Raw genomic sequence first — 57172 nt, 5'->3', positions numbered from 1 at the left:
CCCCACCGGGCCGGGCGCCCCGGCCAGCGCCGCGGCCAGGTCGCCGGGGCCCACGCCCAGCCGCGCCCCGGTGTGCCCGACCTCGTCCAGCAGCCAGGCGCCGATCAGGTGCGGCAGCGGCACCCGGAGCCCACCCGGGGCGGCCGGCCCGGCGAAGGGCAGGTCCAGGTCCACCCCGTGGCCGCGCAGGTCGCCGCTGTCACCGGGCCCGCACCGGACGCCGTCCAGGCCGTCGCCGACGACCAGCACCACCGCCGGGGAGGCGGCCAGGAGGGTCGTGACGGCGGCGCAGGCCGCGGCCCGGAGCCCGGTCAGGGCGGCGCCCGGCACGCCGGAGACGGCGGGCAGCAGGAGCGGCGGCTGCGGACAGAAGGCGACCGTGACCGGAGGAGGACTCACGCCAGGGAGTGTCGCGGATGAGTCGTGGGAGACTCCTCACCGTGTCGAGCACGGAGAACACCGGAGACCGGACGCAGCAGCCCGCCACCGCACCCGAGGAGCAGCCCGAGACAGCCATGCTCGAGGTCGCCCCGGTCGACGAGGGGCCGCTGGGTGCCACCCCCGACGCCGCCCTCCCGGAGGCCGACGACCCCGGGCCGGTCGCCGAGCAGCCGGCGTCCACGGAGGTGACCCGCGAGACCGCCGCACCGGACACCGACACCGCTCCGCCGGTGGACACCGACGCCCCGGCGCCGGCCGTCGAGGACGTCGCCGTCACCGAGCTCGCTCCCGTCGACGAGGGCCCGCTGGGCGCCACCCCCGACGCCGCCGAGCCCCAGGACGCCCCCGCCGCCCGCGCCCGCAGCGGCCGCGCCCCCAGCGACGTCCCGAGCGTCGTCCCGGCCGCGCCGGCCTCCGACCCCGCCGCCTGGGGCCGGGTCGACGAGGACGGCACCGTGTACGTGAAGACCGCCGGCGGCGAGCGCTCGGTCGGTTCCTGGCAGGCCGGCGCGCCCGCCGAGGGACTGGCCCACTACGGCCGCCGGTTCGACGACCTGGCCACCGAGGTCACCCTGCTGGAGGCGCGGCTGGCCGCGCACACCGGCAACCCCGGTGAGATCCGCACGAAGGCCCAGGAGCTGGCCGACACGATCCCGCTGGCGCAGGCCGTCGGTGACCTGGACAGCCTCTCCGCCCGCGCCCGGGCGATGGTCAGCATGGCCGACACCGCGGTCGCGGCGAACCGGGCCGAGAAGGCCGCGCAGCGCGCGGTCCAGGTCCAGCGCAAGGAGGCCCTGGCCGCCGAGGCCGAGGACATCGCGGAGAACTCCTCGCAGTGGAAGGCCGCCGGCGACCGCCTCAAGGCGATCGTCGAGGAGTGGAAGACGATCAAGGGCATCGACCGCAAGACCGACGAGGCGCTCTGGCAGCGCTTCGCCGCCGCGCGGGACGCCTTCGGCCGTCGTCGCGGGGCGCACTTCGCCCAGCTGGACACCCAGCGCGCCGAGGCGCGGGCGGCCAAGAGCGAGCTCATCGCCGAGGCCGAGCGGCTCTCGACCTCCACCGAGTGGGGCCCCACCAGCGCCGCGATGCGCGCGCTGATGGACCGCTGGAAGGCCGTGCCCCGGGTCGGCCGGGACACCGACGACGACCTGTGGAAGAAGTTCCGCGGGGCGCAGGACGTCTTCTTCGCCGCCCGCACCGCCAACGACCAGGCGCGCAGCACCGACGAGGTGGCCAACCAGAAGGCCAAGGAGGAGCTGCTCGCCGAGGCCGAGAAGATCGAGCCCGGCAAGAACGCGCGCGGCGCCCAGGAGGCACTGCGGAAGATCCAGGAGCGCTACGACGCCATCGGGCACGTGCCCCGCGGTGTCATGCGCCAGCTGGAGGACCGCATGCGCGCGGTCGAGGAGAAGGTCCGCGGCGCTGCCGAGGCCGGCCGCCCGCGGGTGGAGCCGGAGAACCCGCTGCTGACCTCGATGCGGGCCGCGGTCACCAAGGCCGAGGAGCAGCTGGCCAAGGCCCAGGCCTCCGGCAACGCCAAGCGGATCGCCGAGGCCCAGGACGCGCTGTCCACCCGGCGCGAGTGGCTGGCCGAGGCGCAGAAGGCCTCCTCCCGCCGCTGACGCAGGACCTCCCGTGGGGAGGTCGATCAGGGCCCGTCCGGTCGTCCGGACGGGCCCTGCTGCGTTTGCGGGGCGTCGCGGTCGGTCGACGCCGGGTGGTGTGACGTGCGGAACCGCGCATCCGGTGGCCTACATCGGTGTGGGGCACAACCAGTTGGGTAGGCGTCTGAGGACCGGGACCGTCGAGCGTGCGACCGGGTGCTGAGCAGCGGCACCGACCAGGCACCCTCCGCCCCGATGCGCCCCGGTCCCCATCCGACGCGCACCGAAGGAGCACCACCATGAAGGCAGTCGTCTACCGAGGCCCGCGCACCGTCGCCGTCGAGGAGGTCGCGGACCCGACGATCCAGGCGCCCACCGACGTCGTCGTCCGCATCACCACCACGAACATCTGCGGGTCGGACCTGCACATGTACGAGGGCCGCACCAACGTCGAGGAGGGCAAGGTCCTCGGCCACGAGAACATGGGCATCGTCGAGGAGGTCGGCCCCGGCGTCGACCGGATCAAGGTCGGCGACCGCGTCTCGGTGCCGTTCAACATCGGCTGTGGTTCCTGCCGCAACTGCCTCGAGGGCTGGTCGTCCTTCTGCACCCGCGCCAACCCCACCGAGGGCATGGACGGTGCGGCCTACGGCTACGCCAACATGGGCCCCTACGACGGCGGTCAGGCCCAGTTCCTGCGGGTGCCGTGGGCGGACTTCAACCTGCTGACGCTCCCCGCGGGCACCGAGCACGAGAACGACTTCACGATGCTGTCGGACATCTTCCCCACCGGCTGGCACGGCGTGGAGCTGTCGGGCCAGGTCCCCGGCGACCGCGTCGCCGTCTTCGGCGCCGGCCCCGTCGGCCTGATGGCCGCCCACAGCGCGATGCTGCGCGGCGCCTCGCAGGTCTTCGTCGTCGACAAGGCCCCTGACCGGCTCGCGCTGGCCGCCCAGGTCGGCGCGACCCCGATCGACTTCAGCGCCGGTGACCCGGTCGAGCAGATCATGGACGCCACGGACGGCGTCGGCGTCGACCGCGGCGTCGAGGCCGTCGGCTACCAGGCGCACGACTCCGCCGGCGAGGAGCACCCCGAGCTGGTGCTGGACAACCTGGTGCAGGTGGTCAAGGCCCGCGGCGGCATCGGCGTCGTCGGCGTCTACATGCCCAGCGACCCGGGTGCCTCCAGCGACCTGGCCAAGGAGGGGCGCATCCCCTTCCAGTACGGCCAGTTCTTCACCAAGGGCCAGTCGATGGGCACCGGCCAGGCGCCGGTCAAGCGGTACAACCGCGAGCTGCGCGACCTGATCATCACCGGCCGGGCGACCCCGGGTTTCATCGTGTCCCACGAGCTGGGCCTGGACGAGGCCGTCGAGGGCTACGAGAAGTTCGACGCGCGCGAGGACGGCTGGACCAAGGTCCTGCTGCACCCCGGCAAGTAACCACTGGACCGAGGGCCCGTCACCCCACCGGGGTGACGGGCCCTCGGCGCGTCAGGCGCAGGCGGGCGCAGCCACCGGCAGGGGCGCGGGGACGCCGAACTGCGGCATCCCGAGCGAGACGCCGGGCGTGGTCGGGCGGGTGCCGGCCTCGCTGGCGTCACCGGCCCGGGTGCGCCGGTGGGACAGCAGCACACCGTCGGCGACCAGGAAGTGCGGCTTGGCCGCGGTCACGACCGTCTCCACCACGTCGCCGGGCCGGACGCCGTCCGCGGCGGTGAAGTGCACCAGCCGGCCGTCACGGGCCCGACCGGACAGCCGCCCGCGGGCGGCGTCCTTGCTGCCCTCCCCCGCGGCGACCAGCAGCTCGACCCGGCGCCCGATCTGCGCGGTGTTCTCCGCCCAGCTGATCTCGTCCTGCAGCGCGGTCAGCCGCAGGTACCGCTCCTGCACGACCTCCTTGGGCAGCTGCCCCTCCATCTCCGCGGCCGGCGTACCCGGGCGCTTGGAGTACTGGAAGGTGAAGGCGCTGGAGAACCGGGCCCGCCGGACGACGTCGAGGGTGTCCTCGAAGTCGGCGTCGGTCTCGCCGGGGAAGCCCACGATGATGTCGGTGGTGATCGCCGCGTCGGGCATCGCGGCCCGGACCCGGTCGATGATCCCCAGGTAGCGGTCCCGCCGGTAGCCGCGGCGCATGCGGCGCAGCACGTCGTCCGAGCCCGACTGCAGCGGCATGTGCAGCTGGTGGCAGACCGCCGGCGTCTCGGCCATGGCGTCGATGACGTCGTCGGTGAACTCGCGCGGGTGCGGGCTGGTGAAGCGGATCCGCTCCAGGCCCTCGATCCGGCCGGCGGCGCGCAGCAGGTCGGCGAAGGCGCCCCGCTCGCGGAACTCGACGCCGTAGGCGTTCACGTTCTGCCCCAGCAGGGTCACCTCGAGCACGCCCTGGTCGACCAGCGCCTGCACCTCGGCCAGGACGTCGCCGGGCCGGCGGTCCTTCTCCTTGCCGCGCAGCGCCGGGACGATGCAGAACGTGCAGGTGTTGTTGCACCCGACGCTGATCGACACCCAGCCCGAGTGCGCGGAGTCCCGCTTGGCCGGCAGCGTCGAGGGGAAGACCTCCAGGGCCTCCTTGATCTCGACCTGGGCCTCCTCGTTGTGCCGGGCGCGCTCCAGCAGCGCCGGCAGCGAGCCGACGTTGTGGGTGCCGAACACGACGTCGACCCAGGGCGCGCGGCGGACGATCTCCCCGCGGTCCTTCTGTGCCAGGCAGCCGCCGACGGCGATCTGCATGCCGGGGTGGGCGTCCTTGACCGGGCGCAGGTGGCCGAGGTTGCCGTAGAGCCGGTTGTCGGCGTTCTCCCGGACGGCGCAGGTGTTGAGCACGACGACGTCGGCGTCGGTGCCCTCGGGGGCCGCCGTGTAACCGGCCGACTCGAGCAGGCCGGAGAGCCGCTCGGAGTCGTGCACGTTCATCTGGCAGCCGTAGGTGCGCACGAGGTAGGTCTTGCCGTCCACCACCGCATCGTAGAGAGGTGCGCCGGGGACGCCGTCCGCCCGGCCCCGACCGGACGCCGGAACGTGACGAGGACCTCTGCCGGCCGGGAACTCCCCGGCGGACGACGTGTTCGTTACAGCTTCGTGATGACCAGGCGACGTCCGGGCCACCACGAGCCGCTTAGGGTCACCCGCTGTGACCGAACGTCCGACCGGAGAGCCTCTCGTCCGCCTGTCCGGCGTCAACAAGTGGTACGGCGAACTCCACGTCCTGCAGGACATCGACCTGTCGATCGACCGCGGTGAGGTGGTCGTCGTCATCGGCCCCTCGGGGTCGGGCAAGTCGACCCTGTGCCGCACGATCAACCGCCTGGAGGGCATCGAGAGCGGTGAGATCACCATCGACGGCCAGCGCCTGCCCGAGGAGGGCAAGGAGCTGGCCCGGCTGCGCGCCGACGTCGGCATGGTGTTCCAGAGCTTCAACCTCTTCGCGCACAAGACCATCCTGGAGAACGTGACGCTGGGGCCGATCAAGGTCCGCAAGCAGTCGAAGGCCGACGCCGAGAAGCGCGCCCGCGAGCTGCTGGACCGGGTCGGCGTCGGGCACCAGGCCGACAAGGTGCCCGCCCAGCTCTCCGGTGGCCAGCAGCAGCGCGTGGCGATCGCCCGGGCGCTGGCGATGGACCCGAAGGTGATGCTCTTCGACGAGCCCACCTCGGCCCTGGACCCGGAGATGATCAACGAGGTCCTCGACGTGATGACGTCGCTGGCCCGCGACGGCATGACCATGGTCGTGGTGACCCACGAGATGGGCTTCGCCCGCCGGGCGGCCAACCGGGTCGTCTTCATGGACGCCGGCCGGATCGTCGAGTCCGCCGTCCCGGAGACCTTCTTCACCGCCCCGTCCTCGGACCGGGCGAAGGACTTCCTCTCCAAGATCCTGAACCACTGACCACCCGCACCCCCACGAGAGGACCCTCCATGCGCATCACCCGATTCGCGGCCGCCTTCGCCGCCGCAGGCGTCGTGCTGACCGGCTGCTCCAGCGAGGCCGGCAACCAGGCCGAGCAGGCCGCCAGCGCCGCCCCCTCCGTCGCGACCGGCGCCGAGTTCGCGGCCGGCACGACCATGGCCGAGCTGTCCGAGGCCGGCACGATCCGGGTCGGCACCAAGTTCGACCAGCCCGGCTTCGGCCTGCTGAACCCCCAGGGCGTCCCCGAGGGCTTCGACGCCTCGGTCGCCGCGATCATCGCCAGCAAGCTCGGCATCGAGGCCTCGGGCATCGAGTGGGTGGAGACGGTCTCGGCCAACCGCGAATCGGCCATCACCGAGGACCGGGTCGACATGGTCATCGCGACCTACACGATCAACGACAAGCGCAAGCAGCTGATCGACTTCGCCGGCCCGTACTACGTGGCCGGTCAGGACATCATGGTCGCCAAGGGCAACCCGCTGGCCATCACCGGCCCCGACGCCCTGGCCGGGAAGAACGTCTGCTCGGTGGAGGGCTCGACGCCCGCGGAGAACATCCGCACCAAGTACCCCGAGGCCCAGCTGACGCTGTTCGACGTCTACTCCAAGTGCGCCGACGCCCTCACCAACGGCCAGGTCGACGCGGTCACCACCGACAACGTCATCCTCACCGGCCTGGTCGCGGGCAACCCCGACGGCTTCGAGCTGGTGGGCGAGCCGTTCACCGAGGAGCCCTACGGCATCGGCATCACCAAGGGCGACGACGAGTTCCGCGACTTCATCAACGACACCCTCGAGGAGTCCTTCGAGGACGGCTCCTGGGCCGCCGCCTGGGACGCCACCGCCGGCGCCATCAGCGGCACCGAGGCGCCCGAGCCGCCGACCGTCGACCGCTACTGACCTCCCCCGCGGCACCGCCGGGTGGGTGACCCACCCGGCGGTGCCGCGCCACGGCCTCGAGAGGAGGCGCAGTGCAGTTCTTCACCGACAACTTCCCGCTGCTGCGGGACGCCTTCCTCACGACGCTGGGCCTGTCCCTGCTGGCGGGCCTGCTGGCGCTCGTCCTGGGCACCGTCCTGGCGGCGATGCGGGTCAGCCCCATCCCGCCGTTGCGCGGGCTGGCGACCTTCTACGTGGAGACGTTCCGCAACACCCCGCTGACGGTCGTCTTCTTCTTCATCGTCTTCGGGCTGCCGCAGATCGACTTCGTGGTCAGCTTCTTCGTCGGGGCGGTGCTCTCCGTCGGCCTCTACACCGCGGCCTTCGTCGCCGAGGCGCTCCGCTCGGGCATCAACTCGGTCGGCCCGGGCCAGGCCGAGGCCGCCCGCGCGATCGGGCTCACGTTCGGCCAGTCGCTGCGCGAGGTCGTGCTCCCCCAGGCGTTCCGGACCGTGGTGCCCCCGCTCGGCAACGTCTGGATCGCCATGGTCAAGAACACCTCGATCGCCGCCGGCTTCGCCACCACGGAGCTCGCCGCGACCCTCCCCCGGCTGGCCAACGCCAACGCCGGGGACATCCTGCTGATCCTGCTGGCGGTCGTGGTCGGCTACATGCTGATCACCGTGCCCTCGGCCTACGGGATCCACCGCATCGAGCGCCGGGTGGCGATCCTCCGATGACCACGCCCGTCCTCTTCGACGTCCCCGGCCCGAAGGCGCGCGCCCGCACCCGGATCGGCACGGTCGTCGGCGCCCTCGTCGTCCTGGCGATCGTCGCCTTCGTGCTCGTCCGGCTGGGCGGCAACGGCCAGCTCGAGGGCCAGCGCTGGGCGATCCTGTTCGACCCGAGCACCAACGTCCCGCAGCGGTTGTTCGAGGCGCTGCTGCGCACGCTGCAGGCCGCTGCGCTGGCGATGGTGCTGGCCACCGTGCTCGGCATGCTGCTGGCCGTCGCCCGGCTGTCGGACCACCGGTGGGTGCGGCTGCCGGTCGCCGCGGTCATCGAGTTCTTCCGGGCGATCCCGCTGCTGGTGGTCATCTTCGCGCTGTACTTCGTGCTGCCGGGCTTCGGCATCCGGCTCAGCACCTACGTGGCGCTGACCGCCGGGCTGGTGCTCTACAACATGGCCGTCATCGCCGAGATCGTCCGGGCCGGCATCCTGTCGGTCGACCGCGGCCAGCGCGACGCGGCCCTGGCGGTCGGGATGCGCAAGTCGCAGGTGATGACCCTGGTCCTGCTCCCGCAGGCGGTGCGCCGGATGCTGCCGATCCTCATCGCGCAGCTGGTGGTGCTGCTCAAGGACAGCTCGCTGGGCTTCATCATCGGCTACTTCGAGCTGCTCCGGCAGGCGCGCAGCCTGGTCGAGTACTTCACGCCCCGCTTCGGCAACGACTACACGTTCCAGCTCTACGTCGCCGCCGCGCTGATCTACATCGTGATCAACGTGCTGCTGTCGCAGCTGGCCAAGTACGTCGAGCGGCGCACCCGGCAGAACGCGAAGACCGCCGCCGCCGCGGCGCCCACCCTGCCCGCGGGCGTCGTCCCCGGCCAGGAGTCCTGACCCCACGCGCGAACGGCACCTGGTCCGGGCACGTCCCCGGTGGCCCCGGCCACCGGGGACGTGCCCGGACCCGTTCCGCTCCCCCGCCGGCGCTCGTACTGTCGGCCGGCGGCCCCGTGCGCGCGACCGGGCCCGGTCCGCGCACGGTGGGCGGGTGGGCCGGCCCGGCGCCACCGTCGGGCCGCGGACTCGACGAGGAGTCGCATGGCGCCAGGCACGCAGGACCAGACGCACGCCGCCCTCCCCCCGGTCGCCGGGCTGCTCCGCCGGCTGATCACCAGCAGCGGCAGCCTGGTCCAGGCCGCGGCCGGCAGCGTGTCCCTGGTCGAGGGCTCCCGGGACCGCTACGCCAAGCTCGCCGAGCGCGGGACGTCGTGCCGGCTGGGCAGCAGCTTCCCGCTCGACGAGGGCGTCACCGGGCAGGTGGTCGCGCGCCGGCGTCCGGTGGTGCTGCCGACCTACGGCCAGGTGCACGCCGGCCACCTCGCCGCCGGTGGCGCCGCGCACGCCGGTGCCGTCCTGGCCGTGCCGCTGTGGTGGCGCGGTGACGTGGTGGGCGCCAACGTCGTCTTCGCCTGCCGGGCCCGCCGGTTCACCGCGGCCGAGGTCGACGAGCTCGAGCTGCTCACCCAGTCCGTGGTCCCGGCGATCGTCCGTGCGGGGACCACCGACCCCGCCCTGGCCCACCTGCTCGCCCGCCGGGGCGGGGACGACCGGGTGCCCGACCGCACCACGCCGTCCCCGTTGACCCGGCGGGAGCAGGAGACGCTCGTCCTGCTCGCCCGCGGGTTCAGCAACCGGCAGGTGGCCGGGGCGCTGGTGCTCTCCCCCAAGACGGTCGAGAAGCACGTGGCGGCGGTGCTGCAGAAGACCGGCGCGCACAGCCGCACGGCCGCGGTGATGACCGCCCTGCAGCGAGGCTGGCTGCCGGGCCGGTAACTGGGTGATCCACCCCATGGACCTGTGACGCGGGCCACGCTTGACTCGGGCACGGCAGTCGTCGACCGAGCTGACAGGAGCCCCGGTGCCCGTCGTCCCGATGAAGGACCTGCTCGACCGGGCACTGGCCGAGCGGTACGGCGTGCCGGCGTTCAACGTGGTCAACGACCTGACCGTCGAGGCGGTCCTCGCGGCCGCCGTCGCCGAGCGGTCCCCGGTCGTCCTGCAGACCTCGGTGAAGACGGTGCGGTCCTACGGCCGCCGTCAGCTGTTCGACGTCGTCACCACGATGGCCCGCGACGTCGACGTGCCGGTGACGCTGCACCTGGACCACTGCCCCGACCGCGCGGTCATCAGCGACTGCCTGGCCGGCGGCTGGAACTCGGTCCTGTTCGACGCCCACGAGCTCGACGTCGCCGAGAACCTGCGGCAGACCACCGAGGTCGTCGCCGAGGCCCACGCCCGCGGCGCGCACGTCGAGGGCGAGATCGAGGGCATCCAGGGCGTCGAGGACGGGATCGGCTCCGACGACGCCCCCGTCGTCCAGACGCTGGAGGTCGCCGTCGACTTCATCCAGCGCACCGGCGTCGACTGCTTCGCCCCCGCGATCGGCAACGCCCACGGCCAGTACACCGCCGCACCCGTGCTCGACCACCAGCGGGTCAGCGACCTGGTGGCGGCGACCGGCGTGCCGATGGCGCTGCACGGCGGCACCGGGCTGTCCGCCGAGCAGTTCCAGGACCTCATCGCCCGCGGCTGCGCCAAGGTCAACATCTCCACCGCGCTCAAGCAGGTCTTCCTGCAGTCGAGCCTGGCGTTCCTGCGCGAGGCCGAGACGCGGGGGAAGTGGGACCCGCCGTCCTTCTTCGCCCACCAGCGGACCGCGGTCGTGGACATGGCGGCCGAGCACATGCGCACCTTCGGCAGCTCCGGGCGCGCCTGGTGAGCGCACTGGTCCTCGACTGCGACGGGGTGCTCGCCGACACCGAGCGGTACGGCCACCTGCCCGCCTTCAACGCCACCTTCGCCGAGCACGGACTGCCGGTGCGGTGGAGCGAGGACGACTACGGGGAGAAGCTGGCCATCGGCGGCGGCAAGGAGCGGATGGCCAGCCTTTTCGCCGACCCGGACTTCGTGCGCGCCGCCGGCGTCCCGGACGACGAGGACGCCCGCCGGCAGCTGCTGGCCGACTGGCACCGCACCAAGACGGCGCGGTTCCGCGCGCTGGTCGCCGCCGGGGAGATCCCGGCCCGGCCCGGCGTCGCGCGGCTGGTCACCGAGGCCCTGGACGACGGGTGGACCGTCGCGGTGGCCTCCACCTCGGCCGAGGAGTCCGTCCGCGCCGTCCTGGAGCACGCGGTGGGGGCCGAGGTCGCCGCGCGGGTCCCGGTCTTCGCCGGGGACGTCGTCCCGGCCAAGAAGCCGGACCCGGCCATCTACGACCTGGTGGTGACGACGCTGGGGCTGGACCGCGACGACACGCTCGTGGTGGAGGACTCCCGCAACGGGCTGCTCGCCGCGACCGGCGCGGGCCTGCCCTGCCTGGTCACGGTGAACGGCTACACGCGGCACGAGCCGGCCGACGAGGCGGTGCTGGTGGTGTCCGAGCTCGGCGACCCCGACCGGCCACCGATCGAGGTCCTGGTCAACCGCGGCCGGGCGCACCCCGGCCACCACGTCGTGCTGGCCGACGCCCGGGCGTGCCTGGGTGCGCCGTCCGGCCGACGTCCCGAGGGAGGAACGGCGTGAGCAGCACGACGCAGCAGCAGGTCGACCTCGTCGTCCGCACGATCGCCCAGGCTGCGGTGGACAACGAGAAGTACTTCGGCGACCTCGACGCCGTGGTCGGCGACGGCGACTTCGGCTACTCCCTGGCCCGCGGCTTCGAGAACGTGCTCGCCGGCTGGGACGACGTCGACCGCACCGACATCGGCACCTTCCTCAAGAAGATCGGCATGGTGGTCACCGCGCGGATCGGGGGCACGTCGGGCCCGATCTGGGGGACGGCGTTCATGCGCGCGGGGATGACCGCCGGCGCCACCGACACCCTCACCGGCGAGCAGGTCGTGGCGATGCTGCGCGCCGCCGTCGAGGGCATCAAGGCGCGCGGTCAGGCCGACGTCGGGGACAAGACCCTGCTCGACGTCCTGGTGCCCGTCACCGACCGGCTGGAGGCCGAGCTGGCCGCCGGCGCGGACGCGGCGCAGGCGCTGACCGCGATGGCCGCGACCGCCCGGGAGGCCGCGGAGGCCACCGTCGACATGGTCGCCCGGCGGGGCCGGGCGTCCTACACCGGTGAGCGGAGCAGGGGCTCGGTCGACGCGGGCGCCATGGGCGTGGCCGTGATCCTCGGCCGGGTCGACGAGGCGTGGCAGAGAGAAGGAGCGTCATGAAGAAGTTCGTCAACGACCCCCAGCAGTTCGTGCCGGAGATGCTGGAGGGACTGGCGCTGGCCAACCCGCACAGCCTCCGCTACGTCCCCGAGCACAACCTGGTCATGCGCGCGGACTCCCCCAGGGACGACCGGGTCTCGATCGTGCAGGGCTCGGGCTCCGGGCACGAGCCCGCCCACGTGATGATCGTGGGCAGGGGCATGCTGGACGCCGCCTGCCCCGGTGACGTGTTCGCCGCCCCGCCGATGAACTACGTCTACGAGACGGCGAAGCTGCTGGCCTCGCCCAAGGGCGTGCTGCTGCTGGTGAACAACTACACCGGCGACCGGATGGCCTTCGACATGGGCAAGGAGATGGCCGAGTCCGAGGGCATCAAGGTCGAGATCCTGACCATCAACGACGACGTCGCGGTCAAGGACTCCACCTACACCGTCGGCCGGCGGGGCGTGGCCGGGAACTTCTTCGTCATCAAGGCGGTGGGCGCAGCCGCTGCCCGGGGTGACGACCTGGAGGAGGTGATCCGGGTCGGGAAGAAGGTCAACGACGTCACCCGCACCATGGGCGTCGCGCTCACCGCGTGCACCCCGCCGGCCAAGGGGTCCCCGCTGTTCGAGCTGGGCGAGGACGAGATCGAGATGGGCGTGGGCATCCACGGCGAACCGGGCCGGGAGCGCAAGAAGATGACGACGGCCGACGCCATCGTCGACGAGCTGCTCGACGCCGTGGTCACCGACCTGCCCTACGCCTCCGGCGACCGGGTGGCGCTGATGGTCAACGGACTGGGCGGCACCCCGATCAGCGAGCTCTACATCCTGTTCCGCCGCGCCCACCAGCAGCTCGCCGAGCGGGGCATCACGGTGAGCCGCAGCTACGTCAACGAGTACTGCACCTCGCTGGACATGGCCGGTGCGTCCCTGACGCTGGTCAGGCTGGACGAGGAGATCGACGCCCTGCTCGACGCCCCCGCCGAGGTCCCGATCCGGGTGTTCTGACCGTCCCGCACGATCCACCGACCGCACCGGAACCGGAGCACCCCATGGGCAGACAGCTCACCCTCGCGCAGGCCGAAAGCGTCCTGGGTGCGTGCCAGGCGGAGGCGACGGCGGTCGGGCAGCCGATGAACATCGCCGTGGTGGACGACGGCGGCAACCTCGTCGCGTTCGTGTCGATGGACGGCACCAAGCTGATCGGTGTCGACATCGCGCAGAAGAAGGCGCTGACCGCCGTCTACTTCCAGACCGACACCCGGGACCTCGCCGCGCTCGTGCAGCCGGGGCAGCCGCTGTTCGGCATCGAGTCCACCACCGGCGGCCGGCTGGTCGTCTTCGGCGGTGGGGTGCTGCTGACCGACGCCGGTGGTGCGGTCACCGGTGGCGTGGGGGTGAGCGCGGGGACGGTCGAGGAGGACCACCAGGTGGCCGAGGCCGGACGCCGCGCCTACGCCGGCTGACCGTCCCCGGGTGACGGGCCGGCGGACGCCACCGGGTGCGCGCCCGCCGGCCGCCCGGTGGTGTTGCCGGACCCGTCTGCCCGGCTTGGCACATCGTGCCGATCGCCCCGGCCGGGCGATCTGCCGAGAGGGGAGGTGTGACCTCCACCGCCACCGCTCCGCGCCACATGCACCGCGACATCGAGGACGACGAGGACCTGGCGACGACGACGCAGATCTTCGTCAGCAAGCTGCGCGCCAGCGCGGCTCGCTTCGCCGAGGCCGCCGGCGCGGACCAGGCGATCGTGCGGGAGGCCGTGCCCCCGGCCCGGCACCGCCGGTCGCGCTGCCGCGTGGTGCTGCTGTACGGCAACGGTCAGGAGTGCGACGTGACCTTCCTCGGCCCGGTCAGCAGCTCGACCAGCGCCAAGGAGATCACCATGTCGCAGTTCGACACCGCCATCCGGCTGTGGCTGGGTGCCGGCCAGGAGCGCAGCCGTCGCTGGCTGGTGCCGGACGAGGAGGCCGCCGGGGGCGTGGCCGTCGACGTCACCGCGTGGTTGGACCGCTGAGCTCCCGCACCGGCCACTGAGCGGGCGTCACACCCGCGCGGACGGGCCGGGCCGCCGGTGGCGGCGACCCGGCACCACCCCTGTCCCCGACCGGCACCCTCGCCGGTCGGCCGGTGCGACGGACGCCGCCACTGGCGTTCCCGGCCGGCCGGTGCGACCTCGTCGCACCGGCTGGTGCTGTCTGCGGCCGTCGTCTCGTACCCGCACGCCGGCCGCCACGGCGGCGCAGGACGTGACACCACTGCACGGCCCAGGTCGCACCCCGGCCGACGCCGCCCCGCACTGGTGGCGCTGCCGGCATCCGACACCGCGGCGCGTCAGTCGACGGTGACCGAGCCGGTGTCCGTGGGGACCAGTTCCACCCAGGTGTTCCCGGGCGCCAGCCGCACCGGGTTGCCGTCGGGACCGCGCAGCACCAGCCGCTGGTCGACGGCGTTCTTGACCCAGGTGACGGTCAGCGTGTGACCGCCGGTGGCGACCACGGCCTCCCCGGAGCCGACCAGGACCGTCTCGGGGACCGGGTTGCCGGCCGGGTCGGTGGTGCCGGTGTCGACGGACCCGGTGCGCAGGACGACCACGTTGGTCGTGCGCAGCGGCGTGCCGTCGGCCTCGACGGCGGGGGTCTCACCCTCGGCGCGGGCCCAGCGGCCGTCGGGCGCGCTCCAGGTCCAGGTCGGGTGGCTGACCCCGGACAGCGTCAGCGCGAGCGAGCCGGCCGGTGCCCCCGCCGCCACCGCGGTGGGCTCGTTGCCGACTCCGGCGAACTCGAACTGGGCGGGCGGGGCGGCCGAGTGCCGCGGATCGGCTTGGACCAGCAGGGTCGCCGGCTCGGCGTGGAGGTCGTGCGGCGCCGGGCGGGAGTCGATCCGGTGGAAGCCGGTGGCACCGGAGTCGCTGCTGAGCACCTGGGTGCCGGCTTCGGTGACCGCGTCGACGAACGACGGCTGACCACCGGAGAAGGCGAACACCCCGTGCAGCGGCGCGACGATCGCGGCGTCCATCGGCCGGACCGAGCGGACCGGCCCGACCTCGACCGGCAGCGTGGAGTGGTAGACGGCCACGAAGCGGGTGATGCCGCCCTCGACGACCTCCTCCCACACGAGGTCGGCGGCGCCGAGGCCGGTCTGCGGGCGCGCTGCGACCGAGTTCTCGATCTTCAGGGCCAGGGCCGGACGGGGCAGGGCGGTGCCGCTGTCCAGACCGGTCAGCGGCCACAGCGCGTGCTGGGGGGCCGCTGGCGCGCGATCCGCGGTCACCACCGGAGCCGGGTCGGCGGGCCCGCAGCTCGTCGCGGCGCCGAGCAGGACAGCGGCCAGGAGCACCGAGCTCGATCCCCGGACGCGGTGACCGGTGTCCTGGCCCACCGCTCGGGGGCGCCGGCGGGCACGCCCACCCACGAGGACAGCGGTGCGGCTCACGGACGTGCTCCTGGGTCGTCGGCTGGACGGCCGGCCGGCGGCCGGACCGGCGACACCGTAGGTCGCCCGCGCAGACCCGCCGGGGGAGGTCGCGGTCCGCGGTCGCGGTGTCGGCCTCGACCGCCCCATGGGTCACCCCCGGCCTCACGACCCGGGCCCTCGGGGACGTGATCTCCGCCTGGCCCCCGCGCCGGTCCCAGCGAGGGTGGTGGGACGGGGCCGGCACCCACCGAGGCAGTGGGCGCCGAGCTGGTGACAGACCGCCTCGATGCCGGGGCCCAGGCTGGTGGCAACCAGGCGGCTGGAGGCCGGAGCTCCCGACTCGACAGCCAGGGTGGGCGCTGGATCGCCGGGGCACCGGCCCGGTGACAGCCAGGCTGGACGCCGACGTCAGAACGGGTCGGCGAGCTCCCCGGCTGGGGCGGCCGGACCGGTCCGCGGTCGCCCGATGTGCCGGGCTTGCCCTTCCCCGACCTCGCCGGCCGCAGGACCGGCGAAGCTGGCTGCCGGTGCGGTCGAACGGAGGGCGGACCGGGCAGCCGACCGTGCCGCGGTCCACACCGGCGCCTCGGCCGGTGACCAGCTGGGCTCGTCGTCATCGAAGGGCTCGGCCTCGGCTGCCGCGTCCTCGGCCTTGCCGGCGTCGTCGAGCGCCTCACGGACCACGTAACCGGCGAGACCGCCGCCGTAGCCCTTACGAGCCAGCATGCCCATCAGCCGCCGTTCGGCGGTGACGCGGTCGAGCCGCTGCATCGAGGGCATCTTCCGGGCGACCAGCGCGCGGGCGGAGTCCCACTCGGCCTGGGGGTCGACCTCGGCGACGGCCGCGGCCGCCACCTCCCCGTCGACGCCCTTGGCGCGCAGCTCGGAGGCGAGCGCGCGCCGGGCCAGGCCCCGCCCGGACTGCCGACTGGACACCCAGGCGGCAGCGAAGGCGGCGTCGTCGATCAGGCCGACGTCGGTGAACCGGTCGAGCACGGCGTCGGCCACCTCGGCCGGCACCTCCTTCTTGGCCAGCAGGTCGGCCAGCTGCTTGCGCGTCTTGGCCGCTCCGGTCAGCGCCCGCAGGCAGATCCCCTTGGCGACCGCCTCGGGGTCCTCCATCTCGGTGGGCGCGCCGTCGGCGTCCGTCGAGCGCGAGCTCCACTGCGGGCCGCTGGCCCGGCCGCTCTTCCCGCGCCCGGACGCGCCGTCACCGCTCCCCCCAGCTCCCCGCGAGCCCTGGCTGCGGCGGCCGGAGCCGCCCTCGCCGAACCCGCCGCCACCGCGGGCACCACCCCGACCGGAGCGGCGTCCGGACCGACGACCTGGGTCGTCGGTCGGCTGCACGTCCTGGTCGGGGTCGGCGCCCGCGGGACCGTCGGAGGAGGGACCGGTCATCGGTGGATCAGAAGTCCGCCGGCTCGGCTGCTGCCACGCCCGCGTCGACCTTGGGGACGCCGATGCCCAGCTTCTCCTTGATCTTCTTCTCGATCTCGTCGGCCAGGTCGGGGTTGTCCCGCAGGAAGGTGCGGGCGTTCTCCTTGCCCTGGCCGAGCTGGTCGCCGTCGTAGGTGTACCAGGCACCGGACTTGCGGACGAAGCCCTGCTCCACACCGATGTCGATGAGGCCACCCTCGCGGCTGAAGCCGGTGCCCCAGATCAGGTCGAGCTCGGCCTGCTTGAAGGGGGCGGCGACCTTGTTCTTGACGACCTTGATCCGCACCCGGCTGCCGACCGCGTCGGTGCCCTGCTTCAGGGTCTCGATGCGGCGCACGTCGAGCCGGACCGAGGAGTAGAACTTCAGCGCCCGGCCACCGGTGGTGACCTCCGGGGAGCCGTAGACGACCCCGACCTTCTCGCGCAGCTGGTTGATGAAGATGCAGGTCGTGCCCGAGTTGCTCAGCGCGCCGGTGATCTTGCGGAGCGCCTGGCTCATCAGCCGGGCCTGCAGACCGACGTGGCTGTCACCCATCTCGCCCTCGATCTCGGCGCGGGGCACGAGGGCCGCCACGGAGTCGATGACGATCAGGTCCAGGGCGCCGGAGCGGATCAGCATGTCCGCGATCTCCAGCGCCTGCTCACCGGTGTCGGGCTGGCTGATCAGCAGGGCGTCGGTGTCGACACCGATCGCCCGGGCGTAGTCGGGGTCGAGCGCGTGCTCGGCGTCCACGAAGGCCACGATGCCGCCGGCGGCCTGGGCGTTGGCCACCGCGTGCAGGGCGACCGTCGTCTTGCCGGAGGCCTCGGGGCCGTAGACCTCGACGACCCGGCCGCGCGGCAGACCGCCGACGCCCAGGGCGATGTCGAGGGCGATGGAGCCGGTCGGGATGACCTTCATGGCGACCTCGGGCGAGTCCCCGAGGCGCATGACGGAGCCCTTGCCGAACTGCTTGTCGATCTGGGCGAGGGCCATGTCGAGGGCCTTGTCGCGGTCGAGCGTTGCCATGGTGGCCACCTTCGGATGTCGCTGTAGCGGGTCGTCGCCGACGCTAGGGCGGGGGTCTGACACTTTCGCGAGCCGGAGCGCATCTGTGGACGAACACCGGGTCTGTGGACACGGTATGCCGAACACGTGTTCGATTCCACCGACACGCCGCCCCGATCGTGACGGGCCGCCCGGAGGCCGGCCCGGCCGAGGTCAGCGGCGGGCGGCGCGGGCGGCGAGCACCTGCGGCAGGGCGTCCTCGACGAAGTCGATGAGCGCCAGCAGCCGCGGCGCCAGCGCCGCCCCCAGGTCGGTGAGGGTGTACTCGACGTGCGGCGGGGTGGCCGACCGGACCTCGCGGTGCACCAGGCCGTCGCGCTCGAGCACCTGCAGCGTCTGGGACAGCATCTTCTCGCTCACGCCGTCGACCCGGCGGCGCAGCTCGCCGAAGCGGTGCGGGCCCTGGTCCAGTGCGGAGAGCACGAGCACCGCCCACTTGCCGGTGACGTCCTCGAACACCTCGCGGGACGGGCAGTCGCGGCTGAACACGTCGGCCGCCTGCTGGGACGTGCTCATCACCACTCCTCGGTGTCGTACCTCGCCGCCGACTGTACTGTGCCGACGAAAGCGCTAACCAGGAGTTAGCGCTCGTCCGGAGGAGAGCTCATGATCAGCGTCACCGCAGCCAGCGGCCACCTCGGCCGGCTCGTCGTCACCGGCCTGCTGGACGCCGGCGTCCCGGCAGCCGAGGTCGTCGCCGTCGTCCGCACCCCGGCCAAGGTCGCCGACCTCGCCGCCCGCGGCGTCCAGGTGCGGCAGGCCGACTACACCGACGCCGCCACCCTGGAGACGGCGCTGCAGGGCACCGACCGGCTGCTGCTGGTCTCGGGCAGCGAGGTCGGCCAGCGCGTCCAGCAGCACACCAACGTGCTGCAGGCCGCGAAGGCCGCCGGCGTCGAGCTGCTCGTCTACACCAGCGCCAGCAAGGCCGACGACACCCCGCTGCCGCTGGCGCCGGAGCACATCGCCACCGAGCGGCTGATCGCCGACTACGACATCCCCGCGGTCGTGCTCCGCAACAACTGGTACCTGGAGAACTACGACCAGCAGATCACGCAGGCCGCGCAGACCGGCTCGCTCACCGGCAGCTCCGGCAGCGGCCGGATCGCCGCCGCAACCCGCGCCGACTACGCCGCGGCGGCCGTCGCCGTCCTGACCGCCGGCTCCCCCACCACCGGCGTGCTCGAGCTCGGCGGCGACGACGCCTTCACGCTGGCCGACCTGGCCGCCGCCGTCTCCACCGCCGCCGGTCGCGAGGTCACCTACACCGACCTCACCCCGGAGCAGCACGTCCGGTCCCTGCTCGACGCCGGTCTCCCCGAGGGGACGGCGCAGTTCGTCGTCGGCCTGGACCAGGCCATCGCCGCGGGCGCGCTGGACACCGGCAGCACCGCACTGTCGGAGCTCACCGGCCGGCCCACCACCCCGCTGTCGACCCACGTCCGGAGCGTGCTCGGCTCCTGAGCGCCCGACGTCCCGCCGGTGGGCCCTCAGCGGTCCTTCGGCGGGACGTCGTACTCCTTGCAGATCTCCAGCCAGACGGTGCGCACCGGCACCCCGGCGTCGATGGCCTCCAGCGCCGAGCGGCCACCGAGCGCGCCGAAGACGTGGTCGCTGGCGACGTACTGCGCACGCATCGAGCCGAACTGGCTCTCCATCCGGGTCCTGAACTCCTGCAGCCGCACAGCACGACGGTACCCACGGCCACCGCCCCGCGCGGCCGGGGAGGCGCCCCTACGCTCGGCGGCATGACCGGCTCGGGCACCTGGGACACGCTGCTGCAGATCGCCTTCGCCGTGGCGCTGCTGGTCGCGGTCGTGCTGACCGTCCGCAACATGCGGCGCTGAGCCCCCGCGGGTCAGCCCGCGCGGCGGACCGGGTGACCGGCGTGCCGCGGCTTGACCACGCTGTTGAGGTGCCGGCCGATGCTGTCGGCCTCCAGGAGGGCGAGCGCCTCCTCCGGCGACACATCGGGGTAGCGGTACACGCCACCGCTGACGAAGCCGACCTCCAGCACGTGCGCGTCCAGGTCGTACCCCACCCAGCGCACGCTCGAGGACCGGACCCCCGCCCGCTGCATCGTCACGTGGACTACAACGTCGTAACTACAACCGTGTAATCCGAAGAGGTGATCATCATCCCCTTGTCGACGAGTCGACACGGGGACACGGCGGGCCGGTGGTCGCCCGTTCGTGGACGGCGGACTGTCGTACCCGCGTGGACACTGAGGACGTGCCGACCATGCCGTCCGCCCCGACGCCTGCGATGGAGCGCTTCTCCGCGCCCACGCAGGCCTGGTTCACCGGCGCGTTCGAACACCCCACCACCGCCCAGGAGGGCGCCTGGACGGCGATCAGCAGCGGGCAGCACGCGCTGGTCGTGGCCCCCACGGGCTCGGGCAAGACGCTGGCTGCCTTCCTCTGGTCGCTGGACCGCCTGGCCGCCACGCCTCCGCCGGAGGACCCGCTGCGCCGCTGCCGGGTCCTGTACGTCTCCCCGCTCAAGGCGCTGGCCGTCGACGTCGAGCGCAACCTGCGGGCACCGCTGACCGGGATCGGCCAGGCCGCCGCCCGCCTGGGGCTCGAGCGGCCGGAGATCACCGTCGGCATCCGCTCCGGCGACACCCCTGCCGACGAGCGGCGGCTGTTCACCAAGCGCCCGCCGGACATCCTGATCACCACGCCCGAGTCGCTGTTCCTGCTGCTCACCAGCCAGGCGCGCGAGTCGCTGCGCGGGGTCGAGACGGTCATCCTCGACGAGGTGCACGCCGTCTGCGGCAGCAAGCGCGGGGCGCACCTGGCCGTCTCCCTCGACCGGCTCGACGAGCTGCTGGACGCACCCGCCCAGCGGATCGGCCTGTCGGCCACGGTCCGCCCGATCGAGGAGGTCTCCACCTTCCTCGCCGGCGGGCGCCCGGTGCAGGTCGTCGCGCCGCCGTCGACCAAGCAGTGGGACCTGTCGGTCGTCGTCCCGGTCGAGGACATGTCCCAGCTGGGGCAGCCGACCGGCGAGCTGTCCGGCTCCGCGGCCGGCAACCAGCCACGGACGTCGATCTGGCCGGCGGTCGAGGAGCGGGTGCTCGACCTCATCGAGAGCCACCGCAGCACCATCGTCTTCGCCAACTCCCGGCGGCTGGCCGAACGGCTGACCAGCCGGCTCAACGAGCTGGCCTACGAGCGGGCGACCGGCGAGCCGATGCCGCACGGCGCCAACCCCGCCGAGCTGATGGCCCAGGCCGGCACCGGCGTCGGCGCGGGCACCTCGACCGACGTCAAGCCGGTCGCCTCCGCCCACCACGGCTCGGTCTCCCGGGAGCAGCGGGCGATCGTCGAGGAGGCGCTCAAGTCCGGGCAGCTGCCCGCCGTGGTCGCCACCTCCTCCCTCGAGCTGGGCATCGACATGGGCGCGGTCGACCTGGTGGTCCAGGTCGAGTCCCCGCCCAACGTCGCCGCCGGGCTGCAGCGGGTCGGCCGCGCCGGCCACCAGGTGGGTGCGGTCAGCGAGGGCGTCATCTTCCCGAAGTTCCGCGGCGACCTGGTGCAGAGCGCCGTGGTCGCGGAGCGGATGCGGGCCGGGGCGATCGAGTCCACCCGCTACCTGCGCAACCCCCTCGACGTGCTGGCCCAGCAGATCGTGGCCATCGTCTCCGAGCGCCCGCGCACCGTCGACGAGGTGTCGGCGGTGCTGCGCCGGTCGGCGGCGTTCGCCTCGCTGCCGGACTCCGCGCTGCACGCGGTGCTGGACATGCTCGCCGGCCGCTACCCCTCCGACGCCTTCGCCGAGCTGCGCCCGCGGCTGACCTGGGACCGCGTCACCGACACCCTCACCGCCCGCAACGGCGCGCAGCGGCTGGCGGTCACCAGCGGCGGCACCATCCCCGACCGCGGCCTGTTCGGCGTCTTCCTCGTCTCCGGCGCCGGGGAGAACGGCGGACGGCGGGTCGGTGAGCTCGACGAGGAGATGGTCTACGAGTCCCGGGTGGGCGACGTCTTCCTGCTCGGTTCCTCCTCCTGGCGGATCGAGGAGATCACCCACGACCGGGTGCTGGTCAGCCCGGCCCCCGGCCAGCCGGGCAAGATGCCGTTCTGGCACGGCGACACCCTCGGCCGCCCGCTGGAGCTGGGCCGGGCCCTGGGCGCCTTCCTCCGCGAGGTCGGCACCGCCACCCCCGAGGCCGGCCAGGAGCGGGCGCGCGCTGCGGGCCTGGACGCCTGGGGTGCGAGCAACCTGTTCGCCTACCTCGCCGAGCAGAAGGCGGCCACCGGCCACCTGCCCGACGACCGCACGCTGCTGGTCGAGCGGTTCCGCGACGAGCTGGGCGACTGGCGGCTGGTCGTCCACTCCCCCTTCGGCGCCCAGGTCAACGCCCCGTGGGCGCTGGTGCTCGCCGCCCGGCTGCGCGAGCGGTACGGCGTCGACGTCGCCTCGATGCACGCCGACGACGGCATCGTGCTGCGCCTGCCCGACACCACCGGCGAGCCTCCCGAGGCCGACCTGGCGCTGCTGGACCCCGACGACGTCGAGCGCGAGGTCACCGCCGAGGTCGGCAACTCCGCGCTGTTCGCCAGCCGGTTCCGCGAGTGCGCCGCCCGCGCGCTGCTGCTCCCCCGCCGCGACCCACGCCGCCGCACCCCGCTGTGGCAGCAGCGCCAGCGGGCGGCCCAGCTGCTGTCGGTGGCCAGCGAGTTCTCCTCCTTCCCGATCACCCTCGAGGCGGTGCGGGAGGTGCTGCAGGACGTCTATGACGTGCCCGGCCTGGTCGAGCTGATGAGCGACGTGCGCGCCCGCCGGGTCCGGCTGGTCGACGTGCAGACCCAGACGGCGTCACCGTTCGCGCAGTCACTGCTGTTCGGCTACGTGGGCCAGTTCATCTACGAGGGCGACGCCCCGCTGGCCGAGCGCCGCGCGCAGGCCCTGGCCCTGGACACCGGTCTGCTGGCCGAGCTGCTGGGCCGCTCGGAGCTGCGCGAGCTGCTCGACGGCGACGCGATGGCCGAGATCGAGGCCGAGCTGCAGCGGCTGCCCGAGCAGCGGCATCCGCGCGACGTCGACGGCGCCAGCGACCTGCTGCGCGGGGTGGGCGACCTGACCGTCGCCGAGGCCGCCGCCCGCGGGGTGCCCGCCGCGTGGCTGGAGGAGCTCGTGGTCTCCCGGCGCGCGCTCGTCGTGCGGATCGCCGGGGAGGAGCGGTACGTCGCCATCGAGGACGCCGGCCGGCTCCGCGACGCGCTGGGCACCGCACTGCCGGTCGGGGTCCCGGAGGCCTTCACCGAGCCGGTCGCCGACCCGCTCGGTGACCTCATCGGCCGCTACGCCCGCACCCACGGCCCGTTCGCCCCGCCCGAGGTCGCCGCCCGGCTGGGGCTGGGCGTCGCCGTGGTCACCGCCACCGTGCAGCGGCTGGTCGGCACCGGCCGGCTGGTCACCGGTGAGTTCCGTCCCGGCGGCATCGGCCAGGAGTGGTGCGACGCCGAGGTGCTGCGCTCGGTCCGCCGGCGGTCGCTGGCCAAGCTGCGCCAGGAGGTCGAGCCGGTCCCGATCGACACCCTGGCCCGGTTCACCCCAAGCTGGCAGTCCGTGGGCGGCCGGATGCGCGGGGTCGACGGCGTGCTGGCGGTCGTCGAGCAGTTGGCCGGCGCGCTGGTGCCGGCGTCGGCGCTGGAGTCGCTGGTGCTCCCCTCCCGGGTGCAGGGCTACTCCCCCGCGATGCTCGACGAGCTGACCAGCGCCGGCGAGGTGCTGTGGGCCGGCGCCGGCGGGCTGTCCGGTGGCGACGGCTGGGTGACCCTCGTGCCCGCCGACCTGGCTCCCCTGCTGCTGCCCGAGCCGCCGGCCGGGGCGGTCCTCGAGGGTGGGGTCGGCCAGCTGGTGCTCGACGAGCTCGCCGGCGGGCAGGCGATGTTCTTCCGCACGCTGTCCGACCGGGTGGGGGCCACCGACGACCCGGCGCTGGCCGAGGAGATCTGGGACCTCGTCTGGTCCGGGGCGCTCACCAACGACACCCTCGCCCCGCTGCGCACCCGGCTGTCCGGCGGCGGCACGCACAAGAAGGCCCCTGCCGCACCGCGCGCCCGGCTCGATCGCAGCCGCTACGGCCGCACCCGCCTCGGCCGCCCGGCGATGCCCAGCCGCACCGGGCCGCCCTCGATGGCCGGGCGCTGGTCGCGGCTGCCGGAGCTGGAGTCCAACACCACCAAGCGCACCACCGCCCGCGCCGAGGCGCTCCTGGAGCGACACGGCGTGCTGACCCGGGGCGCGGTGCAGGCCGAGCAGGTGACCGGCGGCTTCTCCGCGGTCTACCCGGTGCTGCGGGCGTTCGAGGAGAACGGCCGGGCTCGCCGCGGGTACTTCGTGGAGACCCTGGGTGCGGCCCAGTTCGGCACACCGGGCTCGGTCGACCGGCTGCGCAGCTTCGCCAACCCCGACCGCGTGCCCGCCGGCCCGGTCGTGCTCGCCGCCACCGACCCGGCCAACGTCTACGGCGCGGCTCTGCCCTGGCCGGAGCGTCCCGGCACCGGCACCGGTGGTGACACCGCCGCAGCGGACGGCGTCGACCTCGGCGAGGGCACCGCGGCGACGACCAGGAAGAGCGGGCACCGGGCCGGGCGCAAGGCCGGGGCGCTGGTGGTGCTGGTCGACGGCGAGCTGGTGCTCTACGTGGAGCGCGGCGGCAAGACGCTGCTGTCCTGGACGGAGGAGGAGACCACGCTCAAGGAGGCGGCCACGGCGCTGTCGAGCGCGGTGGCCTCCGGGGCGCTGGGCCGGATCACCGTGCAGAAGGCCGACGGGGCCTCGGTGCACGAGTCCGGCGCGCTGTCCGCCGCCCTGCAGGCAGCGGGCTTCATCGCCACCCCACAGGGCCTGCGCCTGCGGCGCTGACCGGACGCGCCGGCTACGGCCGGCGCGTCAGCCGGTCAGCACGTCAGCACGTCAGCCAGTCGGCTGGGGCGTCGACCGGCTGGGGCATCGACCGGCTGGGGCATCGACCGGCAGGGGCATCGACCGGCAGGTGCGCCGGCCGGCAGGTACGCCGACCCGTCGGTGCGTCGACCAGCGCGTCAGCCGGTCAGCGGCGGCGGGAGCCCTGCAGCCAGGGGCCCAGCCAGCGGCTGAGCCGCGGCATCGCCAGCCGCAGCACCGTCACCACGTACAACGCCGACAGCAGCAGCCGGGCCGGCCACGGCCAGCCGCCCACGAACGGCATCGCGACCAGCTGGAAGCTCGTCGTCAGCACCAGGACGACGGCGACGGTGAGCGCCCAGCTGCGCCAGGCCGGCCCCGGGCGGGCGGGCACCGCGAAGAACGTCTCCAGGCCCACCGCCCGGGCGGTCCGCTCCTGCTCGACCAGCCGGCTGACCCGCTCCAGCGCGGCGCGGCGCTCCGGCGAGCGCTCCCAGACGGCCAGCGAGGCGTCGTCGCTGAACCGGTAGACCAGGTGGTACTCGTCGCTGGCTGGACCGGGCCGCAGCAAGGACGAGCCGAGGCTGCCCGGGAAGCTGGCGACCAGCTCCTGGACGTCGGCGGCCCACTGCTCGAAGGCCTCGTGCTCCTCGGGCCGCACGACCCGGGCGACGGTCACCGTGACCGGCTCAGGCGCGGGGGCCACGGGCTGTCGGGCCACCGAGTTCCCGGTCAGTCGAACCGGCAGGCTGCGCAGGCGGGTCGTCACGGTCACGGGTCCCACAGCGTCGCCGGCGGCCGCTCTCTTCCCGTCTGTCGCTGCCCTCACAGCCCGCTCACCCGCCCGGGCGACCCACCCGCACCGGGTCAGGGGCCGGCGTCCCAGAGCAGCCGGTGGTAGGCCGTCCGCGCCGGGTCCGGCTCGATGCCGTAGGCGTCGAGGAGCGGCCGCTCCCAGCCCGGGCCGTAGTTCCACTGCGTGCTCCAGGTCGCCACCGCCAGGTCGGCCCAGCGGTCGGCCAGGCCGAGGGACCCCAGGTCGACGTGCCCGGACCACGACCCGTCGTCGGCGACCAGCGTGTTGGGGGCGCACGCGTCGCCGTGGCAGACGACCAGCCGGTCGTCGTCGGGCACGTCGGCCAGCCGGGCCAGCACCTCGGCCACCGACAGCGCGGCGTGCACCGGGTGCCACGACTCCGGGTGCAGGACGTCGGCCCGGCGGTGCACGTCGGCCAGCCGGGTGCGCGCGGTCCAGTCGAACGGGCAGCCCTCGGCCGGCAGCGCGTCGTGCAGTGCCCGCAGGCCGGCGCCGATGGCGCGCACCGCGGTCAGCGGGTCGGCCCGCCACCGGGCGTCGACGGCGCTGTCGCCGGGCAGCCCGGCGGTGAGCAGCCAGTCGCCGTCGGCGTCGCTGCCGGCGTCCAGCACGACGGGCACGGGCGAGAAGCGCGACGCCCAGCGCAGCCGCTCGGCCTCGCGCACGATCGGCAGCCCGCTGCCGGCCGGCGCCCACTTCACGAACCGGCGCCCCGCCCCGGACCCGAACTGCCAGGTGACTCCCCCGGCCTCGTTCTGCCAGACCGCCGTCGCCGGACCGGCACCGGCCAGGGCGCGCACGACCGGCGGCAGCACGACGGGATCGGGCGGGGGCCCGGAGTACAGCACCCGGCGATGGTGGCACGGGCGGGCTCCGCACGGGCGGCCCGGACCGGGGACGATGGACGGCGTGCCCGAGGGAGACACCGTGTGGCTGGCGGCCAAGCGCATGGACACCGCACTCGCCGGGGCCACGCTCCTCCGGGGCGAGCTGCGCGTGCCCCGGCTCGCCAGCGTCGACCTGACCGGCGCGACCATCACCGAGGTCGTGCCCCGCGGCAAGCACGTGCTCACCCGCCTGGCCGACGGCCGCACGCTGCACACGCACTACCGGATGGACGGCAGCTGGCACATCAACCGTCCCGGGACGCGGTGGCGGGGCGGGCCGGCGTTCGAGGTCCGGGCCGTGCTGACCACCGACCAGTGGGAGTGCGTGGGCTATCGGCTGCACGACATGGCACTGGTGCCCACGGCGCGCGAGCACGAGCTGGTCGGCCACCTCGGTCCCGACGTGCTCGGCCCGGACTGGGACGTCGAGGAGGTGCTGCGCCGGCTGCGCGCCCGGCCCGACGAGCAGATCGGCGTCGCCGTCCTCGACCAGCGCAACCTGGCCGGCCCCGGCAACCTCTACAAGACCGAGGCGCTGTTCCTCACCGGGGTCAACCCCTGGGCCCGGGTCGCCGACGTGCCGGACCTGCGCGCGCTGGTCGAGCGGGCCCGCACGCTGATGATGGCCAACCGCGACCGCCCGGCCCAGAGCACCACCGGGATCACCCGGCGCGGCTGGGACCACTGGGTCGCTGGCCGGAAGGGCCGCCCGTGCCGCCGCTGCGGGACGCCGATCGCACTCGGCGACCAGGGACCGGACCTGCAGGAGCGGGTGACCTGGTGGTGCCCGACCTGCCAGGCCACCCCGGTGCCGGTCGATCCGCGCGCCCGCACCGGCCTGCCCGGCACCGAGGCCCGGCGCGCCTCCTACTGAGGCGGGGACCCCGGCAGCCGGGGATCATGGGGGGATGCCCGAAGGAGACACCGTCTGGTTGGCCGCCAACCGGATGAACACCGCGCTGGCCGGTGCCACGTTGACCAAGGGCGAGCTGCGCGTGCCCCAGCTGGCCACGGTCGACCTGGCCGGTGCCACCGTGACCGAGGTCGTCCCCCGCGGCAAGCACATGCTCACCCGGTTCGCCGACGGCCGGACGCTGCGCACGCACTACCGGATGGACGGCAGCTGGCACATCTACCGCCACGGCTCCCCGTGGAAGGGCGGGCCCGCGCACAGCATCCGGGCTGTCCTGTCCACCGGCGAGTGGGACTGCGTCGGGTACCGGCTGCACGACATGACGATCGTGCCCACCAGCGCCGAGGGTGACCTGGTGGGCCATCTGGGCCCCGACGTGCTCGGCCCGGACTGGGACCTCGACGAGGCGCTGCGCCGGCTGCAGTCGCACCCCGACGAACAGATCGGCGTGGCGATCCTGGACCAGCGCAACCTGGCCGGGATCGGCAACCTCTACAAGGTCGAGACGCTGTTCATGACCCGGACCCACCCGTGGACCCGGGTCGCCGACGTCCCCGACCTGCCGGGCCTGGTCACCCGCGCCCGCACGCTGATGCAGGCCAACCGCGACCACCCCGAGCAGAGCACCACCGGCTCGATGCGCCGCGGGGAGGACCACTGGGTCTTCGGCCGCAAGGGCCGCCCGTGCCGCCGCTGCCGGACGACGATCCTGCTGGGTGACCAGGGCCCGGACACCCAGGAGCGGGTGACCTACTGGTGCCCGCAGTGCCAGGCTGCGCGCAGCCCGATCGACCCGCTCGCCCGCACCGGCGAGCCCGGCCACCCGGCGTCGATCGCCGCCACCTGACGGGCCTCGGAGACGACGGAGCCCCGCCGTCCACGAGGACGACGGGGCTCCGGCTCCGGCCCCGGTGCAGGGTCCCGCCTCGAGCCTGCGAGAGGTGGGGGCACCGAGGTCCTTCGTCAGGCGCGGTCGGGCCGCTCGGCCGACTGGTCGGCGCCCAGCGCGGTCCCGCCGACCGTGCCGCCGGACTCGATCGCACCGGCCGCCGGGTTGCCGCTGATGGCCTGCGTCCCGCCGCCCATCGAGGCGCGGATCTCGGCGAGCCGGGAGGCACCGGCGACGTCGATGGTCGCCTTCTGCACCTCGAGCATCCGGCCCTCGACCGAGTTCTGCGCGAGCTCGGCCGAGCCGAGGGCGTTGGCGTAACGGGCCTCGATCTTGTCCCGGACGTCGTTCAGCGAGGGGGTGTTGCCCGGCGCGGACAGCTCGTTGACCGAACGCAGCGAGGCCGAGACCTGCTCCTGCATCTTGGCCTGCTCCAGCTGCGACATGAGCTTGGTGCGCTCGGCCAGCGTCGACTGCAGCCGCATCCGGCTGGTCTCCACCGCGCCCTTGGCCTGCTCGGCGGCCTGCAGCGCCTCGTCGTGGCTGCGCTTGAGGTCCTCCGCCGCCTGCTCGGCGCTGACCAGCTGGGTGGCGAAGGCCTGGGCGGCCTGCTCGTACTCGCCGGCCTTGGCCGCGTCACCGGAGGCGCGGGTCTGGTCGGCGAGGTTCAGCGCCTGCCGCGCGGAGGACTGGAGCTTCTCGATCTCACCGAGCTGCCGGTTGAGCCGCATCTCCAGCTGGCGCTGGTTGCCCAGCACGGCGGCGGCCTGGTTGGCCAGGGCCTGGTGGCGCTGCTGCTCGGCCTCGATCGCCTGCTGGATCTGGATCTTCGGGTCGGCGCGCTGGTCGATCTGGTCGTTGGCCGAGGCCGTGAGGTACTTCCACAGCTTCACGAACGGGTTCGGCATGGCTCCTCCTGATCCGGTGCGCCGGTCCACCGGGCGGTGGACGGCACGATCCGGGCAACGCTGTCGTCGATCATCGTCTCAGGCCCAGTACCCGGGCAGCCACCGTTGACCCGCAGCGCCGCAGCACGCCGTCCCCCTGCACGTGACGTCGTCCCCCGGGACGACGTCACACCGCACCGACGGCCGTCCCCCTGCACCGACGACGGTGCAGGGGGACGGTCGTGGACGAGGTCGCCTGGTCCACACTCGGCGGGCCCAGGCGACAGGCGCGTCAGGCGCGCCCGCGCAGCGCCCGGTAGTGCTGCACCAGCGCGACGGTGGACGCGTCCTGGTCCATCTCCGGCGCCGTCTCGCTGGTCAGGGCCGGGGCGAGCTCCCGCGCCATGACCTTGCCCAGCTCCACGCCCCACTGGTCGAAGGAGTCGATCTGCCAGACGACGCCCTCGACGAACACGGTGTGCTCGTAGAAGGCGATGAGCTGCCCCAGCGTGGACGGGGTGAGCTTCGGCGCCAGGATCGTCGTCGAGGGCCGGTTGCCCGGCATCACCTTGTGCGGGACGACGGCGGCGGGGGTGCCGTCGGCGGCGACCTCCTCGGCGGTCTTGCCGAAGGCCAGCGCCGAGGACTGCGCGAACATGTTGGCCATCAGCAGGTCGTGCATCTCGCCGATGTCGTGGTTCGGCTCGCCGAAGCCGATGAAGTCGGCCGGGATGAGGCTGGTGCCCTGGTGCAGCAGCTGGTGGAACGCGTGCTGGCCGTTGGTGCCCGGCTCGCCCCAGTAGACCTCGCCGGTCGAGGTGGTCACCGGCTCCCCGTCGAACTGCACGGTCTTGCCGTTGCTCTCCATCGTCAGCTGCTGCAGGTAGGCCGGCAGCCGCGACAGGTACTGGCTGTAGGGCAGCACGGCGTGGGTCTGGGCGCCGAAGAAGTCGGTGTACCAGACGTTGAGCAGGCCCTGCAGGACCGGCAGGTTGGCCGCCAGCGGGGTGGTGCGGAAGTGCTCGTCGACGGCGTGGAAGCCGGCGAGCATCTCGCCGTAGTGCTCGCGGCCGATGGCGACCATCAGCGACAGGCCGACGGCGGAGGTGAAGGAGTACCGCCCGCCGACCCAGTCCCAGAAGCCGAACATGTTGTCGGTGTCGATGCCGAACTCGGCCACGGCGTCGGCGTTGGTGCTCACCGCGACGAAGTGCTTGGCGACCGCGCCCTCGACCTCGCCGACGCCGGCGAGCAGCCAGTCGCGGGCGACGGTGGCGTTGGTCAGCGTCTCCAGCGTGGTGAAGGTCTTGGAGCAGACCACGAACAGCGTCGTCGCCGGGTTCAGGTCGCGGGTCTTCTCGGCGAAGTCGGTCGGGTCGATGTTGGACACGAAGCGGGCGGTGAGGCCACGGTCGCTGTAGTCGGCCAGCGCCAGGTAGGCCATCGCCGGGCCGAGGTCGGAGCCGCCGATGCCGATGTTGACCACCGCGGTGATCCGCTCGCCGGTCGCCCCGCGCCACTCACCCGAGCGCACCCGGTCGGCGAAGTCGCCCATCTTGGTCAGCACCGCGTGCACGTCGGCGGTGACGTCCTGGCCGTCGACGGTCAGCGGCACCGACGCCGGGGCGCGCAGCGCGGTGTGCAGCACCGCGCGGTCCTCGGTGACGTTGATGTGCTCCCCGGAGAACATCGCCTCGATCTTCCCGGGCAGGCCGGCCTTCTCGGCGAGGGCGACGAGCAGCTGCACGGTCTCGTCGGTCACCCGGTGCTTGGACCAGTCGACGTAGAGGTCACCGGCGGTGCCGGTCAGCCGGGTGCCGCGCTCGGCGTCCTCGGCGAACAGCTCGCGCAGCGTGCGGGACGCCACCTCGCGGTGGTGGTCAGACAGTGCTGCCCACTCGTCGGTCGCGGTGATGTCCATGCTGGTGCCTCCAACGGTCCGGCCAGGGTCTGTCGGGGAGTGCGCAGCCGGGACACGCGACAAACCCCGGCGCGATCATGCCCGCCCCCGCCCGGACCCCGCACGGGGGTCCGGGCAGGCCCGTCAGGGGGCCCCGACCCGGGAGCTGCCGCTCCGGGCACCGCCGGCCTGGGCCCCGCCGTTCTGGGCACCACCGGTCTGGGCGCCGGCACTGCGCTCGCGGGCCTCCCCCACCTGCTCGAGCCGGTCCTCGGTCGCCATCCGGGTCAGCTCCGCGCCCGCCTGGGCGTCCCGGGTGAGGTTCTCCCCGGTGTGCGGGTCGAACACGTGCACCTTGCGGGTGTCGAGCCAGAAGTCGGCGTCCCGGCCCTCCCGGATCCGGCTGGTGGAGTCGATGGACACGATCGCCTGGGTGCGCAGCTCCTCCGCGTCCAGCTCCTTGGACAGGTCGCGCAGCTGGGTGCGGATCGCGTCCGGCGCCTCGTAGGGGATGTAGGCGTACTGCTGGTCACCGAGCCACTCGGTGACGTCGACCCGGGCGCGGAAGACCGTGCCCACCGGCCGCTTGGCCTCGTCCACCAGCGAGGCGTCCTCGAAGTACTCCGGCCGGATGCCGACGAGCAGCAGGTCGCGCCCGGCGACGGCGGCCGCCCGCCGCTCGTCGAGGTCGATCGTGCCGAACGGCGTGGTCAGCCGGGCACCGTCGACGGTGGCGGGCAGGAAGTTCATCGGCGGGGAACCGATGAAGCCGGCGACGAAGAGGTTGACCGGCTGCTCGTAGAGCTCCCGCGGCGAGGCGACCTGCTGGATCTTGCCCTTGCGCAGCACGCACACCCGGTCGCCGAGGGTCATCGCCTCGGTCTGGTCGTGGGTGACGTAGACGGTGGTGATGCCGAGCCGTCGCTGCAGCCGGGAGATCTCGGTGCGCATCTGCCCGCGCAGCTTGGCGTCGAGGTTGGACAGCGGCTCGTCGAACAGGAACGCCTCGGCCTGCCGCACGATCGCCCGGCCCATCGCAACCCGCTGGCGCTGGCCACCGGAGAGGTTGGCGGGCTTGCGCTCCAGGTGCTCGTGCAGCTCGAGGACGTCGGCGGCCTCGTTCACCCGGCGCCGCACCTCGCCGTCGTCCATCTTGGCCAGCCGCAGCGGGAAGGCGATGTTCTCGAACACCGTCAGGTGCGGGTAGAGCGCGTAGTTCTGGAAGACCATCGACAGGTTCCGCTCGCGCGGGGCCTTGTCGTTGACCCGGACGCCGCCGATGACCATGTCACCGCTGGTGATGTCCTCCAGGCCGACGACCATCCGCAGCAGCGTGGACTTCCCGCAGCCGGACGGGCCGACCAGGATCATGAACTCCCCGTCGGCGACGTCCAGGCTGACGTCGTTGACCGCGGGGAACCCGTCGCCGTACTTCTTGACGATGTTCTTCATCTCGATGGCGGCCATGAGCTGGTCCTCTCTGAGCAGGGGTACGGGGGGCGGTCAGCCCTTGACGGCGCCGTTGGTGAGGCCGGCGACGATGCGCCGCTGGAACAGGAGCACGAGGGCCACGACCGGGATCGTGACGATCACGGCCGCCGCGGCGATGGCGCCGGTCGGGTCCTCGAACTGGGAGGCACCGGAGAACAGGCCCAGCGCGGCAGGCACCGGCCGGGCGGCGCTGGTGGAGGTCAGCGAGATCCCGTAGACGAAGTCGTTCCAGGCGATGAAGAACGCGATGATCGCCGTGGTGAACACCCCAGGTGCCGCCAGCGGCACGATCACCTTGCGGAACGCCTGCCAGGTCGTGGCCCCGTCGACCTGGGCGGCCTGCTCCATCTCCCAGGGGATCTCGCGGAAGAACGCCGACATGGTCCAGATCGAGATCGGCAGCGTCAGCGACAGGTACGGGATGATCAGCCCCGGCCAGGTGTCGTAGAGGCCGATGTTGCGCCACAGGTTGAACAGCGGCGTGACGATCGAGATGACCGGGAAGATCGCCACCCCCAGCGCGGTGCCGAGGATCAGCTTCTTGCCGGGGAAGTCCAGCCGGGCGATCGCGTAGGCGGCGAACATCGCCAGCAGGCAGGAGATGAACGTCGCGATCAGGCAGATCCCGAAGGAGTTCCGCAGCGCGGGCAGGAACAGGTCCGCGCCGGCGCCGGTGAAGATCGTCGAGTAGTTCTCGTCCGTCGGCGTGGTGGGGAGGAACTGCCCGTTGGCCAGGTCACCGGGCGCCTTGAACGACAGCGACACGATCCAGGCGACCGGGAAGAGCGCGTAGACGACGATCGCGACCCCGGCGACGATCCACCAGGTCTTCTCCTTGCTCGACATCAGCCCTCCCCTCGTGCCTGTGCCAGGTCGACCTTGAAGCCCTTGATGAACAGGGCCGCGATCCCCACGACCACCAGGAACAGCAGCACCGACACCGCCGACCCCAGCCCGATCTCCAGCCGGGAGATGGTCTGCCGGTAGGCCAGGAACGACACCGACTCGGTGTTGTTGGCCCCGGCGGTCATGACGAAGATCGAGTCGAAGACGCGGAAGGCGTCCAGGGTGCGGAACAGCAGCGCGACCATGATCGCGGCCTTCATGTTCGGCAGCGTCACCTTCCGCAGCCGCTGCCACCAGGTGGCGCCGTCGACCTTGGCGGCCTCCTGCAGCACCTCGGGCACCTGCGCCAGCCCGGCGAGCAGGAGCAGCGAGATGAACGGCGTGGTCTTCCAGATCTCGGCGAGGCAGACGACCAGCAGCGCCGAGCCCTGACCGCCGAACCAGTCGGTGTCGGCGCCGATGCCGGGCAGCCACCCGAACCAGGTGTTCACGAACCCGGTGTCGATGGCGAAGGCGAACCGCCAGGCGAACGCCGAGACCACGGTGATGACCGCGTACGGGATGAGGATCGCCGCGCGGAGCACCGGCCGGATGGCCTTGAGCGCCTTGGCCATCACGAACGCCAGCGCGAACCCGAGCACCAGCTCGATGGCGACGGTGACCAGCGTGATGACCACCGTGACGGCCATGGCGATCCACCACGTCGAGTCCGAGAGGATCACGACGTAGTTGCTCAGCCCCGTGAACGACCGGTTGTCCGGGTCGGTGAGCCGGTAGTCGAACAGCGAGTCGTAGACCGCCTGCAGGATCGGGTAGGCGGTCACCAGCAGCATCACCGCCAGCGCCGGGCCGGCCAGCAGCCAGCCGAGCTTGCGCTCGCTGCGCGCCCGGTCGCTGGTCGTGTGGCCCGGGGCGTTCACCGGCGCGGTCTTCTCCGCCGGTGGCAGGGTCGTCGTCGTCACAGCAACTGCTCCTTCCGCAACACCGCGGTGATGAACTCGGTGGCCTCGCGCGGCGTCCGCTCCGGGTCGACCGAGCCGGTCGGGTGGTACCTGCGCTGCAGCCCGCCGGTGACCTCGCTGTAGTAGGCGGTCAGTGGGCGCGGCGCGGCCTGCTCCAGCGAGTCACGGATCGTCTCGGCCATCGGGAAGGCCTCGAGCACCTCCGGGTCGTCGTAGACGGTGGTGTCCGAGGCCGCGTTGCCGTCGTTGACGAAGTAGAAGGCCTGGTTCTCCGTCGAGGTGATGCACTCGGTCGCGTCGTAGGCCAGGTCCGGGTGCTCGCTGAGTGCACCGACCCCGAGGTTGATCCCGCCGTAGGGCGGCGCGCTCTCGGTGCCCTCGTCGACCTGCGGGTACAGCGTCCAGCCGTAGTCGTCGACCGTGGCCTGGTCCATCGTCCCGTCCTCGACCTTGCCGAGGGCCCGGGCGTAGACGAAGGAGTAGTTGACCATGAAGCCCCCGTCGGCGGACTCGAAGCCCGTGGCCGTGGTGTCCTCGTTGGCCGTCGACAGCGCCGGGCCGGTCTGCCCGCTGTTGGAGATGTCCCGCATCAGCTCGGTCGCCCGCCGTCCGGCGTCGGACTCCAGCCCCAGGGTGACCTGCTCGGGGTCGGTGGAGTTCTCGGCGATGATCGACCCGCCGGCGGACTCGATGAGCGCGTTGAACCACACGGTCAGCGCCTCGGCCCGGATCCCCTGGACGCCGATCAGCTTGTCCTGCTCCTGCGCGGCGGCGACCACCTGGTCCCAGGTGACCGGCTGGGACATGTCCAGCCCGGCGGCCTCGGCGACGGACTTGCGGTACCAGAGCAGCTGGGTGTTCGACCAGAACGGGACGGCGACCAGCTGGTCCTCCCACGTGGAGGTCTCCACCGCGGCCGGGACGACGTCCTCGGTGACCCGGCCGGCGATCTCGGGCGGCACCGGGGCGAGGAAGCCGGCCTGGGCGAACTCCGGCACGAAGATCGGGTCCAGGCTCATGATGTCGATCGAGGTGTCGTTGGCGGCCAGGCGCCGGACCAGCTGCTCGCGCTGGCCGGAGGCCTCGCGCGGCAGGGTCGCGGTCTCGATCCGGTAGCGCCCACCGGCCGCCTCGGTGCAGCGGGCGGCGATCTCGGTCTGCCCACCGGCGTCGGGGTTGATGTACCAGGTCAGCGTCGGGACGCCGCCGGACCCACCACCGCAGGCCGCCAGCGTGGAGCCGAGCACCCCGGCCGTGGCCGCACCGGCCAGGGCACGCCGCCACCTGCGCCGGCGGGACGGACCCGCTCGCCCACCCCGCCCTGCGTCGTCCCGACCCGTGTGCTCGTCCGGCACGGTGCACCGCCTCCGTAGGTCCACGGAGACCTCGTCGTCCCCGTGGACCTCGGAGAGTGGCCCGGGCCACACCTCGTGTCAACCGGACGGCGGCGTCCGGTCGGGGACTCAGGCGGGCGTGTGCGCGGGCACCGCACGGTGGGCGGCGATCACCGACGGGGTGGTCAGCACGGCCGGGGTGCGCGGCAGCACGTTCTGCACGTAGGAGCGCGCCGCAGCCCACGTGCCGACGTCGAAGCCGGCCCGCTCGGAGAGGAACCAGCGGTGCTCGAGGACCTCGTGGAACACCTCGGCGGGCTCCAGCCGGCCGGCCAGGTCCTCCGGCACCGCGCGCACGACGGGCAGGTAGACGTCGCTGAGCCAGCGGCGGGCCGCCTCCTCCTCCGCGACGATGCCGCCGGTGCGCTGCTCGAGGTAGGCCCGGTAGGAGCGCAGGTCGTTGAGCAGCCGCTGCGCCTGCTTCTCCTGCACCTCCAGACCGGTCAGCCGGACCAGCTCGTGCCGGTGCTGCCCCGGCTCGGCCACCCGGGTCTCGACCCGCAGCCGCGCGCCCTCCGGTGAGGTCACCAGCTCGATCTCGCCCACGTCGAAGCCGAGGTCGTTGAGCCGCTGCAGCCGCTCGGCGACCCGGACGGCCTGCTCGTCGACCCGGAAGACCTCCTCGCGGGTGACCTCGTCCCACAGCGCCTCGTAGCGGCCGGGCAGGCTGTTGGCGATCTCGACCGGGTCCAGCTCGGGGGGCAGCAGCTCGCCGGCCTGCAGGTCCATCAGCTCGGCGCCCAGCCGCTCGCGGGCCAGCTCGATGTCGTAGGCCCGCTTGCCGACCGACAGCGTCGGGTAGCGCTCGGCGGTCTCGGCGTCGACCAGGTAGGCGGTGTAGGTGCCGGCATCGGGGAGGAAGAGCGTGTTGGACAGCGTGCAGTCACCCCAGTAGACGCCGGCCAGGTGCAGCCGGACGAGCAGTTGCACCAGGGTGTCCAGCAGCCGGTCGGGCTCCCCGGCACGCGGCCCGGAGAACAGGTACCGGTAGGACATCGAGTACTCGAGGTAGCGGGTGACCAGGATGGCCTGCTGGTCGTCGGGCCGGTCGAAGCAGATGCCCAGCGCGGTGACCGCGGGCAGCCCCTCGGCCTCGAACTGCCCGAGCAGCGCGTACTCGTGCCGGGCCAGCGGCTCGGAGATCTCCTTGAGCGCGTAGACGTTGCCCTCGCTCACGGTGAACCGGACGACGTGCCGGGAGATGCCCCGCTGCGGCACCTCCAGCAGCAGGTCCTCGTCCCACTCCTCCAGGGGCTGGTCCCAGGGCAGGCTGAGCAGGCCGGCGGCCTCGGCGGCCGGGGGTCGGAACAGGAACCGCATCGCGCACTCCCGGGGTGGTCGGTCAGGTGGGGGTGGGGGGCGTGGGGGCGCCGTCCGGCCACGATGTCACGGATGGCGCCGCCGGACGGCCGGCTGCCGCTGTGAGGTGTGCCGGGACGACGACGGCCGCCCCGGTCAGCCTGCGACCGGAGCGGCCGCAGACGGTCGCGAGGAGCGGCGTCAGCCGATGAGCATCTTCGGTCCGCGCCTCGCTCGCTGGCGCTCGCTCGATGCTCCCGGCGTCAGCCGACGAACACCCTCGGTCCGCTCCTCGCTCGCTGGCGCTCGCTCGATGCTCCCGGCGTCAGCCGACGAGCTGCCCGGTGACGACGGCGGCCTGCGCGGCGCGCTCCTGCACGGTGCCCGGCTGCAGGACCAGGCCCAGCAGCCAGCGGCAGACCAGCTCGGCCTCGGGGCGGGAGATGCGCAGCGCCGAACCGAGGGTCACCACGACGTCGGCCCAGCGGTCGGCGTCCAGCGCCATCATCTGCACCAGCGTCTCCGGCTCGCTCTCGGCCAGCCGGCGCAGCACCGGGTGGCCGCCGACCTCCTCGGCCAGCGCGGGGACCGCGACGGTCAGCGGCAGCTCCGCGGCCAGGGCCGAGAGGCGGTCCAGCTCGAAGGCGATGAGCGCGTGCGCGACGTCGTCCTTGGTGCGGAAGTGGTTGTACAGCGTGGCCTTGGCGACGTTGGCCGCGGCGGCGATGTGCTGCATCGTCGTCTTCTTGACCCCGCGCTCGGCGAAGGCGGTGCGGGCCCCGGCGAGCAGGCCGCGCCGGGTGCGGCTCATGGCCACGCCGGTGCGGGCGGCGGGACGGCGGGGGTCCGGACGCGGGCCCGTGGCGGTGGGCCGGGGCGCGGGCACGGAGGCCAGCGACGGCACCGGGGCGGTGTACTGGTGACCGGGGGCCGGGGGCTGCATGAACGCGGCGCCGGCCGGCACCGGCGTGGTCAGGTGCTGTCCGCCGACGGCCGCGGCCTCGGCAGCGGCCGCCTCGGCGGCGTGGGCCTCCAGCACCGTGACCCCGCCACGCGCGCCGGCGGCCGGCACCGGGAGCGAGGGGTGCTGCGGCTGCGAGGAGCGGGATCCGGGGGAAGACATGGACTCTTTGTGCCTCCCCGGTCGCACCGGGTCAAGGAGGTGGACACCGAGCACCGGTCGTGTCGCGCGGGCCGGCCGGCCGTGGACGGTTCGGCACACCCGTGACCGGAACCGCGACGGGCCGCTGACCAGGCTGTACGGACACGCACCCGGACGACCAGCCCGTCCGGGGTCGCGGACGCGGGATCGGGCCCGGTCACACCTGCCCCACCGGTCACCCCGGTCCGACGGCCCCTGTCGGCCCCGTGACGGAGCACTGCCAGTCACCTCGGGGTGCCCTCGCAGTCGGCCCTCCTGCAGGGGCGGCAAGGCGTGGGGGCGGGGGTCCTCCCTCAGGCGGCGAGGGAGACGGCGCCGCGCGCGCGGGCGGCCGAGCGGGCGGCCTGGCCGCCACCGACCAGGGCCAGCGCGGGCTCGGCGACCGGGGCCTCGACGGCACCGGCGGCCTGCTCACCCGTCTCGTCCGCGGCGGCCGCGGCGGCGTCGTCCTCGCGGGTGCCGGGGTGGGCCAGCGCGACCGGGCGGACCGGGCGGCCGGCGGGGTCGGCCAGGCGCATCTCCAGGCTCACCTCGGCCAGCAGGTCGGCCAGCTCGACGTCGAGGGCGTCGCAGATGGAGGCGAGCAGCTCGGAGGAGGCCTCCTTCTGACCGCGCTCGACCTCGGAGAGGTAGCCCAGGCTGACCCGGGCCTCGCCGGAGACGTCGCGCAGGGTGCGCCGCTGACGCAGGCGGTGACCCCGCAGCGTGTTGCCGAGCTGGGTCCGCAGCAGCGTCATGGCCGTCTCCTGTCCACTCTGGCGAGCGAGTCGAACGAGCAGCGGCTCCGTCGGAGGACCGCCGGACACCGTGTGCTCACCGTACGCGGCCGAGACCCGGGTCACCGTGCAGAGTCGGGCTCGTCCGCTCCAGGCGTAACGCCCTGCGCACCCTGCGCGTTCCCCGCCACCGAGGCGTCGGGCAGTGGGTGCTCGTCCAGCCGGGCGAGCAGGCGCCGGAGGGCGGTCTCGACCGCGGCGGACCGCACCGCGGCCCGGTCACCGGGCAGGTCGAGCTCGTGCACGACCGTGACCAGCCCGTCGCTGAGCCCCAGGTAGACCCGCCCCGGTGCGTGCCCGTCGACCGGGTCCGGGCCGGCCACGCCGGTCAGCCCGATCCCCCACGTGGCGCCGCACCGGCTGCGGATCCCCTCGGCCAGCGCGGCGGCCGTGGGCTCGCTGACCGGACCGTGGGCGGCCAGCAGCCCGGCAGGGACGCCGGCCAGGGTGGTCTTGAGGTCGGTGGCGTAGACGACCGCCCCGCCGCGCAGCGTGGCGCTGACCCCCGGGACCGAGGCCAGGGTGGCGCAGAACAGCCCGGCGGTCAGCGACTCGGCGGCCGCGACGGTCTCCCGGCGGGCCAGCAGCGCCTCGTGCACCCGCTGCGCGGCAGCGGGCAGCTGGTCGGGCGCCGCGCTCATGCCGCGGTGTCCCGCCGTGCCTCACCGGCGCCGGAGGACTGACGGGTGCCACCGGCGGCCCGGCGCTCGGCCGCGGCGGCCATGGCGCGCGCGCTGGTGCGGCGCAGCGTCAGCGCCCGGTAGACGTAGTCGATGCCGGTGGCCACGGTGAGCACCACGGCCGCGGTCATCACCCACCAGCGGGCGGTGCCGAACAGCCCGTCCAGCGGCAGGATGTACATGCCGATGGCCAGCGCCTGCAGCACGGTCTTGGCCTTGCCGCCGCGGCTGGCGGCGATGACGCCGTGCCGGATGACCCAGAACCGCAGCAGGGTGACCCCCACCTCGCGGACCAGGACGACGACGGTCACCCACCACGGCAGCAGCCCGAGCACCGAGAGCCCGAGCAGGGCGGTGCCGGTGAGCGCCTTGTCCGCGATCGGGTCGGCGAGCTTGCCGAACTCGGTGACCTGGTTGGTGCGCCGGGCGATCATCCCGTCGTAGCGGTCGGTGATGATCGCCAGCGCGAAGAACACCGTGGCCCAGTAGCGGCGCTCGTCGTCCATGCCGCCGTCGGAGAGCAGCAGCAGCGCGAACAGCGGCACGACGGCCAGCCGCAGCACGGTCAGCGCGTTGGGCAGGTTGACCAGGCGCGCGGTCTGCGGCGGGGTCGCCGCCGGGTCGGCCGCCCCGTCCGGTCCCAGCGCGCTCATGCCTCAGACCCCGGCCGGCACGGCCAGCGTCGGGTCCACGGCCGTCGCGCCGGTGTGCACGACCACCCGGGCGACCAGGTCGACGCCCTCGGTGTCGACCACCTCGGCGCGCACCAGCTGCCCGGGGACCGCGCCCGCGGGCACCCCGGTCACGGTCGTCGTCCCGTCGGCGTCAGGGTCCTGGTGGGCGGCGTGCCCGCCCCAGGTGCCCGGCTCGGCCTCGGCACCCAGGTCATCGGTGAGCAGGACGTCGACGACGGTGCCGATGCGCTCCTCGGCCCGCTGGGCGGTGAGCTCCTCGACCAGGTCGGTGATCCGCCGGACGCGGGCGTCGATCTCGTCCTGGGCGACCTTGTCCGGCAGCGTGAGCGCCTCCGTGCCGTCCTCGTCGGAGTAGCCGAACACCCCGACCGCGTCCAGCCGGCCCTCGACGAGGAAGCGCTCGAGCTCGGCGACGTCGGCCTCGGTCTCGCCGGGGAAGCCGAGGATGACGTTGGTGCGGAATCCGGCGCCGGAGGCCAGCGAGCGGGCCCGGGCGATGATGCCCAGGAAGTCCTCGGTGCCGCCGAACCGGCGCATGCGGCGCAGCAGGGTCGGCGAGGAGTGCTGGAAGGACAGGTCGAAGTACGGGGCGATCCCCGGCGTGCTGGCGATGGTCTCCAGCAGGCCCGGCCGCAGCTCGGCCGGCTGCAGGTAGGCCACCCGCACGCGCACGATGCCCGGGACGGCGGCCAGCTGCGGCAGGAGCTTCTCCAGCGAGCGCAGGTCGCCGACGTCCTTGCCGTAGGACGTGGAGTTCTCGCTGACCAGCACGATCTCGGTGACGCCCTGGGAGGCCAGCCACTGCGCCTCGCCGAGCACCTCCCCGGCCGGCCGGGAGACGAACGAGCCGCGGAAGGCCGGGATGGCGCAGAACGAGCAGCGCCGGTCGCAGCCGGAGGCGATCTTCAGCGCGGCCGAGGGCCCGCTGGCCAGGCGCTTGCGCCGCAGCCAGTCGTGACCGGGGATGGCGGGGGCGTCGGGGGCCTGCATGGCGGCGGTGCGCTGCACCGGGCTGATCGGCAGCAGCGTGCGCCGGTCCTGCGGGGTGTGCGGCACCAGCGGGCGGCCGGTGAGGACGTCGTCGAGCCGGTCGCCGATGGCGTTGTAGTCGTCGAAGCCCAGCACGGTGGCCTCGGGCAGCGCCCCGGCGAGCTCGGAGCCGTACCGCTCGGCCATGCAGCCGACCGCGACCACCTGCGCACCGGAGTCGGTCGCGGCGAGGATCGCGTCGACGGAGTCCTTCTTGGCGCTCTCGATGAACCCGCAGGTGTTCACCAGGACCGCGTCGGCGTCCTCGGCGTCGGCGACCAGCTCGTAGCCGTCACCGGCGAGCCGGCCGGCGAGCTCCTCGGAGTCGACCTCGTTGCGGGCACAGCCCAGCGTGACGACGGCGACCCGCCGGGCGCCGGAGTGCTGAGCAGCGAGGATCTGCCCTTCGGGAGACGTCAGAGGACGGGGCAGGGCAGGCACCGGGCCATCCTATGCGCCGCGGCCCCGACGACCGAGGAGACCAGCGCCACCCTCGACCACGGTCCCCACCGTCCCCGGCCCCCGTGCCGGGTCCCGCGGCGAGCGGAGCGGGTCGTGCGGGGCGCGGGGGTCCTCCCTCAGGCGTCGCCACCGCCGCGCAGGAGGAACAGCGTCGACTCCAGCTCGTCGGGCTTGAGCAGGACGTCGCGGGCCTTGGAGCCCTCGGAGGGCCCGACGATGCCGCGGCTCTCCATGAGGTCCATCAGCCGGCCGGCCTTGGCGAAGCCCACCCGCAGCTTGCGCTGCAGCATGGAGGTGGAGCCGAACTGGCTGGTGACGACGAGCTCGACGGCCTGGACCAGCAGCTCCAGGTCGCTGCCGATGTCCTCGTCGATCTCCTTCTTCTCCCCCGGCGCGGCGGTGAAGACCTCCTCGCGGTACTCCGGCTCGGCCTGCCGCTTGGTGAACTCGACGACCGCCTCGATCTCGGCGTCGGAGACGTAGGCGCCCTGGACGCGGATCGGCTTGCCGGCGCCGATCGGCAGGAACAGGGCGTCGCCCATGCCGATCAGCTTCTCCGCGCCCGGCTGGTCGAGGATGACCCGGCTGTCGGTGAGGCTGGAGGTGGAGAAGGCCAGCCGCGAGGGCACGTTGGCCTTGATCAGGCCGGTGACGACGTCGACCGAGGGGCGCTGGGTGGCCAGCACCAGGTGGATGCCGGCCGCACGGGCCTTCTGGGTGATCCGGACGATCGACTCCTCGACGTCCCGCGGGGCGACCATCATCAGGTCGGCGAGCTCGTCGACGATCGTGAGGATGTAGGGGTAGGGCTGGTACACCCGCTCGCTGCCGGGCGGGGCGGTGATCTCCCCACGCTCGACCTTCTTGTTGAAGTCGTCGATGTGCCGGACGCCGGTGGCGCGCATGTCCTGGTAGCGCTGCTCCATCTCCTCGACCAGCCAGGCCAGCGCGGTGGCGGCCTTCTTGGGGTCGGTGATGATCGGCGTGATCAGGTGCGGGATGCCGTCGTAGGGCGTGAGCTCGACCATCTTCGGGTCGACCAGGATCATCCGCAGCTGGTCCGGGGTGGCGCGCAACAGCAGCGAGGTCAGCAGCGAGTTGATGCAGCTGGACTTGCCGGCGCCGGTGGCACCGGCCACCAGCAGGTGCGGCATCTTCGCCAGGTTCGCGCAGACGAACCCGCCCTCGATGTCCTTGCCCAGGCCGACCAGCATCGGGTGCGGGTCCTGCTTGGCCACCTGGGAGCGCATGACGTCGCCGAGGCTGACGGTCTCGCGGTCGGTGTTGGGCACCTCGACGCCGACCGCGGACTTGCCCGGGATCGGGGCGAGGATGCGGATGTTGTCGTTGGCGACGGCGTAGGCGAGGTTCTTGGTCAGCGCGGTGATCTTCTCGACCTTGACCGCGTTGCCCAGCTCGATCTCGTAGCGGGTCACCGTCGGGCCGCGGGTGTAGCTGGTGACCGCGGCGTCGATGTTGAACTGCTCGAGCACGCCGGTGATCGCCTCGATGGCGACGTCGTTGGCCTTGGACTTCGCCCGCGGCGGCGTACCCGGGCGCAGCACGCTGACCGAGGGCAGCGTGTAGGTGCCCTCGACCGGCTGGATGCGGAGCTGCTCGGGCTCCTCGATCGGCGGCAGGTCCTCCGGCGGGGCCGTGCGGTCGACGATCGGGCGGCGGGTGGGCACCGGCGGGGGCGGCGGCTCGGTGACGACGGCCAGCGGCGCCTCCTCCAGCGCGCCGTGGTCGACGCGGGGCAGGTCGATGTCCCCGGTGTCCAGGGTGTCCTGGAGGGCGGCAACGGCGTTCTTGCGCCCGCGGCGGCTGCGCGGGGCGGCCGGCTCCTCCTCCTCGTCGTCGTAGACCTCGTCGAACGCGTCGTAGTCGGCGTCCTCGTCGTCCCGGCCGAGCTGCCGGTCGACCCAGCCGCGCAGCCGCTCGGGCACCTGGTGCACCGGGGTGGCGGTGACCACCAGCAGGCCGAAGAACGCCAGCAGGACCAGCAGCATCACCGTGACGACGCTGCCCACGCCGGCGGTCAGCGGGGTGCCGACCGCCCAGCCGAGCAGCCCACCGGCACCCGAGCGGGCGCCCGCGCCGGCGTCGGAGCCGACGACGTGGGTGACGCCCACGACGGCGGCGACCACGCTCAGCCAGCCGATCAGCAGCCGACCGCGCGCCTCGGGGTGCGGGGGGTGGCGCAGCAGCCGGACGGCGACCAGGAACAGCACGACCGGCAGCACCATGGTCAGCGAGCCGATGGCCCAGCGGACGCCGTCGGTGAGCAGCGAGCCGACCGGTCCGATCCCCTCGGTCCAGGCCGCGGCGCCGAGCACGATGGCCAGGCCCAGGACGGCCAGGCCGACGCCGTCGCGGCGGTGCTCGGGACCCAGCGGCTCGGTCTCCGCGGGGCGGGCCACCGAGCGGGCGACGCCGCCGGCGCCGCGGGCCAGCAGGCCCCAGGCGCCCGAGGCACCGCGCCAGAGGCTGCCGGCGAGAGGTGACTTCTTCTTCGGCGCCGGACGGCGGGCGGCCGTGGCACCGGTCTTCTTGGCGGGGGGCCGCTTCTTGGCGGTCGAGCCGCCCGCGCGCGGGCGGGCAGAGCTGCCGCCGCGAGCAGGCGCCCGGTTCGACGTCGTCGCGCGAGCAGGCATGCGCCGACGGTAATCCGCGACGCGGGCGGCTGGGCCCATTGCGGGCAGCGTGTCCACATCCTGGTCCCGCTGGCCACCTGCAGGCCCGACCGTCCACCCGTGTCCGTCCACCGGCCGCCTGGCTACGGTCAGGCCGTGACCGATCCCGCGCAGACGCTCCCCCACGGCAGCTGGCCGACCCCGATCACCTCCGAGCTGGTGGTGCGTGCCGCCGCCCGGCTCGGTGAGGTGGTCGTCGACGGGGACGACGTGTGGTGGTCCGAGGGCCGCCCGAGCGAGGGCGGGCGCTCGGTGCTGGTGCGCCGCTCCCCCGACGGCACGACCACCGACCTGCTGCCCCCGCCGTGGAACGCCCGCACCCGCGTGCACGAGTACGGCGGCGGCGCGTGGACGGTCGCGGCCGGCACGGTGTGGTTCACCTCCTACGCCGACCAGCGGCTGTACCGGGTGGCGGCCGGCAGCACCGAGCCGGTGGCGGTGACGCCGGAGCCGGAGCTGCCCGCCGGCGTCCGGTACGCCGACCTGTCCGTGGTCGAGGACGGCGCCGCGGTGCTCGCCGTCCGGGAGACCCACACCGCGAGCGGCGCCGCGGCCGACGTCGTCCACGAGGTGGTGCGGATCGCCGTCGACGGCACGACCGAGGTCCTCGTCGCCGGCACCGACTTCGTCTCCGACCCCCGCCGCTCCCCCGACGGCTCGCTGTCGTGGTTGCAGTGGCAGCACCCGGACATGCCCTGGGACGCCGCCGAGCTCGTCGTCCGCGCCCCCGACGGCACCGAGACGGTGGTCGCCGGCGGCCGGTCCGGAGCGCAGCCGGAGTCGGTCGTGCAGCCGACCTGGGCGCCCGACGGGTCGCTGTGGTTCTTCGCCGACCGCACCGACGTCTGGGCCCTCTACCGCTGGACCCCTGCCGAGGGCATGGAGCTCGTGCTCGACCCCGGCAGCGACATCGCCGGCCCGCAGTGGGTGTTCGGGCAGAGCCGGTTCGCCCTGCTGTCCGGTGGCCGGGTGGCACTGGCCTTCGGCCGGGACGGCGCCGACCGTCTCTCCGTGCGCGAGGCCGACGGCACCGTGCGGGAGCTGCCGTCGCAGTACGCCTCGTTCGGCCAGGTGCGCGCGGCCGCCGACGCCGTGGTCTGCGTGGCCGGCGGCCCGACGTCCGAGCCGGTGGTGCTGCGCACCTCGCTGGACGGCGCCGCCGAGGTGCTGCGCCCCGCGCGCGACCTCGGCCTGGACCCGGCCTGGTTCTCCCGGCCCCGGCACGTCACCTTCCCGACCGTGCCCGGCGACTCCGGCGTCGGCGAGGCGCACGCGCTGTTCTACCCGCCGGCCAACCCGCAGGTGACCGGCCCGGACGACGAGCGGCCGCCGCTGCTGGTGCTGGTGCACGGCGGGCCCACCGCCGCCGCCCGGGCCGTGCTCGACCTCGGCGTGCAGTACTGGACCTCGCGCGGGTTCGCCGTCGCCGACGTGGACTACCGCGGCTCGACCGGCTACGGCCGCCGCTACCGCGACGCGCTGCAGGGCAACTGGGGCATCGCCGACCTCGACGACGTGGTGTCCTGCGCCCGCTGGCTGTCCGAGCAGGACCTGGTCGACCCGGCACGGCTGGCGATCCGCGGCGGCTCGGCCGGCGGCTACACGACGCTGGCCGCGCTGACCTTCCGCCCCGGGGTGTTCGCCGCCGGCGCCAGCCACTACGGCGTCGCCGACCTGGCCGCGCTGGCCGCCGACACGCACTCCTTCGAGTCCCGCTACCTCGACGGGCTCATCGCCCCGTGGCCCTCCGGCGCCGACGTCTACGCCGAGCGCTCCCCCATCCACCACGTCGAGGCCCTCGACACCCCGCTGGCGGTCTTCCAGGGCGACGAGGACCGGGTGGTGCCGCCGGAGCAGGCGGAGATGATGGTCGCGGCACTGCGGGCCAAGGGCGTGCCGCACGCCTACCTGCTGTTCGCCGGTGAGCAGCACGGTTTCCGCCAGGCCACCAACATCCGGGCCGCGCTGGACGGCGAGCTGTCCTTCTACGCCCAGGTGCTCGGCTTCACCCTCCCCGCCGGGGAGGGCATCACCCCGATCGAGGTCGTGCGCGGCTGAGGTGGGGTGGACCCGTCGGCACGAGGTCGACGGACCCGCTCCGCTGCGCTGGTGAACCGATCCCGACCCACAGCCGTATGCCGGGTCAGGAAGTCGACGACGGAGGGAGCGGCACGGTGCGGCACCTTCGTCTCGGCGAGCCTGCGCAGCTCGACGTCCCGACCGCCTACGCGGCGCACGGGCCGGAGCTGTACCGCTTCGCGCTGCGCCACCTCGGTGACCAGGGCGCGGCCCAGGACGTCGTGCAGGAGGTGTTCCTGCGGGCCTGGCGCTCCTCGGCGTCCTACGACCCGCAGCTGGCCAGCCTGCGCACCTGGCTGTTCGCCATCGCCCGCCACCTGCTGGTCGACGAGGTCCGGCGCGGGGCGGTGCGCCCCTGGCAGCGCGAGCTGACCGATGGCAGCGGGCACGACGCCGCCCCGCCCGGCCCCGGGCTGGACGAGCGCGTGGTCGACGCCTGGGTGGTCGAGGAGGCGCTGCGCCGGGTCGGGGCCGAGCACCGGGCCGCGATCGTCGAGACCCACCTGCGCGGCAGGCCGCACGCGGAGGTGGCCGCAGAGCTCGGCATCCCGGTCGGCACACTGCGCAGCCGGGTGTTCTACGGACTGAAGGCACTGCGCCTGGCGATGGAGGAGATGGGGGTGGAGCCGTGAGCGCACCGCAGGGACCGGCCCACCGAGCGCTGCGCGAGCAGCTGGGCGTGTACGCACTGGGCGGCGGCGACCCCGCCGAGCGGGCCGCGGTCCGCGCGCACCTGGACGGGTGCGCCGCCTGCCGCGCCGAGCTGGCCGAGCTGACCCCGGTGGCGGCCCGGCTGGCCGACGTCGACCCCGACCGGCTCGACGAGCTCGCCGCACCCCCACCGGGCCTGGGTGAGGCGGTCCTCGCCCGGATAGCCGCCGAGAGCGGCGCCCGGACCGCCGGCCGGCGTCCGCAGCGGCGCGGCTGGGCGCTCGCCGCCGTGGCCGCCGTGGCGGCCGCGGCCTTCGGGGTGGGCTGGCTCGTGCGCCCGGTCCCGCCCCAGCCGCCGCTGGAGCGGGTCGCGGTGCAGGTCGACGACGCCGGCATCACCGCCACCGCCGACGTCGTGCCGCACACCTGGGGCGTGGAGGTGAAGCTGTCCGGTGCGGGGTTCACCGCCGGGGAGGTCTACCGGGTGAGCGTCCGGGAGCAGGACGGCGACGAGGTGCCGGCCGGCGAGTTCCTCGGCACCGGCCCGGCGGAGCTGGACTGCAACCTCAACTCCTCGGTCCTGCGGGCCGACGCCGCGGGCTTCCGGGTGGTCGACGCGGGCGGTGCGGTGGTCCTCTCCTCGGACTTCTGACGCCGATCGGTGAACGCGGTCACCCCCGCCCGCGTAGACCCCGGTGACCTGTCCCGAGCCCGTTGGAGAGCCACCGTGAACCGTTCCCTCGCAGCCCGCACCGCCGCCGTCGCCGGAGCCGTGGGCGTCGTCGTCCTCACCGGCGCTGGCACCGCCTCCGCCGAGACCGAGGTCGCCGAGCCCGCCACCTTCACCAGCGCCTTCACCGCGATGGCCACGCCGGACATGGTGGTCAACGCCGACAGCGTCGCCACCCCCGGTGAGCCCGGCGCCTCGGGCAGCTTCATGTACCGGATCAACTCCGACCTCGAGGTGATCTGTTACGACATCACCCTCACCGGCGTCACCCCGCCCTACATGAGCCCGGCGAAGACGGCCACGCACATCCACCAGGCCGCCGCCGGCAAGGCCGGTCCCCCGCGGATCGCCCTGCCCAACCCGGAGGACGACGGCAGCGGGAACCTGGTGAGCAGCGGCTGCCTGCAGGGCCCGTTCACCACCGGCCTGGCACCGCAGGGCCCCGACACCGGCGAGGGCTTCTCCCTCGCCGAGATCGAGGCCGACCCGGCGTCCTTCTCCACCGACACCCACACCTCGGCCTTCGCCGCCGGCGCGGTCCGCGGCCAGCTGACCCAGGTGCCGGCGGGCGGCATCGAGACCGGCGCCGGCGGGACGGCGACGGACTCGACGGCGACGGGCTCGGCCGCGCCGCTGGCCGCGCTGGGCGGCTCGGTCGTGCTGGCCGGGGCCGTCGCGGTGGCGGTCCGCCGCCGCGCGAGCCAGGGCTGATCCGGTGCGGTCCGGACGTGCGGTGCTGCTGGCCGGCTGTGCCGCACTCGCGCTGAGCGGGTGCGGCGGGCCGGCGGCGGACCCGGCGTCCGTGCCGCAGGCCGGCGGCCCGACGAGCCCCTCGCCGGCGGCGGCGGTGTCCCCGCCGCCGGCGAGGCCCGGCACGGGGACAGCAGGGCCCGGCACGGGGTCGGCGGTGCTCGACCCGGCCGCGGTGCCCGCACCGGTGTCGGTGTCCGTCCCGGCCATCGGCGTGCAGCGCGACCTGGTCGACCTCGGCCTGGCTGCCGACGGCACGGCCGAGGTGCCCACGGACTTCGACGACGCCGGGTGGTTCACCGGTGGCGGCCGGCCGGGGTCACGGGGCCCGACCGTCCTGCTCGGGCACGTGGACTCCACCGCCGGCCCGGCGGTCTTCCACGACCTCCGCGACCTGGTCGCCGGCGACGTGGTGGAGGTGACCGTCGCCGACGGCTCGGTCGCCCGCTACGCCGTCACCGGGACCGAGCAGGTGCCCAAGGACCGGTTCCCGACCGCGGCGGTGTTCGGCGCCACGACCGCCGACGTGCTGCGGCTGGTCACCTGCACCGGGGACTTCGACCGCGGCGCCCGCAGCTACGTCGACAACCTCGTGGTCACCGCCGAGCGCCTCACCTGAGTGGAGTGGATCCGTCGACGTCACGTCGACGGATCCACTCCACCTCACACCTCGAGGACCGTCGGGATGATCATCGGGCGGCGGCGGTACTTGTCCGACACCCACTTGCCGACCGTGCGGCGGATGACCTGGGAGAGCCGGTGGGCGTCCACCGACTCGTCCTCCATCGCCCGGCCGAGCTCCTTCTCCACCAGCTTGAGCACCTCGTCGAAGGCGCTCTGGTCGTCGGAGAAGCCGCGGGCGGTGAGGTGCACGGGCCGCACGATGGTGCGGGTGGAGGGTTCGATGACCACGGTGAGGGCCACGAAGCCCTCGTCGCCGAGGATCCGGCGGGCCTGCAGCGACTCCTCGCCGACGTCGCCGACGTTGAGCCCGTCGACGTAGACGTTGCCGATCGGCACGCTGCCCACGATGGAGGCCTTGCCGTCGACGAGGTCGACGACGACGCCGTCCTCGGCGAGCAGGATCTGGTCCCGGCGCATGCCGGTCTGCTCGGCCAGCGCCGCGTGCGCCCGCAGGTGCCGCCACTCGCCGTGCACCGGCATGAGGTGCCGGGGCTTGGCGACGTTGATCAGGGTGCGCAGCTCACCGGCGGGCGCGTGCCCGGAGACGTGCACCTTCGCCGTCTCCTTGTGCACGACGGTGGCGCCGAGCCGGGCGAGGGAGTTGATGACCTTGTAGACCGAGGTCTCGTTCCCGGGCACCAGGGAGGAGGCCAGGATGATCGTGTCGCCGGCCTCGATGGTGATCTGGTGGTGGTCGCCGCGGGCCATCCGGCCCAGCGCCGACAGCGGCTCGCCCTGTGACCCGGTGCTGATCAGCACGACCTGCTCTGGCGGCATGGCGGTGGCCTCGTCGAGCTTGACCATCAGGCCCGACGGCACGTGCAGCAGGCCGAGGTCCTGCGCGACGCCCATGTTGCGGACCATCGAGCGGCCCACGAACGCGGCCTTCCGCCCGTGCTTGGCCGCGCAGTCGAGCACCTGCTGGATGCGGTGCACGTGGCTGGCGAAGCTGGAGACGATCAGCCGCTGGGTGGCGCGCTCGAAGACGTCGTCCAGGACCGGGCCGATGGTGCGCTCGGAGGTGACGAACCCGGGAACCTCGGCGTTGGTGGAGTCGGCCAGCAGCAGGTCGATGCCCTCGACGCCGAGCCGGGCGAAGGCGCCCAGGTCGGTGAGGACGCCGTCGAGCGGCAGCTGGTCCATCTTGAAGTCACCGGTGTGCACCAGCGTGCCGGCCGGGGTGTGCACCGCGACGGCGAGCGCGTCGGGGATCGAGTGGTTGACGCTGATGAACTCGCAGTGGAAGTTCCCGGCCAGGTGGTCGTCACCGGCGGCCACCTCGACCAGCACCGGGTCGATGCGGTGCTCGCGCAGCTTGGCCTTGACCAGCGCCAGGGTGAACCGGGAACCCACCAGCGGGATGTCCTTGCGCAGCCGCAGCAGGTAGGGCACGGCGCCGATGTGGTCCTCGTGCCCGTGGGTGAGGACGACGGCGGTGATCTCGTGCAGCCGGTGCTCGATGACCCCGAAGTCGGGCAGGATCAGGTCGACACCGGGCTGGTCGGCCTCGGGGAAGAGCACGCCGCAGTCGATGACCAGGAGCTGGCCGTCGAACTCCAGGACGGCCATGTTGCGGCCGATCTCCCCCAGACCGCCCAGCGCCATCACCCGCAGGCCGCCCTTCGGCAGCGGCGGGGGCGCCTTCAGGCCCAGGTGGGGCTGCAGGGCGGGCTGGCCCTTCGGTGGCATCACGGTGGTCACAGGGTGACGTTCCCGGCGGCGAGGTCCATGCGCAGTTGCTCCAGCTCTTCGGGGGTGGCGTCGACGAGCGGCGGGCGGACGGGGCCGGCCGGCAGCCCCAGTTCGCGCAGCGCCGCCTTGATCATGATGGTGCCCTGCGTGCGGAAGACGCCGGTGTAGACCGGCAGCAGCGCCTGGTTGACCGCGCGGGCGGTGACCAGGTCACCGGCCTCCACGGCGGCGATGAGCTCGGCCAGCCGGGTGCCGACCAGGTGGCCGACCACGCTGACCACGCCCACCGCACCGGCGGCCAGCAGCGGCAGGTTGAGCATGTCCTCGCCGGAGTAGTAGGCGAGGTCGGTGCGGGCCAGGGTCCACATCACCGCGCCGAGGTCGCCCTTGGCGTCCTTGACCGCGACGATGTTGGGGTGCTCGGCGGCCCGCACCAGGGTCTCGACCTCGATCGGCACGACCGACCGGGGCGGGATGTCGTAGAGCATCACCGGCAGGTCGGTGGAGTCCGCGACGGCGGTGAAGTGCCGCAGCAGCCCGGCCTGCGGGGGCTTGTTGTAGTACGGGGTGACGACCAGCAGTCCGTGCACGCCCAGGCGCGCGGCGCTCTGGGCCTTCTCGATCGAGTGCGCGGTGTCGTTGGTGCCCACGCCGGCGATGACGGTGGCCCGGTCCCCGACGGCGTCCAGGACGGCCTCCAGCACGGCGTGCTGCTCGCCGTCGCTGATGGTCGGGGACTCCCCGGTGGTGCCGAAGACCACCAGGCCGTCGTGGGACTGGCGGTCGACCAGGTGCGCGGCGAGCTCCTGCGCGCCGGCGAGGTCGATCGACCCGTCCTCGGCCAGCGGGGTGACCATGGCCGTGAGCACACGCCCGAAGGGCCGGGCGGGATCGGTGGTCATGGTGCGAATCTACCGACCGCCGCTCCCCCGGTCGCTCCCGCGGTGCCGGTGGGTCAGCCCTCGGTCACGTACGGGCTGGCCGCGACCTCGGTGCCGTCGGCCAGCGCGCTGATCCGGAAGTCGGAGAACACGTTGCCGGCGACCCGCTGGAGCTCGCGCAGGCAGGCCATCGCGAGCTCGCGGATCTCCACGTCGGCGTGCTCGCTGGCCCGCATGGCGATGAAGTGCCGCCACGCGCGGTGGTTGCCGGTGACCACGATCCGGGTCTCGGTGGCGTTGGGCAGCACCGCCCGGGCGGCCTGCCGGGCCTGCTTGCGGCGCAGCGTGGCGTGCGGGACGTCGGCGAGGTGCTCCTCCAGCCCCTCGAGCAGCTCGGTGTAGGCGGCCACCGCCGCCTCGGTGGCGGCGAGGAACTTCGCGTGCAGGACCGGGTCCTCGGCGATCGCGGCCGGCTCGACCACCGCGGCGTCGGTCTCGGGCACGTAGCGCTGGGAGAGCTGGCTGTAGGAGAAGTGCCGGTGCCGGATGAGCTCGTGGCTCAGCGACCGGGAGACCCCGGTCAGGTACATCGTCACCGAGCCGTGCTCGAGCACCGACAGGTGCCCGACCTCCAGGATGTGCCGCAGGTAGCCGGCGTTGGTCGCCGTCGCCGGGTTCGGCTTGGACCACGACTGGTAGCAGGCCCGCCCGGCGAACTCCGCCAGCGCCTGCCCGCCCTCGGCGTCGGTCTCCCAGGGCACGTCCGCCGGCGGGGTGAACTGCGTCTGGGCGATGACCTGGACCCTCAGCGGGGCGATGGCGGGCACGGGGCCGAGCCTACGAGGGCCCCGCCTGGTCCTGCCCCGCCTCGTCCTGCCCCGCCTCGTCCTGCCCTGCCTCGTCCCGGGGCACGGCGGCGAGGGCGTCGGCCACCGTGGGCGCCGCGGTCGCCTCCGCGCCGTCCGGCGTCCACACCGAGACGGCGAACCGCAGCCCGGACGCCGACCGCAGCCACCCCTCCCCCGGCACCCGGGCGGCCCGGCGCCAGCCGGCGCCGAGTCCGGGGGCGAACGTGTCGCCGGGGAAGGCTGCGTCGATCTCGGTGGTGACGACCTCGGCCGCGTGCGGCAGGAAGGCGGCGTAGACCCCGCCGCCGCCGATCACCCAGACGTCGCCCTCGACGGCGAGGACGTCGGTGACCGACCGCGCCACCGGCACCCCGGCCTCCGCGGCGGTGAGCGTGGTGGACAGGACGACGTTGCGGCGGCCGGGCAGCGGGCGGACCCGGGCCGGCAGCGACTCCCAGGTACGGCGGCCCATGACCACCGTCGACCCGAGGGTCAGCGCCTTGAACAGCCGCAGGTCCTCGGGCAGGTGCCAGGGCAGCGCCCCGTCGGCGCCGAGCACCCGGTCGTGGGCCTGCGCCCAGACCATCCGGACCCGGTGCGGCAGACCCGGGCCCGGGCGGGCCGGGGACGTCACACGGCCACCTTGCCGCGGATGGCCGGGTGGTGCCGGTAGTCCAGCAGGTGGAACTGCTCGTAGGTGTGCTCGAACAGCGACGGCGCCGGGTCGATCTCCAGCCGCGGGAAGGGGTACGGCTCCCGGGTCAGCTGCTCGCGCACCTGGGTGACGTGGTTGTCGTAGACGTGGCAGTCACCGCCCACCCAGATGAAGTCACCGGGCTCGAGCCCGACCTGCTGGGCGACCATCTGGGTGAGCAGCGCGTAGCTGGCGATGTTGAACGGCACGCCCAGGAAGAGGTCGGCGCTGCGCTGGTAGAGCTGGCAGGACAGCTTGCCGCCGCTGACGTGGAACTGGAAGAGGGCGTGGCAGGGGGCCAGCGCCATGTCCGGCAGCGCGCCGACGTTCCAGGCCGAGACCAGCATCCGCCGGGAGTCCGGGTCCGACCGGAGCGTGTCCAGCACGGTGGAGATCTGGTCGACCTCCCGACCGTCGGGGGTGGGCCAGGAGCGCCACTGCACGCCGTAGACCGGGCCCAGGCTGCCGTCCTCGGCCGCCCACTCGTCCCAGATGGTCACGCCGTGCTCCTGCAACCAGCGCACGTTGCCGTCGCCGCGGAGGAACCACAGCAGCTCGTAGGCGATCGACCGGAAGTGCACGCTCTTGGTGGTGACCAGCGGGAAGCCCTGGGACAGGTCGTAGCGCAGGCGCTCGCCGAACAGGCTGCGGGTGCCGGTGCCGGTGCGGTCGCTCTTGGGCTCGCCGTGCTCCAGCACCCGCCGGAGCAGGTCCTCGTACTGGGTGTCCGGCTGCTGGGTCACGCACGCTCCTGGTCTGTTCGGGGTCTGCTCCCGCCCGCCGCGGCACGGGCCGGCGACGGGCAGCTCGATGCTAGGTGGCGGGTACGACGAGCGCGGCGGACAGGGCCGGGGCGAGGTCCCCGGAACCGGCGACGGCGACCGTGTCCAGCTCCAGCCAGGCGGCCATGAGCCGCAGCTCGGCGGCCAGCTCCCGGGCCACCTCGGCGACGTCCACCCCGGCCTCGGCGTGCGCGGCCTGCACCCGCAGGACGCCGGCCTGCCGGTCGGCCTTGAGGTCGACCCGGGCCACCAGCGCGTCGCCGAGCAGGAAGGGCAGCACGTAGTAGCCGTGCACCCGCTTCTCCGCCGGGGTGTAGATCTCCAGCCGGTAGCGGAACCCGAACAGGCGCTCGACCCGCGGCCGCTCCCACACCAGCGAGTCGAACGGCGAGAGCAGCGCCCGTGCGCGGACCCACCGGGGCCGCCGCGCGTCGGGCACCAGCCAGGCCGGCTTCCCCCAGCCGGTGACCTGGACGGGCAGCAGCTCGCCGGCGTCGGCGAGCTCGGCGATCGCCGTCCGGGCGAGGACCGGGGGCAGCCGGAAGTAGTCGCGCAGGTCGGTCTCGGTGGCCACGCCCAGCGCGCGGGCGGCGGTGCGCACCAGCTCGCGCACGGCCTCGTCCCGCGCGGGAGTGGGTGTCTGCACCACGGCGGCGGGCAGCACCCGCTCGGTGAGGTCGTAGACGCGCTCGAAGCCGGCGGTGCGCGCGCGGGCGGTGAGCGCCCCGGTGAAGAACAGGTACTCCAGGGCGGCCTTGCCCGCGTGCCAGTTCCACATCGTGCCGGGCCGGTCGGGTCGCGCCTCGGCGAGCTGGCTGGCCTTGAGCGGCCCGTTCTCCCGAATGCGGTCGAGCAGGGCCGCCACGTACTCGGGCCGCTCCCGCTGCACGCGGGTCATCGACCCCCAGGCCTGCTGGTCGGCGTCCGCCATCCGCCAGCGGAGGGAGGGCTGCAGCCGCACGGGCAGGAACGACGCCTCGTGCGCCCAGTACTCGAACACGTCGTGCCGCCGGTCGGCCAGCTGGTCCACCGCCGCACGCGGGTAGGGGCCGAGCCGGCTGAAGTAGGGCAGGTAGTGCGAGCGGGAGAGGACGTTGACCGAGTCGATCTGGACGACGCCCAGGCGCTCGACGGTGCGCCGCAGCTGCCGGGTGCCGACGGGGCCGGCCGGCCGGGGGTCGGCGAACCCCTGCGCGGCCAGCGCGATGCGCCGGGCCAGGGCAGCCGGCAACCGTTCTCCGGAGGTCTCCACGGCCGGTGATCCTGCCTGGCGGGTACGACGATCGCCGAGCCGGGCGGCAGGGCAACGAGCCTAGGCTGCCGCCGTGGACCTCCCGTCGCTGCGCCTGACCGGACAGGCCGACGTCTCCGTCCGCCCGGCCACCCCGGACGACGCCGCGTCGATCGCCCGCGTGCAGCTGGTGACCTGGCGGACGGCGTTCGGCGACCTGCTGCCGGCCGACGTCCTCGACGCCTGGGACGACGCCGCCACCACCGAGACCTGGCGCCGTGCCATCACCGCTCCCCCGTCACCGGACCACGCCGTCCTCGTGGCCGTGGACGCCGGCGCCGTCGTCGGCTTCGCCGCGACCGCACCCGACGGCCAGGCGCGTGAGGTGACCGTCCTGCTGGTGGAGCCACGCTGGGGACGACGCGGGCACGGCAGCCGGCTGCTCGCCGCGGTCGCCGACCTGGCCCAGGCGGCCGGCGTGCCCACCCTCACCAGCTGGCTGGCGGAACAGGACGCGGTGACCTCCCGGTTCCTGGAGACGGCCGGCTGGGCACCCGAGGGCGGCGTCCGTCTCCTGGAGTCCGGGGACGACGTCGTGCGGCAGCTGTGCTGGCACACCCGGCTGGACGGGGACGACCCCGCCGCCGACGGAGAAGGGACACCGTGAGCTCTCCCCGCTTCACCGGCTTCCCCGATGAGGGACTGGTCTTCTACGAAGGCCTGGAAGCCGACAACAGCAAGACCTTCTGGACCGAGCACCGCAGCGACTACGAGACCCACGTCCGCAGCCCCATGCTGGCGCTGACCGAGGAGCTGACGGCGGAGTTCGGCACCCCCAAGCTCTTCAGGCCCTACCGCGACGTCCGGTTCAGCCACGACAAGACGCCGTACAAGACCCACCAGGGCGCGGTGCTGCACCGCGAGGGCACCGGCGCGGGTGCGCTGTACGTACAGGTGTCGGCGGACGGACTGCTGGTCTCCGGTGGGTGCTGGCGCCTGCAGCCGGACCAGGTGGAGCGGTACCGGCGTGCGGTGGCCGACGACGTGCAGGGCGCCCGCCTCGAGCACGAGGTGCAGCGCCTGCGCGCGGCGGGCTTCTCGATCGACGGGGAGCAGCTGGTGCGGGCGCCGCGTGGTCACGCCGTCGACCACCCGCGGATCGGCCTGCTGCGGCACAAGTCGCTGCACGCCTCACAGTCGTGGACGCCGGCGGACTGGCTGCAGGAGCGCACCGCCCTCGACCGGGTCCGGGACGCGTGGCGCGAGTTCGCCGACCTGAACCGGTGGCTGGCCGACAACGTGGGTGCGACCACCGCCCCACCCGACCGCCGCCGCTGACCTCGGGCCGGCACGCGACAGACGGGTGCCGGCCGGTGAGTCCGGCTCGTACCGGACCATGCTGACCGGCCTCCCTGCTGGGATGAGTAGGCCGGACAGCCCGGGGCCTGGACGACTCGACTTTCGTCACGCGCCTTCCAAGGCTCGAACAGGACGTCCGCTCGATCCGCTCTCGATCGGATGGGCGGCCGTTCTGTCGGCTCGTGTCCTCAGACGACTGGGCCCGAGCTCCTCGGTCGTGGACCGAGCCCGGCTGTCCAACTGCTCGCGGTCCGGGAACGCAAGAACGGGGCCACGGCTGACGCCGTGACCCCGTTCTCGACTGCTCATCCGGATGGTGTCCAGGAATGCAGGAACGGGGCCACAGCGATAGCTGTGGCCCCGTTCCTGGGAGTTGTGTCCGGCGGCGTCCTACTCTCCCACCCCGTCCCCGGGGCAGTACCATCGGCGCTGAAA

The 57172-nt window shown here is 73.7% G+C and carries 53 protein-coding genes (1 of these 53 cut by a window edge); 24 read left to right on the top strand and 29 right to left on the bottom strand.

What is annotated here, in order from left to right; translation table 11 throughout:
* Positions 1–399: the 5' portion of a hypothetical protein gene (locus O2W14_RS19810; protein ID WP_269177855.1), read on the bottom strand. The gene continues 291 nt to the left of window position 1, outside the view; only the first 399 of its 690 coding nucleotides appear in the window; it begins with the start codon at positions 397–399; the stop codon falls past the left edge of the window.
* Between the two features lie 41 nt (positions 400–440).
* Here O2W14_RS19810 and O2W14_RS19805 point away from each other — a divergent pair, with 41 nt between their 5' ends.
* Both O2W14_RS19805 and O2W14_RS19800 read left to right on the top strand, forming a co-directional pair.
* Positions 441–2066: a DUF349 domain-containing protein gene (locus O2W14_RS19805; protein ID WP_269177854.1), complete on the top strand. Its 1626-nt coding sequence runs from the start codon at positions 441–443 to the stop codon at positions 2064–2066.
* 281 nt (positions 2067–2347) lie between these two features.
* Positions 2348–3490, top strand: coding sequence for a glutathione-independent formaldehyde dehydrogenase (locus O2W14_RS19800; RefSeq protein WP_269177853.1), 1143 nt, complete (start codon positions 2348–2350; stop codon positions 3488–3490).
* Positions 3491–3541: 51 nt separating this feature from the next.
* Here O2W14_RS19800 and miaB read toward each other — a convergent pair whose 3' ends face one another.
* Complete coding sequence (gene miaB / locus O2W14_RS19795; protein ID WP_269177852.1) at positions 3542–5005, bottom strand: tRNA (N6-isopentenyl adenosine(37)-C2)-methylthiotransferase MiaB; 1464 nt, start codon at positions 5003–5005, stop codon at positions 3542–3544.
* Positions 5006–5216: 211 nt separating this feature from the next.
* Here miaB and O2W14_RS19790 point away from each other — a divergent pair, with 211 nt between their 5' ends.
* The 11 genes from O2W14_RS19790 to O2W14_RS19740 all read left to right on the top strand — a co-directional run bounded on the left by O2W14_RS19790 (position 5217) and on the right by O2W14_RS19740 (position 13789).
* Positions 5217–5936: an amino acid ABC transporter ATP-binding protein gene (locus tag O2W14_RS19790; protein ID WP_442928845.1), complete on the top strand. Its 720-nt coding sequence runs from the start codon at positions 5217–5219 to the stop codon at positions 5934–5936.
* Positions 5937–5965: 29 nt separating this feature from the next.
* Entirely contained in the window at positions 5966–6856 is an 891-nt protein-coding gene (locus O2W14_RS19785; RefSeq protein WP_269177850.1) for a glutamate ABC transporter substrate-binding protein, read from the top strand.
* 71 nt (positions 6857–6927) lie between these two features.
* Positions 6928–7575, top strand: a complete 648-nt coding sequence (locus tag O2W14_RS19780) for an amino acid ABC transporter permease (protein WP_269177849.1) — start codon at positions 6928–6930, stop codon at positions 7573–7575.
* The gene (locus O2W14_RS19775; protein ID WP_269177848.1) at positions 7572–8456 is read left to right on the top strand and encodes an amino acid ABC transporter permease; all 885 of its coding nucleotides are present in this window, start codon (positions 7572–7574) and stop codon (positions 8454–8456) included. The genes O2W14_RS19780 and O2W14_RS19775 overlap by 4 nt, the downstream gene beginning before the upstream one ends.
* A 204-nt stretch (positions 8457–8660) precedes the next feature.
* A complete protein-coding gene (locus tag O2W14_RS19770) occupies positions 8661–9395 on the top strand; it encodes a LuxR C-terminal-related transcriptional regulator (protein ID WP_269177847.1) in 735 nt (244 codons plus the stop codon).
* Between the two features lie 85 nt (positions 9396–9480).
* Positions 9481–10341 (top strand): class II fructose-bisphosphate aldolase, encoded by an 861-nt coding sequence (locus O2W14_RS19765; RefSeq protein WP_269177846.1) that lies wholly within the window; start codon positions 9481–9483, stop codon positions 10339–10341.
* Positions 10338–11144 carry an HAD-IA family hydrolase gene (locus O2W14_RS19760; protein WP_269177845.1) on the top strand — a complete coding sequence of 269 codons (807 nt, stop codon included), beginning with the start codon at positions 10338–10340 and terminating at the stop codon, positions 11142–11144. Before O2W14_RS19765 ends, O2W14_RS19760 begins: the two co-directional genes overlap by 4 nt.
* Entirely contained in the window at positions 11141–11788 is a 648-nt protein-coding gene (gene dhaL / locus O2W14_RS19755; protein ID WP_269177844.1) for a dihydroxyacetone kinase subunit DhaL, read from the top strand. The genes O2W14_RS19760 and dhaL overlap by 4 nt, the downstream gene beginning before the upstream one ends.
* Complete coding sequence (gene dhaK, locus O2W14_RS19750; RefSeq protein ID WP_269177843.1) at positions 11785–12780, top strand: dihydroxyacetone kinase subunit DhaK; 996 nt, start codon at positions 11785–11787, stop codon at positions 12778–12780. The genes dhaL and dhaK overlap by 4 nt, the downstream gene beginning before the upstream one ends.
* 44 nt (positions 12781–12824) lie before the next feature.
* Positions 12825–13238, top strand: coding sequence for a GlcG/HbpS family heme-binding protein (locus tag O2W14_RS19745; protein WP_269177842.1), 414 nt, complete (start codon positions 12825–12827; stop codon positions 13236–13238).
* Between the two features lie 137 nt (positions 13239–13375).
* A complete protein-coding gene (locus tag O2W14_RS19740; protein ID WP_269177841.1) occupies positions 13376–13789 on the top strand; it encodes a hypothetical protein in 414 nt (137 codons plus the stop codon).
* Between the two features lie 317 nt (positions 13790–14106).
* On the opposite strand, the gene O2W14_RS19735 is transcribed toward O2W14_RS19740, so the two are convergent.
* From O2W14_RS19735 to O2W14_RS19720, 4 genes are all read right to left on the bottom strand, one after another.
* The gene (locus tag O2W14_RS19735; protein ID WP_269177840.1) at positions 14107–15207 is read right to left on the bottom strand and encodes a DUF3048 domain-containing protein; all 1101 of its coding nucleotides are present in this window, start codon (positions 15205–15207) and stop codon (positions 14107–14109) included.
* A gap of 390 nt (positions 15208–15597) precedes the next feature.
* The gene (locus tag O2W14_RS19730) at positions 15598–16587 is read right to left on the bottom strand and encodes a regulatory protein RecX (RefSeq protein ID WP_269177839.1); all 990 of its coding nucleotides are present in this window, start codon (positions 16585–16587) and stop codon (positions 15598–15600) included.
* A 7-nt stretch (positions 16588–16594) separates the two neighbouring features.
* Positions 16595–17635: a recombinase RecA gene (gene recA / locus O2W14_RS19725; RefSeq protein WP_269177838.1), complete on the bottom strand. Its 1041-nt coding sequence runs from the start codon at positions 17633–17635 to the stop codon at positions 16595–16597.
* A 192-nt stretch (positions 17636–17827) separates the two neighbouring features.
* On the bottom strand, positions 17828–18190 hold the full coding sequence (locus O2W14_RS19720) for a winged helix-turn-helix transcriptional regulator (RefSeq protein ID WP_269177837.1): 363 nt from the start codon (positions 18188–18190) through the stop codon (positions 17828–17830).
* A gap of 90 nt (positions 18191–18280) precedes the next feature.
* Between O2W14_RS19720 and O2W14_RS19715 the strand changes: the two genes are divergently transcribed.
* The gene (locus O2W14_RS19715) at positions 18281–19138 is read left to right on the top strand and encodes an NmrA family NAD(P)-binding protein (RefSeq protein WP_269177836.1); all 858 of its coding nucleotides are present in this window, start codon (positions 18281–18283) and stop codon (positions 19136–19138) included.
* Between the two features lie 26 nt (positions 19139–19164).
* Here O2W14_RS19715 and O2W14_RS19710 read toward each other — a convergent pair whose 3' ends face one another.
* Entirely contained in the window at positions 19165–19359 is a 195-nt protein-coding gene (locus O2W14_RS19710; protein ID WP_163608907.1) for a DUF3046 domain-containing protein, read from the bottom strand.
* Positions 19360–19532: 173 nt separating this feature from the next.
* Positions 19533–19724: a KTSC domain-containing protein gene (locus O2W14_RS19705; protein ID WP_269177835.1), complete on the bottom strand. Its 192-nt coding sequence runs from the start codon at positions 19722–19724 to the stop codon at positions 19533–19535.
* A 167-nt stretch (positions 19725–19891) separates the two neighbouring features.
* Here O2W14_RS19705 and O2W14_RS19700 point away from each other — a divergent pair, with 167 nt between their 5' ends.
* Positions 19892–24553 carry an ATP-dependent helicase gene (locus O2W14_RS19700; protein WP_269177834.1) on the top strand — a complete coding sequence of 1554 codons (4662 nt, stop codon included), beginning with the start codon at positions 19892–19894 and terminating at the stop codon, positions 24551–24553.
* Between the two features lie 187 nt (positions 24554–24740).
* Here the strand turns inward: O2W14_RS19700 and O2W14_RS19695 are convergent, their stop codons facing one another.
* Both O2W14_RS19695 and O2W14_RS19690 read right to left on the bottom strand, forming a co-directional pair.
* The gene (locus O2W14_RS19695; protein ID WP_269177833.1) at positions 24741–25280 is read right to left on the bottom strand and encodes an antibiotic biosynthesis monooxygenase; all 540 of its coding nucleotides are present in this window, start codon (positions 25278–25280) and stop codon (positions 24741–24743) included.
* A 161-nt stretch (positions 25281–25441) separates the two neighbouring features.
* On the bottom strand, positions 25442–26239 hold the full coding sequence (locus O2W14_RS19690) for an aminoglycoside 3'-phosphotransferase (RefSeq protein ID WP_269177832.1): 798 nt from the start codon (positions 26237–26239) through the stop codon (positions 25442–25444).
* Positions 26240–26291: 52 nt separating this feature from the next.
* On the opposite strand from O2W14_RS19690, the gene O2W14_RS19685 reads away from it, so the two are divergent.
* Together O2W14_RS19685 and O2W14_RS19680 are read left to right on the top strand one after the other, a co-directional pair.
* The gene (locus O2W14_RS19685; RefSeq protein WP_442928844.1) at positions 26292–27152 is read left to right on the top strand and encodes a DNA-formamidopyrimidine glycosylase family protein; all 861 of its coding nucleotides are present in this window, start codon (positions 26292–26294) and stop codon (positions 27150–27152) included.
* A gap of 34 nt (positions 27153–27186) precedes the next feature.
* Positions 27187–28038 carry a DNA-formamidopyrimidine glycosylase family protein gene (locus O2W14_RS19680; protein ID WP_269177830.1) on the top strand — a complete coding sequence of 284 codons (852 nt, stop codon included), beginning with the start codon at positions 27187–27189 and terminating at the stop codon, positions 28036–28038.
* Positions 28039–28154: 116 nt separating this feature from the next.
* On the opposite strand, the gene O2W14_RS19675 is transcribed toward O2W14_RS19680, so the two are convergent.
* The 13 genes from O2W14_RS19675 to O2W14_RS19615 form a co-directional block, all read right to left on the bottom strand.
* Positions 28155–28988, bottom strand: a complete 834-nt coding sequence (locus O2W14_RS19675) for a PspA/IM30 family protein (protein ID WP_269177829.1) — start codon at positions 28986–28988, stop codon at positions 28155–28157.
* A 271-nt stretch (positions 28989–29259) separates the two neighbouring features.
* Entirely contained in the window at positions 29260–30888 is a 1629-nt protein-coding gene (pgi, locus tag O2W14_RS19670; protein WP_269177828.1) for a glucose-6-phosphate isomerase, read from the bottom strand.
* A 123-nt stretch (positions 30889–31011) separates the two neighbouring features.
* Positions 31012–32334 (bottom strand): ABC transporter ATP-binding protein, encoded by a 1323-nt coding sequence (locus tag O2W14_RS19665; protein ID WP_269177827.1) that lies wholly within the window; start codon positions 32332–32334, stop codon positions 31012–31014.
* A gap of 36 nt (positions 32335–32370) precedes the next feature.
* Positions 32371–33204: a carbohydrate ABC transporter permease gene (locus O2W14_RS19660; RefSeq protein ID WP_269177826.1), complete on the bottom strand. Its 834-nt coding sequence runs from the start codon at positions 33202–33204 to the stop codon at positions 32371–32373.
* A complete protein-coding gene (locus O2W14_RS19655; protein ID WP_269177825.1) occupies positions 33204–34166 on the bottom strand; it encodes a carbohydrate ABC transporter permease in 963 nt (320 codons plus the stop codon). The genes O2W14_RS19660 and O2W14_RS19655 overlap by 1 nt, the downstream gene beginning before the upstream one ends.
* Entirely contained in the window at positions 34163–35413 is a 1251-nt protein-coding gene (locus O2W14_RS19650; protein WP_269177824.1) for an extracellular solute-binding protein, read from the bottom strand. Before O2W14_RS19650 ends, O2W14_RS19655 begins: the two co-directional genes overlap by 4 nt.
* A gap of 216 nt (positions 35414–35629) precedes the next feature.
* The gene (locus tag O2W14_RS19645; RefSeq protein ID WP_269177823.1) at positions 35630–36880 is read right to left on the bottom strand and encodes a DUF4032 domain-containing protein; all 1251 of its coding nucleotides are present in this window, start codon (positions 36878–36880) and stop codon (positions 35630–35632) included.
* Positions 36881–37184: 304 nt separating this feature from the next.
* Positions 37185–37982 (bottom strand): TetR/AcrR family transcriptional regulator, encoded by a 798-nt coding sequence (locus O2W14_RS19640; protein WP_269177822.1) that lies wholly within the window; start codon positions 37980–37982, stop codon positions 37185–37187.
* 332 nt (positions 37983–38314) lie between these two features.
* A complete protein-coding gene (locus O2W14_RS19635; RefSeq protein WP_269177821.1) occupies positions 38315–38758 on the bottom strand; it encodes a helix-turn-helix domain-containing protein in 444 nt (147 codons plus the stop codon).
* A 101-nt stretch (positions 38759–38859) separates the two neighbouring features.
* Complete coding sequence (locus tag O2W14_RS19630) at positions 38860–39438, bottom strand: CinA family protein (RefSeq protein ID WP_269177820.1); 579 nt, start codon at positions 39436–39438, stop codon at positions 38860–38862.
* Complete coding sequence (pgsA, locus tag O2W14_RS19625; RefSeq protein ID WP_269177819.1) at positions 39435–40130, bottom strand: CDP-diacylglycerol--glycerol-3-phosphate 3-phosphatidyltransferase; 696 nt, start codon at positions 40128–40130, stop codon at positions 39435–39437. The genes O2W14_RS19630 and pgsA overlap by 4 nt, the downstream gene beginning before the upstream one ends.
* Positions 40131–40133: 3 nt before the next feature.
* Positions 40134–41642 (bottom strand): 30S ribosomal protein S12 methylthiotransferase RimO, encoded by a 1509-nt coding sequence (gene rimO / locus O2W14_RS19620; RefSeq protein ID WP_269177818.1) that lies wholly within the window; start codon positions 41640–41642, stop codon positions 40134–40136.
* Positions 41643–41779: 137 nt separating this feature from the next.
* Complete coding sequence (locus O2W14_RS19615; RefSeq protein WP_269177817.1) at positions 41780–44317, bottom strand: DNA translocase FtsK; 2538 nt, start codon at positions 44315–44317, stop codon at positions 41780–41782.
* A 135-nt stretch (positions 44318–44452) separates the two neighbouring features.
* Between O2W14_RS19615 and O2W14_RS19610 the strand changes: the two genes are divergently transcribed.
* The 5 genes from O2W14_RS19610 (at position 44453) to O2W14_RS19590 (ending at position 49185) form a co-directional block, all read left to right on the top strand.
* Positions 44453–46414 carry a S9 family peptidase gene (locus tag O2W14_RS19610; protein ID WP_269177816.1) on the top strand — a complete coding sequence of 654 codons (1962 nt, stop codon included), beginning with the start codon at positions 44453–44455 and terminating at the stop codon, positions 46412–46414.
* A gap of 116 nt (positions 46415–46530) precedes the next feature.
* The gene (locus O2W14_RS19605; protein WP_269177815.1) at positions 46531–47067 is read left to right on the top strand and encodes a sigma-70 family RNA polymerase sigma factor; all 537 of its coding nucleotides are present in this window, start codon (positions 46531–46533) and stop codon (positions 47065–47067) included.
* Positions 47064–47738: a zf-HC2 domain-containing protein gene (locus O2W14_RS19600; protein ID WP_269177814.1), complete on the top strand. Its 675-nt coding sequence runs from the start codon at positions 47064–47066 to the stop codon at positions 47736–47738. The genes O2W14_RS19605 and O2W14_RS19600 overlap by 4 nt, the downstream gene beginning before the upstream one ends.
* Positions 47739–47813: 75 nt before the next feature.
* Complete coding sequence (locus O2W14_RS19595; protein WP_269177813.1) at positions 47814–48527, top strand: CHRD domain-containing protein; 714 nt, start codon at positions 47814–47816, stop codon at positions 48525–48527.
* A gap of 196 nt (positions 48528–48723) precedes the next feature.
* Positions 48724–49185 (top strand): class F sortase, encoded by a 462-nt coding sequence (locus O2W14_RS19590; RefSeq protein ID WP_269177812.1) that lies wholly within the window; start codon positions 48724–48726, stop codon positions 49183–49185.
* Positions 49186–49229: 44 nt separating this feature from the next.
* Here the strand turns inward: O2W14_RS19590 and O2W14_RS19585 are convergent, their stop codons facing one another.
* The 6 genes from O2W14_RS19585 to O2W14_RS19560 all read right to left on the bottom strand — a co-directional run bounded on the left by O2W14_RS19585 (position 49230) and on the right by O2W14_RS19560 (position 55399).
* Positions 49230–50951 carry a ribonuclease J gene (locus O2W14_RS19585; protein WP_269177811.1) on the bottom strand — a complete coding sequence of 574 codons (1722 nt, stop codon included), beginning with the start codon at positions 50949–50951 and terminating at the stop codon, positions 49230–49232.
* Positions 50948–51844 carry a 4-hydroxy-tetrahydrodipicolinate synthase gene (gene dapA / locus O2W14_RS19580; RefSeq protein ID WP_269177810.1) on the bottom strand — a complete coding sequence of 299 codons (897 nt, stop codon included), beginning with the start codon at positions 51842–51844 and terminating at the stop codon, positions 50948–50950. The genes O2W14_RS19585 and dapA overlap by 4 nt, the downstream gene beginning before the upstream one ends.
* Positions 51845–51897: 53 nt before the next feature.
* Complete coding sequence (gene thyX, locus O2W14_RS19575; RefSeq protein WP_269177809.1) at positions 51898–52650, bottom strand: FAD-dependent thymidylate synthase; 753 nt, start codon at positions 52648–52650, stop codon at positions 51898–51900.
* Positions 52651–52660: 10 nt separating this feature from the next.
* The gene (locus O2W14_RS19570) at positions 52661–53305 is read right to left on the bottom strand and encodes a dihydrofolate reductase (protein ID WP_269177808.1); all 645 of its coding nucleotides are present in this window, start codon (positions 53303–53305) and stop codon (positions 52661–52663) included.
* Entirely contained in the window at positions 53302–54108 is an 807-nt protein-coding gene (locus O2W14_RS19565) for a thymidylate synthase (protein WP_269177807.1), read from the bottom strand. The genes O2W14_RS19570 and O2W14_RS19565 overlap by 4 nt, the downstream gene beginning before the upstream one ends.
* A 70-nt stretch (positions 54109–54178) precedes the next feature.
* Positions 54179–55399 carry a winged helix-turn-helix domain-containing protein gene (locus O2W14_RS19560; RefSeq protein WP_269177806.1) on the bottom strand — a complete coding sequence of 407 codons (1221 nt, stop codon included), beginning with the start codon at positions 55397–55399 and terminating at the stop codon, positions 54179–54181.
* A gap of 73 nt (positions 55400–55472) precedes the next feature.
* Here O2W14_RS19560 and O2W14_RS19555 point away from each other — a divergent pair, with 73 nt between their 5' ends.
* On the top strand, positions 55473–56045 hold the full coding sequence (locus O2W14_RS19555) for a GNAT family N-acetyltransferase (protein ID WP_269177805.1): 573 nt from the start codon (positions 55473–55475) through the stop codon (positions 56043–56045).
* Positions 56042–56716, top strand: a complete 675-nt coding sequence (locus O2W14_RS19550; protein ID WP_269177804.1) for a DUF2461 domain-containing protein — start codon at positions 56042–56044, stop codon at positions 56714–56716. Before O2W14_RS19555 ends, O2W14_RS19550 begins: the two co-directional genes overlap by 4 nt.
* The last annotated feature ends 456 nt before the right edge of the window (positions 56717–57172 follow it).

This window comes from Modestobacter sp. VKM Ac-2986 (assembly GCF_026967795.1).
In the GTDB taxonomy this organism is placed as follows: Bacteria; Actinomycetota; Actinomycetes; order Mycobacteriales; family Geodermatophilaceae; genus Modestobacter.
This window is presented reverse-complemented; position numbering and strand designations above follow the sequence as displayed.

What these genes read in the sequence shown, in the direction of transcription:
- O2W14_RS19800 (WP_269177853.1), top strand. Translation starts at nt 2,348, where the DNA reads ATGAAGGCAGTCGTCTACCGAGGCCCGCGCACCGTCGCCGTCGAGGAG.
- O2W14_RS19785 (WP_269177850.1), top strand. Translation starts at nt 5,966, where the DNA reads ATGCGCATCACCCGATTCGCGGCCGCCTTCGCCGCCGCAGGCGTCGTG.
- O2W14_RS19775 (WP_269177848.1), top strand. Translation starts at nt 7,572, where the DNA reads ATGACCACGCCCGTCCTCTTCGACGTCCCCGGCCCGAAGGCGCGCGCC.
- O2W14_RS19770 (WP_269177847.1), top strand. Translation starts at nt 8,661, where the DNA reads ATGGCGCCAGGCACGCAGGACCAGACGCACGCCGCCCTCCCCCCGGTC.
- dhaK (WP_269177843.1), top strand. Translation starts at nt 11,785, where the DNA reads ATGAAGAAGTTCGTCAACGACCCCCAGCAGTTCGTGCCGGAGATGCTG.
- O2W14_RS19745 (WP_269177842.1), top strand. Translation starts at nt 12,825, where the DNA reads ATGGGCAGACAGCTCACCCTCGCGCAGGCCGAAAGCGTCCTGGGTGCG.
- O2W14_RS19730 (WP_269177839.1), bottom strand. Translation starts at nt 16,587, where the DNA reads ATGACCGGTCCCTCCTCCGACGGTCCCGCGGGCGCCGACCCCGACCAG.
- recA (WP_269177838.1), bottom strand. Translation starts at nt 17,635, where the DNA reads ATGGCAACGCTCGACCGCGACAAGGCCCTCGACATGGCCCTCGCCCAG.
- O2W14_RS19720 (WP_269177837.1), bottom strand. Translation starts at nt 18,190, where the DNA reads ATGAGCACGTCCCAGCAGGCGGCCGACGTGTTCAGCCGCGACTGCCCG.
- O2W14_RS19715 (WP_269177836.1), top strand. Translation starts at nt 18,281, where the DNA reads ATGATCAGCGTCACCGCAGCCAGCGGCCACCTCGGCCGGCTCGTCGTC.
- O2W14_RS19685 (WP_442928844.1), top strand. Translation starts at nt 26,292, where the DNA reads ATGGACGGCGTGCCCGAGGGAGACACCGTGTGGCTGGCGGCCAAGCGC.
- O2W14_RS19680 (WP_269177830.1), top strand. Translation starts at nt 27,187, where the DNA reads ATGCCCGAAGGAGACACCGTCTGGTTGGCCGCCAACCGGATGAACACC.
- O2W14_RS19675 (WP_269177829.1), bottom strand. Translation starts at nt 28,988, where the DNA reads ATGCCGAACCCGTTCGTGAAGCTGTGGAAGTACCTCACGGCCTCGGCC.
- pgi (WP_269177828.1), bottom strand. Translation starts at nt 30,888, where the DNA reads ATGGACATCACCGCGACCGACGAGTGGGCAGCACTGTCTGACCACCAC.
- O2W14_RS19665 (WP_269177827.1), bottom strand. Translation starts at nt 32,334, where the DNA reads ATGGCCGCCATCGAGATGAAGAACATCGTCAAGAAGTACGGCGACGGG.
- O2W14_RS19660 (WP_269177826.1), bottom strand. Translation starts at nt 33,204, where the DNA reads ATGTCGAGCAAGGAGAAGACCTGGTGGATCGTCGCCGGGGTCGCGATC.
- O2W14_RS19645 (WP_269177823.1), bottom strand. Translation starts at nt 36,880, where the DNA reads ATGCGGTTCCTGTTCCGACCCCCGGCCGCCGAGGCCGCCGGCCTGCTC.
- O2W14_RS19640 (WP_269177822.1), bottom strand. Translation starts at nt 37,982, where the DNA reads ATGTCTTCCCCCGGATCCCGCTCCTCGCAGCCGCAGCACCCCTCGCTC.
- O2W14_RS19635 (WP_269177821.1), bottom strand. Translation starts at nt 38,758, where the DNA reads ATGACGCTGCTGCGGACCCAGCTCGGCAACACGCTGCGGGGTCACCGC.
- O2W14_RS19630 (WP_269177820.1), bottom strand. Translation starts at nt 39,438, where the DNA reads ATGAGCGCGGCGCCCGACCAGCTGCCCGCTGCCGCGCAGCGGGTGCAC.
- pgsA (WP_269177819.1), bottom strand. Translation starts at nt 40,130, where the DNA reads ATGAGCGCGCTGGGACCGGACGGGGCGGCCGACCCGGCGGCGACCCCG.
- O2W14_RS19615 (WP_269177817.1), bottom strand. Translation starts at nt 44,317, where the DNA reads ATGCCTGCTCGCGCGACGACGTCGAACCGGGCGCCTGCTCGCGGCGGC.
- dapA (WP_269177810.1), bottom strand. Translation starts at nt 51,844, where the DNA reads ATGACCACCGATCCCGCCCGGCCCTTCGGGCGTGTGCTCACGGCCATG.